This window comes from Odoribacter sp. Z80 (genome assembly GCF_009935865.1).
GTDB lineage: Bacteria > Bacteroidota > Bacteroidia > Bacteroidales > Marinifilaceae > Odoribacter.
This window is the reverse complement of sequence record NZ_QWEL01000001.1, coordinates 1-57671: the sequence shown is the minus strand read 5'-3', so window position 1 is coordinate 57671 and position 57671 is coordinate 1. Positions and strand designations below refer to the sequence as shown.

General features: G+C 44.8%; 43 protein-coding genes and 1 rRNA gene (1 of these 44 running past the window's edge). 9 read left to right on the top strand and 35 right to left on the bottom strand.

Annotation, left to right across the window (positions count from 1 at the left end; all coding sequences use genetic code 11):
• Positions 1 to 212: the 3' portion of a helix-turn-helix transcriptional regulator gene (locus D1136_RS00220; protein WP_161875611.1), read on the top strand. 193 nt of this gene lie to the left of the window's left edge; only the last 212 of its 405 coding nucleotides appear in the window; the start codon falls outside the window, past its left edge; the stop codon is at positions 210 to 212.
• A 37-nt stretch (positions 213 to 249) separates the two neighbouring features.
• Here the strand turns inward: D1136_RS00220 and D1136_RS00215 are convergent, their stop codons facing one another.
• Both D1136_RS00215 and D1136_RS00210 read right to left on the bottom strand, forming a co-directional pair.
• Positions 250 to 780: a hypothetical protein gene (locus D1136_RS00215; RefSeq protein WP_161875610.1), complete on the bottom strand. Its 531-nt coding sequence runs from the start codon at positions 778 to 780 to the stop codon at positions 250 to 252.
• 126 nt (positions 781 to 906) lie between these two features.
• Entirely contained in the window at positions 907 to 1308 is a 402-nt protein-coding gene (locus tag D1136_RS00210) for a hypothetical protein (protein ID WP_161875609.1), read from the bottom strand.
• A 128-nt stretch (positions 1309 to 1436) separates the two neighbouring features.
• On the opposite strand from D1136_RS00210, the gene nhaD reads away from it, so the two are divergent.
• Together nhaD and D1136_RS00200 are read left to right on the top strand one after the other, a co-directional pair.
• Positions 1437 to 2843: a sodium:proton antiporter NhaD gene (nhaD, locus tag D1136_RS00205; protein WP_161875608.1), complete on the top strand. Its 1407-nt coding sequence runs from the start codon at positions 1437 to 1439 to the stop codon at positions 2841 to 2843.
• Between the two features lie 62 nt (positions 2844 to 2905).
• Positions 2906 to 4096, top strand: coding sequence for an SAM-dependent methyltransferase (locus tag D1136_RS00200; protein WP_161875607.1), 1191 nt, complete (start codon positions 2906 to 2908; stop codon positions 4094 to 4096).
• A gap of 57 nt (positions 4097 to 4153) precedes the next feature.
• On the opposite strand, the gene D1136_RS00195 is transcribed toward D1136_RS00200, so the two are convergent.
• The 18 genes from D1136_RS00195 to tgt all read right to left on the bottom strand — a co-directional run bounded on the left by D1136_RS00195 (position 4154) and on the right by tgt (position 25340).
• On the bottom strand, positions 4154 to 5650 hold the full coding sequence (locus tag D1136_RS00195) for a radical SAM protein (protein ID WP_161875606.1): 1497 nt from the start codon (positions 5648 to 5650) through the stop codon (positions 4154 to 4156).
• Between the two features lie 116 nt (positions 5651 to 5766).
• Entirely contained in the window at positions 5767 to 6810 is a 1044-nt protein-coding gene (locus tag D1136_RS00190) for an AMP-binding protein (protein ID WP_161875605.1), read from the bottom strand.
• Positions 6811 to 6817: 7 nt separating this feature from the next.
• Entirely contained in the window at positions 6818 to 7840 is a 1023-nt protein-coding gene (locus tag D1136_RS00185) for an o-succinylbenzoate synthase (RefSeq protein WP_161875604.1), read from the bottom strand.
• 11 nt (positions 7841 to 7851) lie between these two features.
• Positions 7852 to 8670, bottom strand: coding sequence for a 1,4-dihydroxy-2-naphthoyl-CoA synthase (gene menB / locus D1136_RS00180; protein WP_161875603.1), 819 nt, complete (start codon positions 8668 to 8670; stop codon positions 7852 to 7854).
• Between the two features lie 42 nt (positions 8671 to 8712).
• Positions 8713 to 10425: a 2-succinyl-5-enolpyruvyl-6-hydroxy-3-cyclohexene-1-carboxylic-acid synthase gene (menD, locus tag D1136_RS00175; protein ID WP_237566940.1), complete on the bottom strand. Its 1713-nt coding sequence runs from the start codon at positions 10423 to 10425 to the stop codon at positions 8713 to 8715.
• 30 nt (positions 10426 to 10455) lie between these two features.
• Entirely contained in the window at positions 10456 to 11535 is a 1080-nt protein-coding gene (locus D1136_RS00170) for a chorismate-binding protein (RefSeq protein ID WP_161875602.1), read from the bottom strand.
• 45 nt (positions 11536 to 11580) lie between these two features.
• Positions 11581 to 12630 carry a dTDP-glucose 4,6-dehydratase gene (gene rfbB / locus D1136_RS00165; protein WP_161875601.1) on the bottom strand — a complete coding sequence of 350 codons (1050 nt, stop codon included), beginning with the start codon at positions 12628 to 12630 and terminating at the stop codon, positions 11581 to 11583.
• Between the two features lie 39 nt (positions 12631 to 12669).
• Positions 12670 to 13533 (bottom strand): dTDP-4-dehydrorhamnose reductase, encoded by an 864-nt coding sequence (gene rfbD, locus D1136_RS00160; RefSeq protein ID WP_161875600.1) that lies wholly within the window; start codon positions 13531 to 13533, stop codon positions 12670 to 12672.
• A gap of 24 nt (positions 13534 to 13557) precedes the next feature.
• Positions 13558 to 14118 carry a dTDP-4-dehydrorhamnose 3,5-epimerase gene (gene rfbC, locus D1136_RS00155; RefSeq protein ID WP_161875599.1) on the bottom strand — a complete coding sequence of 187 codons (561 nt, stop codon included), beginning with the start codon at positions 14116 to 14118 and terminating at the stop codon, positions 13558 to 13560.
• On the bottom strand, positions 14115 to 14987 hold the full coding sequence (rfbA, locus tag D1136_RS00150; RefSeq protein WP_161875598.1) for a glucose-1-phosphate thymidylyltransferase RfbA: 873 nt from the start codon (positions 14985 to 14987) through the stop codon (positions 14115 to 14117). The genes rfbC and rfbA overlap by 4 nt, the downstream gene beginning before the upstream one ends.
• Positions 14988 to 15056: 69 nt before the next feature.
• Positions 15057 to 16040 (bottom strand): MraY family glycosyltransferase, encoded by a 984-nt coding sequence (locus D1136_RS00145; RefSeq protein WP_161875597.1) that lies wholly within the window; start codon positions 16038 to 16040, stop codon positions 15057 to 15059.
• A 400-nt stretch (positions 16041 to 16440) separates the two neighbouring features.
• Complete coding sequence (locus D1136_RS00140; RefSeq protein ID WP_161875596.1) at positions 16441 to 17493, bottom strand: Wzz/FepE/Etk N-terminal domain-containing protein; 1053 nt, start codon at positions 17491 to 17493, stop codon at positions 16441 to 16443.
• A 197-nt stretch (positions 17494 to 17690) separates the two neighbouring features.
• The gene (locus D1136_RS00135) at positions 17691 to 18830 is read right to left on the bottom strand and encodes a Wzz/FepE/Etk N-terminal domain-containing protein (protein ID WP_161875595.1); all 1140 of its coding nucleotides are present in this window, start codon (positions 18828 to 18830) and stop codon (positions 17691 to 17693) included.
• A 5-nt stretch (positions 18831 to 18835) separates the two neighbouring features.
• Complete coding sequence (locus D1136_RS00130; RefSeq protein ID WP_161875594.1) at positions 18836 to 21271, bottom strand: SLBB domain-containing protein; 2436 nt, start codon at positions 21269 to 21271, stop codon at positions 18836 to 18838.
• Between the two features lie 77 nt (positions 21272 to 21348).
• Positions 21349 to 21858, bottom strand: coding sequence for a UpxY family transcription antiterminator (locus D1136_RS00125; protein ID WP_161875593.1), 510 nt, complete (start codon positions 21856 to 21858; stop codon positions 21349 to 21351).
• Positions 21859 to 21873: 15 nt separating this feature from the next.
• Positions 21874 to 23070: a pseudouridine synthase gene (locus tag D1136_RS00120; RefSeq protein WP_161875592.1), complete on the bottom strand. Its 1197-nt coding sequence runs from the start codon at positions 23068 to 23070 to the stop codon at positions 21874 to 21876.
• A gap of 34 nt (positions 23071 to 23104) precedes the next feature.
• A complete protein-coding gene (locus D1136_RS00115; protein WP_161875591.1) occupies positions 23105 to 24184 on the bottom strand; it encodes an LptF/LptG family permease in 1080 nt (359 codons plus the stop codon).
• A gap of 22 nt (positions 24185 to 24206) precedes the next feature.
• Entirely contained in the window at positions 24207 to 25340 is a 1134-nt protein-coding gene (tgt, locus tag D1136_RS00110) for a tRNA guanosine(34) transglycosylase Tgt (RefSeq protein WP_161875590.1), read from the bottom strand.
• A 244-nt stretch (positions 25341 to 25584) separates the two neighbouring features.
• Here tgt and D1136_RS00105 point away from each other — a divergent pair, with 244 nt between their 5' ends.
• The 4 genes from D1136_RS00105 to D1136_RS00090 all read left to right on the top strand — a co-directional run bounded on the left by D1136_RS00105 (position 25585) and on the right by D1136_RS00090 (position 33889).
• The gene (locus D1136_RS00105) at positions 25585 to 27780 is read left to right on the top strand and encodes a S9 family peptidase (RefSeq protein WP_161875589.1); all 2196 of its coding nucleotides are present in this window, start codon (positions 25585 to 25587) and stop codon (positions 27778 to 27780) included.
• Between the two features lie 23 nt (positions 27781 to 27803).
• On the top strand, positions 27804 to 29264 hold the full coding sequence (locus D1136_RS00100) for an aminoacyl-histidine dipeptidase (protein ID WP_161875588.1): 1461 nt from the start codon (positions 27804 to 27806) through the stop codon (positions 29262 to 29264).
• Positions 29265 to 29438: 174 nt separating this feature from the next.
• Positions 29439 to 31124 (top strand): AMP-binding protein, encoded by a 1686-nt coding sequence (locus D1136_RS00095; RefSeq protein WP_161875587.1) that lies wholly within the window; start codon positions 29439 to 29441, stop codon positions 31122 to 31124.
• 131 nt (positions 31125 to 31255) lie between these two features.
• On the top strand, positions 31256 to 33889 hold the full coding sequence (locus tag D1136_RS00090; protein WP_161875586.1) for a transglutaminase family protein: 2634 nt from the start codon (positions 31256 to 31258) through the stop codon (positions 33887 to 33889).
• A gap of 11 nt (positions 33890 to 33900) precedes the next feature.
• Here D1136_RS00090 and D1136_RS00085 read toward each other — a convergent pair whose 3' ends face one another.
• The 4 genes from D1136_RS00085 to D1136_RS00070 are packed head-to-tail and all read right to left on the bottom strand — an operon-like array spanning position 33901 to position 37168.
• Positions 33901 to 34656 (bottom strand): copper homeostasis protein CutC, encoded by a 756-nt coding sequence (locus D1136_RS00085; RefSeq protein WP_161875585.1) that lies wholly within the window; start codon positions 34654 to 34656, stop codon positions 33901 to 33903.
• A 30-nt stretch (positions 34657 to 34686) separates the two neighbouring features.
• Positions 34687 to 35982, bottom strand: coding sequence for an alpha-L-fucosidase (locus tag D1136_RS00080; protein WP_161875584.1), 1296 nt, complete (start codon positions 35980 to 35982; stop codon positions 34687 to 34689).
• Between the two features lie 31 nt (positions 35983 to 36013).
• Positions 36014 to 36583, bottom strand: a complete 570-nt coding sequence (locus D1136_RS00075; RefSeq protein WP_161875583.1) for a fumarylacetoacetate hydrolase family protein — start codon at positions 36581 to 36583, stop codon at positions 36014 to 36016.
• Between the two features lie 12 nt (positions 36584 to 36595).
• Positions 36596 to 37168: a nitroreductase family protein gene (locus D1136_RS00070; RefSeq protein ID WP_161875582.1), complete on the bottom strand. Its 573-nt coding sequence runs from the start codon at positions 37166 to 37168 to the stop codon at positions 36596 to 36598.
• Between the two features lie 122 nt (positions 37169 to 37290).
• Here D1136_RS00070 and D1136_RS00065 point away from each other — a divergent pair, with 122 nt between their 5' ends.
• Positions 37291 to 40104, top strand: coding sequence for a PD-(D/E)XK nuclease family protein (locus D1136_RS00065; protein ID WP_161875581.1), 2814 nt, complete (start codon positions 37291 to 37293; stop codon positions 40102 to 40104).
• 10 nt (positions 40105 to 40114) lie between these two features.
• Here the strand turns inward: D1136_RS00065 and D1136_RS00060 are convergent, their stop codons facing one another.
• The 8 genes from D1136_RS00060 to D1136_RS00025 are packed head-to-tail and all read right to left on the bottom strand — an operon-like array spanning position 40115 to position 55164.
• Positions 40115 to 42439, bottom strand: a complete 2325-nt coding sequence (locus D1136_RS00060) for a glycoside hydrolase family 20 protein (protein ID WP_161875580.1) — start codon at positions 42437 to 42439, stop codon at positions 40115 to 40117.
• A 28-nt stretch (positions 42440 to 42467) separates the two neighbouring features.
• Positions 42468 to 45029: a glycoside hydrolase family 2 protein gene (locus D1136_RS00055; RefSeq protein WP_161875579.1), complete on the bottom strand. Its 2562-nt coding sequence runs from the start codon at positions 45027 to 45029 to the stop codon at positions 42468 to 42470.
• On the bottom strand, positions 45026 to 45685 hold the full coding sequence (locus D1136_RS00050; protein ID WP_161875578.1) for an SGNH/GDSL hydrolase family protein: 660 nt from the start codon (positions 45683 to 45685) through the stop codon (positions 45026 to 45028). Before D1136_RS00050 ends, D1136_RS00055 begins: the two co-directional genes overlap by 4 nt.
• 12 nt (positions 45686 to 45697) lie before the next feature.
• Positions 45698 to 47698, bottom strand: a complete 2001-nt coding sequence (locus D1136_RS00045; RefSeq protein WP_161875577.1) for a family 20 glycosylhydrolase — start codon at positions 47696 to 47698, stop codon at positions 45698 to 45700.
• A gap of 27 nt (positions 47699 to 47725) precedes the next feature.
• Positions 47726 to 49360, bottom strand: a complete 1635-nt coding sequence (locus tag D1136_RS00040; RefSeq protein ID WP_161875576.1) for a sialidase family protein — start codon at positions 49358 to 49360, stop codon at positions 47726 to 47728.
• 21 nt (positions 49361 to 49381) lie between these two features.
• Entirely contained in the window at positions 49382 to 51364 is a 1983-nt protein-coding gene (locus D1136_RS00035; RefSeq protein WP_161875575.1) for a hypothetical protein, read from the bottom strand.
• A gap of 19 nt (positions 51365 to 51383) precedes the next feature.
• On the bottom strand, positions 51384 to 53732 hold the full coding sequence (locus D1136_RS10980) for an alpha/beta hydrolase-fold protein (protein WP_161875574.1): 2349 nt from the start codon (positions 53730 to 53732) through the stop codon (positions 51384 to 51386).
• A 25-nt stretch (positions 53733 to 53757) separates the two neighbouring features.
• Entirely contained in the window at positions 53758 to 55164 is a 1407-nt protein-coding gene (locus tag D1136_RS00025) for a hypothetical protein (protein WP_161875573.1), read from the bottom strand.
• Between the two features lie 206 nt (positions 55165 to 55370).
• On the opposite strand from D1136_RS00025, the gene D1136_RS00020 reads away from it, so the two are divergent.
• Entirely contained in the window at positions 55371 to 55907 is a 537-nt protein-coding gene (locus D1136_RS00020; RefSeq protein ID WP_161875572.1) for a hypothetical protein, read from the top strand.
• 4 nt (positions 55908 to 55911) lie between these two features.
• On the opposite strand, the gene ung is transcribed toward D1136_RS00020, so the two are convergent.
• The 3 genes from ung to rrf form a co-directional block, all read right to left on the bottom strand.
• A complete protein-coding gene (gene ung / locus D1136_RS00015; protein ID WP_161875571.1) occupies positions 55912 to 56574 on the bottom strand; it encodes a uracil-DNA glycosylase in 663 nt (220 codons plus the stop codon).
• A gap of 53 nt (positions 56575 to 56627) precedes the next feature.
• On the bottom strand, positions 56628 to 57392 hold the full coding sequence (locus D1136_RS00010) for a DUF5131 family protein (RefSeq protein ID WP_161875570.1): 765 nt from the start codon (positions 57390 to 57392) through the stop codon (positions 56628 to 56630).
• A 63-nt stretch (positions 57393 to 57455) separates the two neighbouring features.
• Positions 57456 to 57566: ribosomal RNA gene (gene rrf / locus D1136_RS00005) — 5S ribosomal RNA — on the bottom strand.
• Between the last annotated feature and the right edge of the window lie 105 nt (positions 57567 to 57671).

The following is a 57671-nucleotide window of genomic DNA, read 5'->3' as shown; positions in this document are numbered from 1 at the left end:
AATTATTGATAGAAGGTATTATCAAGGAAATACCTGAAGATAAAGATAAAACGTCTGAAAACAAAGAAAACGGTGAGCTGTATTACCTCAAAGAAATTTTCCGGAAACTGCAAAACAACGACGACCAATATCTTACCTTACGCAAAGACATGGAACTAATCCGTAACGAACTCCGGAAAGTAAAGAAACAAATCGGTACCCTGAAAAAATAAAAACAGCAAGAGGCAAACTTGCCCCTTGCTCAAAACATCACTTTACTGCTCCGACAGAAGCCCGCAAAGCCCGTGCGTCTTCTCCGTAAAAACACATAACAGGCGTAACAGCTTCATAAGTATACGGTATATACTCTGAAATTTGCACGGCAGCAAAATCTCCCTTCGAAGCAATCATAGCCTCCAATTTTACACCGGTGTCCTTTTCACGTTTAAAACGGGACAATTCATCAAATCTCTTCATCTCCATGCAAGTTTGCAAGTCATTGCCGTCGTGAATATCAAAATAAATAGTCAAAGCCTGCAAACGGCTACGGGAAGGACGGTGTAAATAATAACTACGGCTGACAAACAATTTAATAATCCCGCCGAGAAACAAGAAAACAGCCAGAGTAAACAAAAAGGTGGGAACTGCCGAATTAGGGTCATCAAACATTTTTCCGATAATAGCACAAACGATAGCTGCTGACAATATTCCCACCGCTACACCTGAAACGGCTGTTTTTCTTACAACCTCCTGATTACTTGCATCTTGAATATCTTCCTGAAGTTTTTTAAACTTTTCCATAAAACGATTGATTTAATTGTTGAACAAAACAAAGAATAAATCCGGGTCAGATCCGGACACATAAAATTTCTGCTCCGGACGCTTCATCGTCAACCGGAACAAATCTCCAGAAGAGAAATAAAACAATTAAATAATAATCCTTCGCAAAACATAAACATAGTATCCCATCGTCTTCAAATGGGCTGCATACGCCTGCGAAAGCTCAAGAAAAGTTTTTAAGGTAAGATTAAAATTCCGGTACAATCCCGTTTTCACACAAACAGACAGATGATCGAAAAGAAAACCCGCCGGACGATAACGCCTGACTAAATTTGAAGGTACAGAATTTGAAGGTATAGCACAAACTTCGGCAAAACGATTGGCCTCTCTCAATACACCGATGAGCCGGTCTACATCTTGCCTGGCCTCCGAAGCCGGCACTGGTTGGGTATTTTCTGTCCCCTCCGCCGGAGTCAAGTCCTCCCGTACCGTACTCCATCCCCATACGATAATTCCCAACAAGAATATGACTAAAACAATACGTTTCATTGCTCCGGTTTTACCAGGACAAATATAAAACATTCTGCCGGAAAAAAAATCCCTTTTTCCAAAATGAAGACAAACATCCTTTTTCATTTCCCCGTACAACAACAAGTTCAGTATTTACACTCAAAGATATGATTACAGCCATGCTCATTGTGTTTGTCCTCGGCTATCTCTTTATCGCCCTGGAAAACAAAATCCACATCAACAAAACAGCCATAGCCTTAACGCTGGGAATCCTCTTATGGACCCTTTACATATTCTCGGACCCCTCCCAAATCATTGCTGCCGACCCAGCCGCTTTCCGGGCATTCATTGCTGCCCATCCGGACTATGCAGCCCTTCCCCTGCAAACCCAAATCCGGAATTATATTACCAACCTGGAAATCATAGACCAGTTGGGAAATATTTCAGAGATACTGTTTTATTTACTCGGTGCCATGACCATTGTCGAAGTCATTGACAGTTACCACGGTTTTGATGCTATCACCGGCAGAATCACCACCCGAAGCAAAAAGAAACTCCTCTGGCTGATCGGACTGCTCACTTTCTTCATGTCCTCCGTACTGGACAACATGACCTCAGCAATCGTCATGATGTTATTGATACAAAAACTCCTCAGCAATCAGCAGGAACGCTGGATATTCGGAAGTATCATTATCATTGCAGCCAATGCCGGAGGTGCATGGACTCCCATCGGAGATGTCACCACCATCATGCTGTGGATTAATGAAAACATCTCCTCCGGAGGGATTATGAAAAGCATTTTCCTACCCAGCCTTATCGCCCTGGCAATCCCTGTATTCCTAAGTTCGTTGTCCCTACAAGGAAACATCTCCTCCTTACCCTCCTCCGGAAATAACGAATCTTCTGTGGTTCCTGACAAAAAACTGAGGAATCAAATTCTGGTCATCGGATTGCTCTGCTTACTGGCTGTACCGGTTTTTAAATCCGTTACAGCTCTTCCTCCCTTTGCCGGTATAATGCTGACGCTGGGCGTTTTCTGGATTTATACAGACCAACTGAATAACCGGTTACAAGCAAAAAATCCGGGTACGCACTACCGGATAAGCGATATTTTATCCAAAGTAGATTTCTCCACGATCCTGTTTTTTCTGGGCATTCTGATGTCAGTAGCCGCACTGGAAGCAATGGGCATCCTTCATTATTTCGCCTCCTGGCTCAACACCCACCTTCACAATATCTACCTCATCAACTTATTTATCGGTTTACTTTCATCCATCATAGACAACGTTCCTTTGGTTGCCGCAGCGATGGGCATGTATCCTCTTACAACGGAAGCCGTGACTTCCAACCTCCCGAATGCACACTATCTGATGAGTTTTGTTCGGGACGGGGATTTTTGGAATTTGCTTGCCTATTGCGCCGGAACGGGCGGAAGCATCCTGATTATCGGTTCCGCAGCAGGAGTAGTCGTCATGGGACTGGAAAAAATTAATTTTCTCTGGTATCTGAAACACATCACCTGGATAGCCCTGGTCGGTTTTCTGGCAGGCATAGGAGTATATTACCTGATATGAAATAACGGTCATTTGGCATACTCCCGGACTTCCATTATCTTTGCCGTCAAATCTGACAGCCTATGTTTTTGTCCACAGCATTAAAATCATTTATCCGGGAACACTTTAACGACAACCCCGACCGTTTGCTGCTGTCAGCTTCCCGCTTCCCGGAAATAGATATGCCCTGGGCCGTCACACAAATCACAGCCCGCCACCAAATTCAGGACAAATTGCCTTCCTGGTATGCAAAAGAAGATTTGGTATACCCTTCCCGATTGTCTGCGGAACAATGTTCTTCAGAGCAAACCGCACTTTATAAACAACAATTGCTGAAAGGCCGGAGTTTTTGCGACCTCACGGGAGGTTTAGGGGTCGACTGTCACTATTTTGCCCGGAAAGCATCCTCAGCCACCTATGTCGAACGTTTTTCCAACTACTGCGAAGCCGCCAGACATAATTTTGACATTTTAGGGACCTCTCACATCCGGGTCGTCCATGCGGATATCCGGGAAATAGCCGGTACACTGAAAGCCGACACATTCTATATCGACCCGGCCCGGCGACAAAACGACAATAAAAGGGCTTTTGCCCTGACAGATTACGAACCGGATATCTTACAACTAAAACCTCTTTTATTAGAGAATACAAATCGGTTAATCCTGAAAATCTCCCCGATGGCCGATTTGGAAGAAACCCTCAGACTCCTGCCGGAAACCCGGGAAATACATGTTCTCTCGGTTAAAAACGAATGCAAGGAATTGCTTTTCATATTAGAAAATACCCCCCCCTTTCTTCCGGCAGAAGAAGTGAAAATTTTTGCAACAGATTTACGGCCTGACCGAAAGAATCCGGTTTTTACCTTCCACCTGAAAGAAGAAAAAGAAATACCTTGCATAACTACCGGAAAACCGGGTATTTATCTTTACGAACCCCATGCAGCTTTACTCAAAAGCGGTGCTTTTAAATTAGTTGCAGAGCGGTACGGGATTCAAAAACTTCACCGCCACAGCCATCTTTACACCTCCGCCGCTCTTGTCGAAGATTTTCCGGGACGGTGTTTTGAAATTGAAGATATCTGGGAATTTTCAGGGAAATGGCTCAGACAGGCAAACCGGCTGATTCCCCAGGCCAATCTTACCACCCGCAATTTTCCCCTTTCCGTCGCAGACATCCGGAAACGTTCAGGAATAAAAGATGGTGGCAATCTTTATCTGTTTGCCACCACCTTGGCGAATGAACGAAAAGTACTGATTAAAACACATAAAAAATAACCCTGCGCTTGCCCTCCGGAAAGAGGCAGAATCCACGGTATCTTTCAAAAATTCTCATTACAAAGTCAAAGCTTTCTCTTCCTTCTTTAACTTTTCTTCTTCCCGCTCTTTATTCTGGTCAGCCCGTCCGGCCTCTCTGTCTTTCCGTTCTTTTTCAAATTTCTCCGGATTACGCCCGTCACGGTCAGTTACCTCCGGTGTTTTCTCTCCATTCCCAGGTCTGGAATACCAAATATGATCGGCAACCACGGCCCATTTTTCCGCAGTAGAAGTACATTTACCGGTCAGGACACTCACATCTTCCGGCTTGAGCATATCCGTTGAATAAGCACGGGAAGCATGCACAACTTCTTTCAAGCGATGGGGATTATCCAACAAAGGACAAGGCCTCAGATGGTTATCATTGAAAGGCTGCCCCTGTTGATATGCTTTAAATAAAGGAGATCTCAAAGCCTCCAGCAAAGAAACCTGTTTTATGTTCACCGTAGAATAATGAATAAAAGCACAAGGCTCTACATCTCCGTTGGCATTGATATGAAAATAATACCGGCCTCCGGCTATACACCCCCGGACATATTCGCCGTCATTCCAGAAATCCATAGCGAAAATCGGCTTGGTCTTTCTGAACATCCTGACTTGTTCATACATAAATTTCCTTTGTGCCGGAGTCACCATCAAATCAGGCACCGCATCAGTACCTACGGGCATATAGGTGAAATACCAGACAAAAGCAGCCCCTTTATCTATCATAAAATCAAGATAGGAAGAAGAACCCACAACCTCCACATTCTGCCGATGATAACAAGTGGACATTCCAAAAAGCAGGTGCTTGCGTTTCAATATTTCCATGGCTTTCATAACAGCCTGAAAAGTTCCCTTCCCCCGGCGCATATCAGTCTCCTTTTCATACCCCTCGACACTGATGGCAGGAGCAAAATTACCCACACGAAGCATTTCATCCGCAAAAGCCTCATCTATCAATGTGCCATTGGTAAAAGCCAGGAAATAACATTCCGGATGTTTCTCACACAAACGGATAATATCTTTTTTCCTGACTAAAGGTTCTCCGCCGGAGAAAATATACATGTAAATACCCAGTTCCCGGCCTTCCGTGATGATTCGGTCCAAGGTATCAAAATCCATCGACATCTGATGCCCGTATTCAGCAGCCCAACATCCCGTACATTTCAGGTTACAAGCCGAAGTCGGGTCCATCAGAATGGTCCAGGGGACATTCACCCCGTATTTCTTGGAAGTCACCTTTATAGCACTGTTACCAATCAGGGCCGCATTACAAATCAAATTTTCAAATACTTTTTTCCTGACGTGCGGGTCCCATTCGGTATAAGCTTTTTTTACCAAGCGGGTCCAGTTGTTCTCCGGGTCCTCCAGACACTTCTCCAATTCATTCCAGGATTCGCCGTAAGTTCCGTCTATATCTATTTTCCGAATGAGCTTCAAGGCTTTTGAAGCATTGGCCTCCGGATCTCTCTCTACGTACTTCAATAATTGCTTAATAGCAAAAGTCTGCATCCGATTTTTAAAAGTTCTCATATTCCTCTGTTTGGTTTATGACCTTAATAACGGCAAAGCAGAGGATAAGTTTCGGAAACACCCTTATATTGAATACAAATGAATGAATAAACTGTATATAAATACCTAAATAAACGTCAGATAATTTTACGAATAATCTTACCGGAAAATGTTTCCCGGAAATGCGGCAGATACAGGATTTCCTTCGGCATCTCGTAAGCCACGAGAAATAATTTTAGTTTTTTCATCAACAATGATTCATCCTCCTGCGGCTTACCCTCAATCACAAGAACGATGCGCTCTCCCAAACGCTCATCCGGTAAAGAAGTAATGAAATAACGACAAGAAAAACAAGAGGCGATTTTTCCTTCAATCACCTCCGGAAAAAATTTAATACCACCGGAATTAATGACATGGTCATAACGGCCCAACCACCGAAAATGCCGCTCATCTTTCAATTCCACCATATCATTGGTGACAAACTTCCGGCCCGTCAAATGAGGTGCATGAATGACAAGGCAACCGCGACAATCCGATGAAAAACTGACTTCCCCAAGAGCATCGTACTCACTCCGGCCGTCCATCCGGCGCAAAGCAACATGAGAAACAGTTTCGGTCATACCATAAGTGGCATAACAATGCACAGGCAATAGCTGCAATTGTTGCTCCAAATGGGAAGAAACCGGTGCTCCGCCAATCAGCAATTGCCTGACACGGATAAATTCTTTCTTTTCTTCAGCAACCTTCAGTGTCTCCTCCGCCTGTAAAGGTACCATGGCAGCCAGATCTATCTTTTTCTCCGCTCCCCCGGCCAAGTAAAATCCGGAATTTCTCAACTCCCTTAACGGATGGGAGCTTACCTGCACACACCATAATTCCGCCCCCGCTTCCAAAGCCCGCACCACCATCATCTTTCCGGCAATATAAGAAACAGATAAACACAACAAAAGTACAGAAGCCTGCCCTATTCCGAAAAACTCATTGGTTATTTGGGCAGAAGCCTGCATATCCTCTTTTCTTAAACAAATTTCCTTAGGTACACCGGTCGAGCCCGAAGTATGACCCGCTACATCAGGCTGTTCATTGGTCCATTCGTACAGAAAATCCCGTAAAGCAACATCTTCCACCTGATGTAACTGTTCAGGAATCACAACTTCCTTTCCGTTTAAACGCAGTACCATAGCAAACTCAGAAACTATTTTTTTCCATTCTCAACTGACAGCCCACCTGAACCAAAGGAGACGGCAAATTGTTGGTGAACAACTGCCCTGTTCCCAATCCCTGCGGCATATCTGTTCCCAAAGTAGCTGTCCATTGCGCCAATGCATTTAATCCTATATTCGATTCCAATGCCGAAGTCACCCACCATCCCGTCTGATATTCACCGGCCAGTCGAATCCATTCCTCAGCCCCCGAGAACCCTCCGCATAAAGCTGGTTTCAGGACAATATAATGAGGTCGGACAGTTTCCAGCAACAAACGTTTCCGGTCCGCAAAATCCACTCCTATCAACTCTTCGTCCAAGGCAATCGGAACCTCTGTCTTCCGGCACAGCCCGGCCATTATCTCCCATTGCCCCTGACGTACCGGCTGTTCCACAGAATGCAATTCAAAACGGGCTAAAGCCCCCAGTTTTGCCAACGCCTCCGAAGGCGCAAACGCTCCGTTGGCATCAACCCTCAACTCCACCTCATCCCGGCTAAAACTCTGTCGGATATACTTCAACAGAGACAATTCAGCATCAAAATCAATAGCCCCTATTTTCAATTTTATACAACGAAAACCGGTAGTCAGCTTCTCCTGTATACGCCGCAACATCGTACTCCGGTCTCCCATCCAGATAAGACCGTTGATTTCAATCGCCTGTTCCCCCTCCGTAAAAGGAGATGGGTAATAGAGATGAAGTCCCCCGTTTATCAAATCACGCATAGCCATCTCCACACCAAAACGGATTGAACTCCATTCCCTTAAATCGGATGAAGTCACATCGCCGATATGCCAACACACCTCCCGCAACTTTTCTTCATACCCGGGCCGGTCATCAGCACTTAATCCCCGGAAAAGGGCACACTCCCCCAACCCGCAAACCCGGGGCTGACACTCTTCCCATATCCGAATAAAGTAAGTTTCCTTATCGGTTAAAATCCCACGGGAAGTTCCGGAAGGTTCCTTAAAGTGTAAACAATATTTTTGCCAGGAGGCTCTAAGCATAACAGAAACAATTACGGAAACTTCGGAAATTGCTCAAAATCCGGATCCCGTTTCTCCAGAAAAGCATTTTTCCCCTCCTGAGCCTCAGCCATCAAGTAATACATCAAAGTAGCATCCCCGGCAAACTCCATCAAACCGTGCTGTCCGTCCAATTCAGCATTCAATGCCCGCTTAATCATCCGGATAGCCATCGGACTGCGTTTCATAATCGTCTTACACCAATCCACGGTCTCATCCTCCAATTGTTCCAATGGCACCACTTTATTTACCATTCCCATTTCTTCCGCTTCTTTTGCGGTATATTGCCGGCAAAGGAACCAGATTTCCCGGGCCTTTTTCTGTCCGACACAACGGGCAAGGTAGGAAGAACCGAAACCTCCGTCAAAACTGCCCACTTTGGGGCCGGTCTGTCCGAACCGGGCATTTTCAGAAGCAATAGTCAGGTCACAAATAACATGTAACACATGCCCGCCACCTATGGCATAACCATTCACCATCGCTATCACAGGTTTAGGCAAAGAGCGAATTGCTTTATGCAAATCCAGAACATTCAGACGTGGAACCCCATCTTCATCCACATAGCCGCCAACACCTTTCACATGCTGGTCTCCACCGGAACAAAAAGCCTTATCCCCGGCTCCGGTCAGTACCACCACGCCTATATCATTCCGTTCACGACAAATATGCATCGCATCCAACATTTCCTTATTCGTTTGCGGACGAAAAGCATTATACACCTGGGGCCGGTTAATCGTGATTTTTGCAATACCTTCGAAAAAACCGAACTCGATATCTTCGTATTCTTTAATTGTTTTCCATTCTCTTCCCATATCGTTTATCATTTGTAAATATACACAATCTTCATATCACATTTATCCATGCTGCAATTTCCCGAAATATGCTCTCAACATCTCAGCATTCTCACGCCCGGGAGTTTCTACAGCCAGAATTGCCGGCAACTCCGTCTCTGCAAAAAATTCAGGCAATACCTTCCCTAAGGTGTCCCCATCCGATGCATAAAAATAACGGAAATGATGCAAGCGGGCAAAACCTTCCACATCCACCTTTTGCGTCATCTCAAAACACTCTTCCAGCTCTTCCAATCCCGAAGGCCCGGGAATAAAGCGAAAAATTCCACCCCCGCCGTTCTTCATCACAATAATCTTTAAACGCGCAGGAATATACGGATTCCACAAGGCATTGGAATCATAAAGGAAACTCATATCCCCCGTCACCAGCAAAGTCATTCCCGCATTCACTACCGATGCACCAACCGCCGTGGAAGTAGAACCGTCAATTCCGCTGGTTCCCCGGTTACTGTCTACCCGCACCACCCGGGAACAGGTAAACAACTGGGCATAGCGAACGGGAGTACTGTTAGCCAGTTGCAAAGCCGTACCTGCAGGAATAGCAGGCCATATCAGGGAAAAAGCTTTCCAGTCACACCATCCTGCCAACCGGGCAAACTCTTCATGACGAAAAGCAGCCACCTCCTTCTTCTGCTTCCAGCGAAGAGCATAATCACTCTCCCTCCCTTTCACCCGCTCACCCAAAGCAGAAAAAAAATCAGCAGCTTCCAAATGTATATGAGAAGTCAATGCCTTAAAAGTATCAGCCGGACACTCGCTGCAATCTACACTCCAATGTTCTGCAGGCTTATATTGACGCAAAAAAGCTTTCACATATCTGGAAATCAAAGGTCCACCGAAAGTAATCAACAAATCCGGAGCCAAATCCGCCTTTTCTTCTTCCTGGACCGTTGCCAACACCCTGTCAATAGTCGCAATATGCCGGCCACTTCCCAAATTGGCAGGACTCTCAGATAAAACCACCACCTGATCCAAAGCAGCCAACTTATCCAAACTCTCTTTCAAACGGCAATCAGGCAAGTGAAGACCCGCAAGGACCATAACCTTCCGGCAGGCCTGAAAACGCTCCGTAATAGAATCCCACGTTTCAGAAGCCAGAGTCGGAGCCGATTCCAAAAATTCTACTGACCGCACCGTTTCTTCCGGATAAATACGTTGCCCGTACAAAGGCTCACGTAAAGGGACATTGATATGCACCGGCCCCCGCCGGCCCTTCAAAGCACAGTTTATAGCCTCATTTATCAAACGATTCGCATACCAACGCTCCTCCTCTCCCCGGAGTTCCGCAGGTACCTGCCAGGAATCCTTTACAATATTGGCAAACACCCCATTCTGACGTATAGTCTGACTATCATCCTGGTCAACCCACTCCTGAGGCCGGTCGGCCGTAATCACAATCAAAGGCAAACGCTGGTAATAAGCTTCGGCAATAGCAGGACCATAATTCAACGGGGCAGTACCGGAAGTACAAGCTATCGCCACCGCCTCCCCCGACTGCTGCGCCATTCCCAAAGCCATAAACGCGGCACTCCGCTCATCCAATACAACATAATGCCTTATCCTTTTATCCCTGGCAAAAGCCATAATCAAAGGAGCATTACGTGACCCCGGAGAAAGCACCACTCTTTTTACTCCTTTCTTCACCAATAACTCTACCAATATATAAATTCCCTCTTTATCAGAAGTATAGCCAGCCATATTCCTTCCTGAATCCATCTTACAAACAAAACAAAATTAAAAGTTCATTTAAACATCAGCGAGGATGTCCAGCAAGGTCCGGGATTTCAATTCCGTCTCCTCCCATTCCTTACGAGGCTCCGATAAAACGGTTATACCTCCCCCGACATATAAAGATACCGCCTGAGGAAAAATTTCCATACACCGGAGATTTACAAACCAATGAAACTCGTCAGTATTTCCAACCGGCCCGAGATATCCGGCATAATACCTGCGGTTATACCTTTCTGTCTGTTCCAGGTATTGTAAAGCTTGACGGACAGGAAAACCGCCTACCGCCGGCGTCGGATGCAGTCGCTTCCTGATGCAGTCGGCATCCTCCCGGGATAAGTGCCCGGCATGAAAAAAAGCGGTACATAAATGTTCTATCTTTCCGGCCTTCCTGGTAAAAGGACCCTTCACGTCCCACTTTCCAAACCCATCCAGCAGGTCCCCGATATAACGACTGACAATCTGCTGCTCTTCCGTCTCTTTCTCACCCCATGCGCCCCCTGTACCACAGGCACGGGTACCGGCCAAAGCCATCGTTTCCATTCCTTTTGCACCCTGCCGGAGAAAGATTTCCGGAGAAGCCCCCATCCATGCCATCACTCCCGGAACGGATACCAAGAACACAAAAGCCTCCGGATAACGGCCGGCCAATCTCTCAAACCATACAGGTGCCAAACGAAGTGCTTCGGCCTCCACCTGTATACTCCGCGATAATACCATTTTAGAAACCTCACCTCGTTTTAAAATATCAATCACAGCGGTCACCTGACGATAGTACTCCGCCTGACTGACTCCGGGCAAAGGCCCCTTATTCCACACTGCTCCCCTCCGGTGTTGCTTCAACAAATCGGCTGCATGCGGTATCCTGCACTCATCGACAAAAGCCAAATCCCGACGTATAAACAAGGCAGGATCCCGGGGCGACTCCCGGAAAGGAACAATGACAAATCCCTCCTCCTGTCCCCTCATCTCCTTGAATTCTGCAACTTCTCCCTGCAATTGGGCTCCCCAATGTACCTCCCTCATTCCGGGCAAACGGTAAGAGTAGAAAGGTATATTTCTCTGCAAACACAAAGTCTGAGCTTCGGCAATATTCATTTCAACCGTAAATCTTATAAAAACAGCCGGGCATATCCTGCCCTTTTATTTATACATCATTTCATAATATTTCTGATACTCTCCGCTGGTCACTTTATCCAACCATTCCGGATTGTCAAGATACCACCTCACGGTTTTTTCTATCCCCTCCTCAAATTGCAAAGAAGGCTCCCACCCCAATTCATTCTTCAATTTGGTGGAATCTATCGCATAACGCAAATCATGTCCGGCACGGTCCGGTACATAAGTAATCAAACCCAGGGAAGCTCCTTCCGGACGCCCCAACAAACGGTCGGTAACCTCTACCAAGATCCGGATTAAATCAATATTCCTCCATTCATTAAAACCTCCGATATTATAAGTCTCACCGTTCTTTCCTGCATGAAAAATCAAATCAATAGCCCGCACATGGTCCTCCACAAAAAGCCAGTCCCGCACATTCTCACCCTTCCCATATACCGGCAACGGCTTATTATGACGGATGTTATTGATAAACAACGGGATTAACTTTTCCGGAAATTGATAAGCTCCGTAATTATTCGAACAATTGGAAATTTTTACCGGTAATCCGTACGTATCATGATAAGCCCTGACAAAATGGTCTGCAGCAGCCTTGGAAGCAGAATAAGGTGAATGCGGACTATATTTGGTCATCTCCGTAAACAATCCCTCACCCGGTTCTAAAGCCCCATACACCTCATCGGTAGAAACATGATAAAACAACTTTCCTTCCCATTTTCCTTCCCAGGCCAACCTGGCCGCCTGCAACAAAGACAAAGTCCCCATGACATTGGTCTGTGCAAAAGCAAAGGGTTCCTTAATAGAACGGTCCACATGGCTTTCTGCTGCCAGGTGAATCACTCCCTCTACCTCATATTTTGAAAACAGGCTCTGCACAACCGGAAAATCACAAATATCTGCCTTTTCAAACACATAATTCGGCATTTCCTCAATATCCCTTAAATTCTCCAGATTCCCGGCATAAGTCAATTTATCCAAATTAATAATCCGGTATTCCGGGTATTTACAAACCATGAACCGGACCAAATGAGAACCGATAAAGCCGGCCCCTCCGGTAATTAAAATATTCTTCATATCCAACTAAAAGAAAATCATCCATTTTCCGTATTTCCATCAAAAACTCTGCATCTCCTTCAGCATTCTTCCCAACGCTTCCTTCCAGTCCGGTACCGTTACCCCGAATACCTTCCTGATTTTACTCTTATCCAATACCGAATAAGCAGGCCGCACGGCCTTACCCGGATATGCTGCAGTGGCGATGGGCTGAATCTTACAATCCAGACCACTCTGCCGGACAATCTCCGTTGCAAAATCATACCAGGAACATTCACCATCATTACTGTAATGATATATCCCTTCATGCTCTATGCGCTCGTCATTCTCCATAATAGCAACAATTGCAGCTGCCAGGTCTCCGGCATAAGTAGGGGTACCTATCTGGTCTTGAACCACCTGAATTTCAGGGCGTTCTTTTGCCAGACTTAAAATATTCCTTACAAAATTATTGCCCGTCACCGAATACAACCAGGAAGTACGGATAATCATATAAAAACAACCGGATTGCAGAATCGCTTCTTCCCCGGCCCGTTTGGTTTTCCCATAAACACTCAGCGGACCGGTAACAGCCTTCTCTGTATAAGGCTCCGTCGCTTTCCCGTCAAACACATAGTCTGTTGAAAGATGGATCAACAAACAATTCTCTTTCTTCGCTACCTGAGCCAGGTTTGCCACACCGTGAACATTCAGAAGGACCGCTTGTCCGGATTCATCTTCAGCCTTCTCGACTGCCGTATAAGCAGCGCAATTGATAATTGTATCTATTTCCCTGGATTTTACGAACCTTTCAACACGCTCATAGTCGGTTATATCCAACTCATCCCTATCTGTATAGAATACCTCATCCAGGAAAGAAAAACCTTTCTTTCTCAACTCAGAACCCAGTTGCCCGTTTGCTCCGGTTACTAATATATTTGCCATAAACTACCGATAAGACAAAACAAATTATAATCCATTTTCCTCAAAGACAAACGCCCTATCAAAACCCTCCAGCCTCAAATCCTTCTCTGAAAGTATCCTTTTCTCCGGCTCCACCCGCCAGTCTATTCCCAGTTGCGGATCATCAAAACGGATTCCTCCCTCAGCCTCCGGAGCATAATAATTATCACACTTATATTGAAATACAGCCACCTCACTCAACACAGCAAACCCATGGGCAAAACCGCGGGGTATAAAAAACTGCTTTTTATTTTCTCCGGAAAGTTCCACTGCCAGATAACGCCCGAAAGTTGCAGAACCTTTACGCAAATCGACAGCCACATCCCATACACGTCCTTCTACCACCCTCACCAACTTTGCCTGGGTATAGGGAGGCAGTTGATAATGCAATCCCCTTACGACCCCGTAAGACGAACACGACTCATTCTCCTGTACAAAATCAACCTTTCCGATAGTCTCTTCAAATATCCGCCGGGAAAAATTTTCAAAAAAATATCCTCTTTCGTCTCTGAAAACACAAGGTTCCAATACCCAGACCCCGGCTATTTCCGTCCCCGTTATTTTCATGCCAGTAAATTCAAAAGATATTGTCCATACTGATTTTTCTTCATCGGCTCTGCCAAAACCTCCAACTGCTCTTTCCCAATCCATCCTTTCCGGAAAGCAATCTCTTCTAAGCAGGCAATCTTCAACCCCTGCCTCTTTTCTATCACTTCAATAAACGTAGAAGCCTCCGATAAAGAGTCGTGAGTCCCCGTGTCCAGCCATGCAAAGCCACGTCCCAACAATTTCATCTGCAAAATATCCTGCTCCAGAAATACCCGGTTCACATCCGTAATTTCCAGCTCCCCACGCTGGGAAGGTATGATAGAAGCCGCTATATCCACAACGCGATTCGGGTAAAAATACAACCCCACCACGGCATAGTTTGAAGCGGGATGCGAGGGTTTCTCTTCTATGCTCTTTACTTTTCCTTCTTCGTCAAATTCCGCCACACCATATCGCTCCGGATCATTCACATAATAACCGAAGATCGTGGCTTTTCCTTCCTGCTCTGACGCTTTGACGGCATCCTGTAACATCTTCGTAAAACCTTGACCGTAAAATATGTTATCTCCTAAAACAAGACAAACCGAATCTTCACCAATAAAAGACTTACCGATAAGAAAAGCCTGGGCCAAACCGCCCGGACTTGGCTGTTCAGCATAAGAAAGACGAATACCGTAACTCTGACCATCCCCCAAAAGACGCCGGAAAGAAGGTAAATCCTGAGGAGTTGAAATAACCAATATATCCCGGATACCAGCCAGCATCAATACGGACAGGGGATAATAAACCATCGGCTTGTCATAGACTGGTAACAATTGCTTGGAAATCCCCTTCGTAATGGGGTATAAACGAGAACCTGAACCACCGGCTAATATAATCCCTTTCATATTTGTGTCTCTATAAAATTAAAAACCCGGAAATCGTTCCGGGTATCAAATATAAATTATTTTTTACTTTTATCTGGCATTTTGCCGGGCCAACTTTCTTTTGGATATAAAATCAACAATATAAAACATCAAAGAAAACAAAACAATATCAGCTACCACCAATACCTCATTGGGCCAATTCCTGCCGCACAGACCGAATAAAATAAATCCCAGATTCAAAATCAATATGGTAAAAGTAGCTTTCCGGTGCACTCCATCATAAATAATCAACAATTTATGGTGGAAATGCCGCCTATCCGGTGAAAAGGGAGAAGCTCCCCGCAGAGAACGAGCCACAAAAAGACGCAGCGTATCCAGAATAGGTATGGCCAAAGCACTAAAAACAACCCCCGGAGCAGCACCCACAGAAAAAGTTCCGCGCACAGCAACATCCACTTCACAAAACTTGATGGCCATAACACCCAACAAAAAACCGACCATAAGTGCTCCGGAATCTCCCATAAACATCTTCGAACGCTTCCCGAAAAGATTCACAAAAAAGAAAGGTACGATAGAAGCACTCAGCACACCGCACATCAAAGTATATTCTATACTGCCGAAATAATAAAAACAGAAACCGAAAAACATGCAATCCATCAATGCAACTCCCGAACATAAACCGTCAATTCCGTCAATCAGATTAATGGCATTAATCAAACCTACCAATCCAATAAAAGTCAACGGAACTCCCACCCAGGGAGAAATCACATCAAATCCCAGAAATCCATGCAAGTTACTCAGGTAAAATCCCCCTCCGATAATCAATGCCAATACCCCCAACATCTCACCCTTCACTTTTTTACGGGGAGATATTTCCAGCAAGTCGTCGTAAATACCGACAAGAAAAATCAATATCGCCCCCAATACAACATACTGAAATTCATTCTGGACATTAAACCTCACAAAAATCAGGAAAGAACACAAAAATGCCAGAAAAACCACAATTCCTCCGATATTGGGAACACAACCCGTATGAGAGGAACGTTTATTCGGCTTATCGACAAAATTCCTCAATATAGCTATTTTAAATACCGGGATCCGAAGATTCCAACCAATTAGTAAAGCCAATATGATGGAAAAAACAAATCTTAAATTATCTGGTAAAAAACTCAGCATCTTTCCTAAAAATTACAACCAACAATTTTCTCACAAGTCGTTTTTACAAAAATACATACTTTTATAAAACAACCCCTCTTTTTCGCTTTAAAAAAGTTATAAAAATATTCTTTATTCCTGTTTCACTCCTCAAAACAACTTTTTTAAACAAATCAAACCTGTCAATCGAAAATAATTTAGAAAGTCCTGGAGGTATTCTAAAATTATAATCATTCAGGAGGTGCTGACCGACGGAGTGTCCTCCCAACATGGTTATACAATCAATATAGTATAGGGCAACCAGAATTTTAAGATGGTCTCATGAAATCTTCTTCACCCGTCCGATGGAAACAGTAGGAGCTTTCTTTCTGTAAGACGAAAACTCAGCAAATAAAGGCTGACATAAAACCCATCCGCAACTAAGAAAAAGACCTAAAATGAGAGAAACCGCCATAATCAGCATTTTCTGCGGTTTTGACGGAACAGTAGGCAAAACAACCGGTTCAATCACCGTCAGTACGGGCATATTTTCCTTGACCTGAATCTTCCCTTTTTCACGTTGCTTCACAATATCTGAATACAGACCGAAAAACAACTCATACTCATTCAGTAATATTTTCTCCTCAACTTCATATTGAAGAGAACGATGGTTATCATGCTTCTCTTTAAATCCGATCAACGCCTCCTGTCTTTTGGCCAGTTCGTTTTTCACCTCACTATATCGCTCTTCTATGAAATCAAGGGCCGCCTGGGCCTTAGCCACTCTGAAACGCGTAATATATACCTGTAACATCTCCTGAATCTGTTGGGCCAAACCGGCTGCAATTTCAGGCTTTGGCAAGGTTACTTTCAACTTCAGATTTCTCTCTTTGCTATTCACCTTCACTTCGATCCGTTCTCTCAAATAATCTAAGCAACTCTTTTCCAAGGCTGTCAATTTTATTACCGGATTTTCCAGTGCATTCCCAGATTTTTCCTCTGCTTCCTCTTTCAAACTATTATGCCGGAGAAAATACTCATAGAAAGAGATAAACTTTCCTTCTTTGTCTGAAAAAAGAGGCGTATAAATCAATTCTTTTTGAAAAGGAACACTGAAAAGAATATCAGGATACATCCCGGGAGTAATAAGCCGGGAATAACGGCCCTCATCCATATTCATAGTCTGAAACGCAGACATCCCCTCCACACTGACTCGTGTGGTATTATCCTCTACCTCCAATCCCAGCGTACATTCTACTGTATATACTTTCGGTAAAAAAAAAGCAACCGCCGCACCAACAACCAAACACACCAAAGAACAGCACAAAATCACCCGGCGACGCCCCCACAATTTAACAAGCACTTCGATTAAATCGACTTCTTCATTTCTCATCTTACTTTATTACTTAATATAGGTATTTATATACATCTTTGCACACAACCCATGATATTGTTCCGCGACGCCCACTGGTCGGTCCCCAAGAGCAGTGAAAGAACGGTTTACAATGTCGGAGCAACTGACCGGAGCTGCCAGCATAAATAAAAGACTCCCAACATTCAATGTTAATATGTATATAAATACCGTATTTTTTACACCTTTTCCTTCTCTGGTCCGGGCAACCAGCCTGCCAATCGCTTCGTGCCAGTCAACTGGGCGACATAAGGCAATCCCAATACCAGGGCGATTCCCGAAAATATACCTAAGAAAGTAAAAGCCACACAAATAAGTCCCCGTTTGGGTTTGGAACACTCAGTCGGTACCGTCACAGGTTCCACAATCGTAAATACCGGAGTATTCTCTTTTACCTGGATTCCGGCCTGTTCCCTTTGCTTTGCCAATTCACTGTATATTCCTAAAGCAACATTGTATTCATTGGAAAGCCTTTCTTCCATGGCACGGGCGGCAGCAGAAGCTGAATTTCGGTTGGCATCCTGAAAAACAGCCAATTCCTCTTGTTTCTGCTCAAATTGCTCTTTCGCTTCTTTGAAGTGCCCCTCGACAAAATCAAGCTGAGCCTGGGCTTTCTCTATTTTAAACTCGGTAATATAATGCTGGAGCATAGATTGCACCTGAGCAGCAACCTGAGCAGCAGCCAAAGGCTCAGGCATAACTGCCGCAATTGTTACATAACCTTCTTTTTCATTCAAGACCACAGACACATTCCCCTTCAGAATCTTACTACACTCATATTCCTCTTTAGACAAAGTCTGTATTTTACTATCACCTGTTTCCACCACAGGATCGGGACGTTCTCCCCGGATAGCCCGGATAATCACTCCCGGCAAACCAATCGTATACTTCAGAACCATGCCCCCAAAAGAAAACTTTTTATACCGTTCATCAGTATAGTAATCCATCAGAGTAACAGGACTTTCAATCCCTTCAAACTTCACCGGCGTCCGCATCAATTCTTTCTGAAAAGGAACACTGGCCAATACCTTCGGATAAATTTTGGGAGACAGCACATCGCTGGTACTCATATTTCCCAGATTGATTCCGGCAATAGCCGCTAATCCGCCCAAACCGCTTGTACTCGCTTTCTCTCCGGTCTGAGGGACAATAGTACAACCCGCCGTATATTCTTTAGACGAAAATAAAGCCACCAAGACCCCAAAAACCATAAAACCAACGGTTATTTTCAGGATAAACTTACGTCTGTCCCAAAGTTTACCGAACACTTCTATCAGGTCTATCTCATTTTCTGCTCGATTCTCGATTTGATTTGCCATAAGAATTATTTCGTACTATTAATAATAGAAGTTACCAAAGCAGCCATAGAAGTCGTAGAATTGGCAATACCCATAATCTCAGTTAATCCGATTCGTTTTTTGGCAGATTTCATCGGTACGATAATCTCACATCCCGGAGCTGCCTGAGATCTTCTGCCATTTTTAGCCTTCGCAACCATACCGTTCATATAAACAATAAAAACTTTTCGCTTCTTAGCCCTGTCAGCAAACCCTCCTCCCTGGCTGATATAATGTTTCAACGGAACATTTTTCTCATAAACAACTGTATTCGGATACATCACAGCTCCACTGATTTTCACTGTACCTACATATTCCGGCACAAACAACACATCATTCTCCCGCAACACAATATCATATTCAGAGCCCGGAGATTCCATTGCCTTTTTCAAATCAATCCCCACATAATAATGATCGCCTATATCCAAATGTTTTTTGTCAACGGAATCCCTACCGCTTTGTTCGCTCAACTTCAATAAAGACTCCAGACGGGCCCGTTCATCATCATCCAATTTACGGGTCAGACGGGCTCCGGAAACATAAGCTTCCGAAGTAAAACCTCCGGCCTGCCTGACTAAGTCCGACAAACGCATTCCTTTTTTAGACAAAGTATAAGTCCCTCCGAAAAGGATCTCACCCTTTACCTCCACATTCTGCTGTACCTGATACCCCGGAGACCGCCTCACGTAGACTTCATCAAAAGGCATCAATACAAAATTATCCTTCCCGTCCACCATCAAACCGTCTTTTAAGGTCAAAGTAAAATTCTCCGCCAAAACATTTTCATTGGAAGTACTCTTCGGATTCTTGATCCGTCGGGCAACGTCCACCTTCACAACCGAAGCAGCCTCCTTCAATCCTCCGGCCTGAACAATCAAATCCTCCACGGTCATTCCCGTTGCATACTTATACGTACCGGGCACCCCAACCTCTCCATGCAGATTCACCACATATTCCTCCTGCAAATCAAATATCGAAGGAATATAAAGCACATCATTCTTCCGCAAAGAAATATCCTCTGTTTTTCCTTCTATAATGCCGGCAATATCCAGAGCTTCCACCTCCAGCGAGCGGTCAGGACGTTCCCGGTACAACACGGCACGATTAAGAAAAGCGTCCTCCCGTATTCCTTCCGCCTTGTCTATCAACTGTTTTACCGTACCTACCTGCTCATCCAAAGCATATAAACCACTCCGGAAAACTGCCCCGTTAACTTCCACTTTATTCTCAAAACGGTTAACCACGGAATCCACACTGACTTCATCCCCGTCCGTCAAAACAAAACGGTCAAAATTCCTCTCATCCACATTATAAACCTGATATTCCCGGCCACTTTTACGAATAACCCGTAATGTCTTTTTATAAGCATCCCCCCTGAAACCTCCGGCATAAGACAGCAACTGCTCCATATTCTCCTCATCCTTGAGTTCATAAATCATCGGCCGTTTTACCCTACCCGTCAACTCAACCAAATTCTGATAAGGAGAAACCACAATAACATCACCGTCTTCCAGACGAATATCCTGAGTATTCTTGCCTTGCAACAGATAATCGTAAACATCTATCTCCGCCAACCGGCGTCCTCCACGATTTACCTGAATAGTCCGTAAGGAACCGATGTCATTCACTCCCCCCGCACTATACAAAGCATGGAATAAAGAAGCCAAAGAAGGCAACGTATAAGTTCCGGGTACCTCCACCTCTCCCATGACATTGACCCGGATGCTGCGAATCTGCCCCAGAGACATAGTCAGAAAAGTCGTAGGCCGCTCTCCCTTCATCGTAGAATAAATTTCAGCAAATGCATTCCTTAAACGCATATTTGCCTCCTTTACGGTCAGTCCGTTCAGGTAGACAGGCCCGATTTTAGAATCCGTTACCATCCCATCCGGGGAGATCTGCTGTCTGAAACTTTGTTCGGCATCCCCCCAAATATCCACAATCACTTCATCCCCGGGTCCCAGTACGTAATTCTCCGGCGTAGCCATATTAAGATTAGGTTCAAAAGTCAGTAAACGGTTATTGAAAATATTCCGCCCGAAAATCTCTTTTTCCTTTTCCACCTTTTGCACTTCAATCTCATCGGACATATCCAACGAATCCAACCACACCGTTTCCGAATTATCCTCTTTCAGTTCATCCGTCTTCTTCTGAGGCTCGACATTATTCTCCTTCACACGCATCCGCTCCGTAAAAGTCTCCGCTGCTCCCTGTTTATTCTTTGACTGGGTGTATTTCTCCTTGATCCTCAGCAACTGCTCTTTCGTCACCCCTTTCTGAGTCAGCATCAACAACATTTCCTCCTGCCCCATACCTTTATTACGGGCATTTTGCAGCAGATTAACAACCTGCTCATCACTCATCTGAGCAAAAGCACCTGCTCCAAAAACGACAAAAAACACCAATAAAAAAACTCTTCTCACTTTCCTTTTATTTAATCGTGAACTACATTACAATGACAAGAACAAAAATACAGAAAAACAAATAATAAAACCTTTTTTTATGAGTTTTTCACTTTCACAACGCAACTGATCGGAACAGACAGTAAAGCACACCCCAAACGATCCAGACGAAGCACCATCCGATACTTGTCCTGAATTTTCACCATCTCTCCCTGCAATCCGCTCAGTTTCCCCCTGACCACTTCCACCAAAGCTCCTTCCGGAATTTCTTCATAAGAAATTTCAATCGGCTCCTCCCAGTTGTTTTCTGCAAAACGCAAACGCTCTATCTGGGCTGCAGGTATAACAATAGCCCTCCCTTTCTCTTTCAAAAAAGAAACTACCCCGGGCGTCCTCAACACAGAAATAAAATCAGCCTCCGAAATATACACAAAAATATACCCCGTAATCAAAGGGACCGAAACTTTCTTCCGGCGGGAACTCCACATCCGATACTCCGTTTGCAAAGGCAGGTAGTTCTCTATCCCCTGACTGTCAAGACGCTCTTTTATTTTTTTTTCACCACGGGATACTGTATAAACCGCATACCACGCACAAACACCCTCCATGTTATCCGTTCAAAACTAATACACTTTCAACATATTCACTTCCCTGGCATTCAAAAAACGCCACCTCCCTCTGAGGATATTCTTTTTAGTTATACCAGCAAAATAGACACGGTCCAACTTCACAATCTCATAGCCCAAATGCTCAAATATACGTCTTACAATACGGTTCTTTCCGGAATGAATCTCTATCCCTACTTCCGTGCAATCCGGAGAAGTATAACTAATCTCATCCGCCTTTATAAAACCATCCTCCAAATCAATGCCCGTGGCAATAGCCTCCAAATCTTTTTCCATTAAAGGCTTATCCAAAAATACATGGTATATCTTTTTATGGTCGTATTTCGGATGAGTGAGTTTCTTAGCCAAATCCCCGTCATTGGTAAAAAGCAATACCCCGGTTGTCTGCCGGTCCAGTCGTCCCACCGGATAAATCCTTTCCTTACAGGCTCCTTCAATCAAAGACATTACCGTCTTACGCTCCAGAGGGTCTTCCACTGTGGTCACATAATCCTTCGGTTTGTTCAAAACCAGATAAACTTTCCTCTCCGGGAAAATCCGCACATCATCCACCTCTACCGCATCCTTTTTACTGACTTTAATCCCGACAGTCTGCACCACTGTGCCGTTTACCTTCACCCTGCCGGAAAGAATCAACTCATCCGCATCCCGCCGGGAACATACTCCTCCCATGGAGATATAACGATTCAAACGCAATTCCGTATTTTCATCCTCCCGCTTCAACCGATGCTGTAAAACTTTCTTTTTGCTGTAATGTTTTTGTCTCAACTCCTCCTTATCGACATCAGAAATGGGACGCTGCTTTCGTGCCGAAACATAAGGTTTCTCCTCGTTACGTTTATAAAAATGCTTTTCTTCCCCCCTCTGAGGCATATTTTTTTCTCCCCGGGTAAAAATGCGGGGGCGTTTCTCTCGCTCCTCCCTGGGGCGGAAACGGTCCGGGAAAGGCTTATTCTCCCGCGACCGGGGATAGCAGTTCGAATCCTCTCTGGAAAAATTCCGTACCCCTTCCGCTCCTCTGCCATGCCGCTCTCCGGATGTATACTCTCGCCTGTCCGTAACTCCTCTTCGCTCGTTCCGTTCCCCGCCTGCTATTCTCTCACGTCTATCCGTTCTACTGGCCCGATAGTCCTCACGACTGTCATTTTTTCTGGGCCGATAGGAAAACTTATTCCTACTATAATCTCTTTCCATCTTTTAGGTTATATTACAATTATCTTACTGATAGCTATTTCGGTGCCGTCCTATATACAAACACTCCGATTATCGCAAACAAAATATTAGGCAACCACACGGCTAATAACGGATTCATATTCCCATTTGTTGCAAAAACGGTAGAAAATTGCATAAATAAAATATACGAAAAACTGATCAGAAGGCCTATACCCAGATGCAATCCCATTCCACCCCTGATCTTCCGGGATGAAATACTTACCCCTATCAACGTAAGAATAAAAGTAGCAAAAGCATTGGCCGTCATCTTATATTTCTCAATCTGAAACTCTATTACATTCGAACTTCCTCTCATTTTCATCCGGTCGATATATTCCTTCAATTCGGGCAGAGTCAATTGCTCCTTGATCTTCTTCGGATTCTCCGCAAACTCCGAAGGCTGAAAAGGCATTATCGTATCCAGACGGTTACCGGTCTGATAATTTTCCTGCTCCCCGTCTATCTCCCGCAATTTCCAATTGTAAATCACCCAGCGCCGATGTTCCTTGTCCCAGACAATACGGGAAGAGGTCAACTTCTTCTCCAACGTATCTCCCCGGAAATTTTCAATGGCAAAGTCATACCCGATATTAGAAACCACAGAATAAGAAGACATATAGATATATGTACCGGGAGCTATCTGACGATGAATGTTCTGTTCTGTATTCGAATACCGTTTCCCCATATAATGCTTCTCAAACTCTATTCTTTTCTCATTGGCATTGGGTATAATAAAAGCACCCAGCAAAAAAGAAAGTCCCGCAATTACTCCGGCAGAAATCAAATAGGGCAACACCAGCCTCCGGAAACTGATTCCTGTACTCAGAATAGCGATAATCTCACTGTCATAAGCCATTTTAGAAGTGAAAAAAATCACCGAAATAAAAGTAAACAGAGAAGAAAAAACATTGGCGAAATAAGGAATGAAATTCTGATAATAATCGAAAATAATAGCCTTTACCGGAGCTTCGTTTTCTATAAACCTTTCCAGTTTCTCTGAAAGATCAAATATCACAACAATGCATAAGATCAAAATCAAAGAAAAGAAAAATGTTCCTAAAAACTTCCGAATAATATATAAATCCAGTTTCTTCATCTATCATCATTCATTTCACGGATTAGAGCCTTCGTGTTATTTTGGGAAGTATTCCCGATTTCCAGTCTACAAAATCCCCTTTCTCAATATGAAGGCGGGCTTCCTTCACCAGCCAAAGATAAAATGCCAGATTATGGATAGAACAAATCTGAAGCCCCAGAATTTCATCCGATTTAATCAGATGGCGCAAATAAGCCTTCGAATATTCCGTATCCGCATAACATAAACCGCCTGGGTCAATCGCAGAAAAATCCCGGTCCCACTTCTGATTCCGGATATTAATCGTCCCCTCGGTAGTGAAAAGCATACCATTCCGGCCGTTACGTGTCGGCATCACACAATCAAACATATCCACACCCCGCTCAATCCCTTCCAGGATATTCTCCGGAGTACCCACCCCCATCAGATAACGCGGTTTATCTTCAGGCAAAATCCGGTTTACCACCTCTATCATATCATACATCTCTTCCGCTGATTCTCCAACAGCAAGACCACCGATTGCATATCCCGCCCGGTTCAGAGAAACAGCATGCTCAGCTGCCTTCTCCCTTAAATCCCGGTAAACGCATCCCTGAACAATAGGAAATAATTCCTGCTCATATCCGTAAAGCGGCTCCGTTCCGTCAAAACGGGCCACACAACGCTCCAACCATCGCTGTGTTAATTCCAACGAGCTTTTGGCATATTTATAATCACTGGTCCCCGGCGGACACTCATCAAAAGCCATCACAATATCAGCCCCGATCTTACGTTGGATATCCATCACCCCTTCCGGAGTAAACAAATGCCTGGAACCGTCAATATGGGAACGGAAAGTAACTCCTTCTTCCGTAATTTTCCGCCCGGTGTCCGTCAGGGAAAAAACCTGAAATCCCCCGCTGTCAGTCAAAATAGGCCGGTCCCAACCGTTAAACCGGTGCAATCCGCCAGCTTCCTGCAAAATCTCTGTCCCCGGACGCAAATAAAGATGATAAGTATTTCCCAATATAATCTCAGCCCCGATGTCTTCTTTCAACTCTCGCATATGAACTGCCTTCACAGAACCCACTGTGCCCACCGGCATGAATATAGGGGTGTGAATCTCCCCGTGAGCAGTCGTCAGTACCCCACAACGCGCTTTACTTCGTTTATCTTTCGCCGAAAGAGAAAAATGCATATTGGCCGATATTCTTAAATTCAGATGGCAAAGGTAATAAATTAAGGCAAAAGGTAAAAGGCAAACCCAATCTATTTCCCGCAAACATTTGCAAAAGCAAGTTTTTTTTCAAACCTTTGGAAACGCAAAACTAAAGATAATATACCTGAAATACTTATCTTTTCCTATATTTTGCAAACCATTGAAAAACAACACACTGCAAAAGAAAGGTAAAAGAAGGTGATTTAAATGATGAAAAACGACTATGAGAAAATTTTCTGAAATTCTACTGGCAATCATTCTTTTTTGCAGCTCATTATCTGCACAGCAAAAATTAAGCCTGAACGATCTATTTGTAAACGGAACCTTTTACACCAAGGGAGTCTATGGACTACGTTCCATGAATGACGGAGAACATTACACCCTGCTTGAAGGAAATGGAAGCCAGATAGTGAAATACAGCTACAAAACGGGACTTCCGGTACAAACCCTCCTGGATTTGAATAAATTGGAAAATTGCCCGGTCAAATACATCAACGATTACGAATTCAATGCCGACGAAAGCCGGATACTGCTCTGCACGAACAAAAAAACCATTTACCGGCGTTCATTTACAGCTGATTATTATGTTTTTGACTTTAAAAACAAAGAAATCAAACCTTTGTCGGAAGGAGGCAGCCAACGATTGGCCACCTTTTCTCCCGACGGCAGCCGGATAGCTTTCGTCCGGGATAACGACCTTTTCATCCACGACCTCCGCTTCGGTTCGGAACGTCAAATTACCAACGACGGAAAATACAACTACATCATCAATGGGGCACCAGACTGGGTATATGAAGAAGAATTCGCCTTCAACAAAGCATTTGAATGGGCTCCCAACGGTTCGGCATTGGCTTACATCAAATTCAACGAAGCAGAAGTCCGGGAATTTCAGATGAATATGTTCGAAGGCCGTAATCCTTCCCTGAAAGAAAACGAACTCTATCCCTCCAACTACAGCTATAAATACCCGAAGGCAGGAGAAAAAAATTCTAAAGTATCCGTGTATGTCTACGATGTAAACGACCGCACCACCTTGAAAATGGATACCGGAGAAGAGGAAGACATCTACATTCCGCGTATCCGTTGGACCAAAGACCCTAAAAAACTGGCCATCATACGCCTGAACCGCCATCAAAACAAAATGGAAATCCTTTTAGCCAATGCAAAAGTAGGTTCTGCCACTCCTCTCTATCGGGAAGAAAATAAATACTATATCGACGAAAGCAACTTCGACAACCTGGTTTTTCTGGATAACGGAACTCAATTCGTCATCACCAGTGAGAAAAGCGGATACATGCACCTATACCTGTACGACATCAGCGGAAAAGAAAAACAAGCACTCACCAAAGGAAATTACGACATAGCCAACTTCTACGGCTATGACCCTGCCCGCAAATTATTTTACTATTCTTCCTACGAAGAATCTCCTTTAGAAAAATACATCTACAGCATCAATGAAAAAGGATTGAAAAAGAAACTGACCCCCACCAAAGGATGGAACGAAGTCAGTTTCAGCAAAAACTTCAATTACTATATCAATACCGTCTCCAACAGTGATATGCCCCCGGTAATCACATTATACAACGCCAAAGGCAAAACGGTCAGGGTATTGGAAGACAACCAACAGGTCCGGGAGACAACCCGGAAATACAATCTGGCAAAAAGAGAATACATACAAATTCCTGCTGCCGACGGAAAAACCATGCTGAATGCCTGGATTATGAAACCGCTCAACAGCAAGGCCGGAGAAAAATATCCTTTATTAATTACCCAATACAGTGGTCCTAATTCCCAGCAAGTAAGAAACTCCTGGAGCATCAGTTGGCTCAACTACCTGGTTCAGGAAGGTTTCGCAGTAGCCTGCATAGACCCCCGGGGCACTGCAGCCCGGGGAGAAGAATTCCGGAAATGCACTTACAGACAACTCGGGAAACTGGAAAGTGACGACATCATCGCAGCAGCCAAATACCTGGCAGAACAACCGGATATTGATGCTCAGCGTGTCGGCATCTGGGGATGGAGCTTCGGAGGATTTATGTCTTCCCTGTGTATCATGAAAGGACACGATGTATTTTCTACCGCTATTGCCATTGCTCCGGTAACCAACTGGCGCTATTACGACTCTATCTATACTGAACGGTACATGCGCACACCGCAGGAAAACGAAAAAGGATATGACGAAAATTCTCCGATGAATTACGTCGGGCAACTGAAAGGAAACCTCTTGCTCTGTCACGGAACCGCCGATGATAACGTTCACGTACAAAATACGTACGAACTGAGCGAACGCCTGGTACAGGCCAACAAGCAATTCGACATGGCCATATATACCAACCGGAACCACAACATCAACGGAGGGAATACCACCCTTCAACTATACAGCCGTTTCGTAAAGTACCTCAAAGAACGTATGCAATAATAACCATTTATATTATAAAAAATATGAACTCTATCAAAGATCTGCAACCCAAAGAAATATGGCAGAATTTTTATAAGCTGACACAAGTACCGCGCCCCTCCAATCATGAAGAAAAAGCACGGAAATTCATGCTCGAATGGGCCGAAGAAAACCACATCGAAGCAAAAATAGATGAAACCGGAAACATCATTATGACAAAACCGGCTACCCCGGGAATGGAAAATCGGAAAGGCGTCATTTTGCAAGGTCACCTGGATATGGTTCCTCAGAAAAATGAAGATACAGTCCACGACTTTGAAAACGACCCGATTGAAACTTACATTGACGGAGAATGGGTAAAAGCCAAAGGCACTACCCTCGGAGCAGATAATGGTATAGGCGTGGCAGCCTGTATGGCCATCCTGACCTCTACTGACATTCCCCACGGGCCTCTGGAAGTATTAATCACCTCCACCGAAGAAACCGGAATGGACGGAGCCAACGGACTCAAAGCCGGTATGCTGAAGGGAGAAATTCTTTTGAACCTCGATTCGGAAACCGAAGGTGAATTATATGTCGGTTGCGCCGGCGGTATAGACTCCACCATCCAATTCAAATACAAGGAAGAAAACGTACCGGCCGATAGTAAAGCCTATCGCATCGGAGTAAAAGGACTGAAAGGAGGCCACTCCGGAATGGACATCAACCTCGGCAGGGGCAATTCCAATAAATTGTTATTCCGCTTTCTTAAAACTTACACCAAAGACCTCGGATTACGAATGGCCAGTATCAGTGGAGGAACTTTACGAAATGCCATTCCACGAGAATCTTTTGCCGTTGTTATTCTGCCTGCAGCCAATACCGCCCGTCTGGAAGCTGCATTAAAAGAAGCTGAAGCTATTTACAAAGCTGAATTGGGAGCTAAAGAACCCAATCTGCAACTCATTGCAGAAAACACCGGTATGCCGGCCTTCGTCATAGACACATGTACCCAATTCCGGCTCATCAATTCTATTCTGGCCTGCCCGAACGGAGCTGTCCGGATGATTGACTCAATGCCCGATACAGTGGAAACTTCAAATAACCTGGCTATCGTACAATCCGAAAACGGAAAAATTTTCATCAAAACATTACTGCGCTCTTCCGTAGAAACCGCCAAAGAAGCACTGGCCCAATCCATACAGGCTGTCTTTGAACTGGCCGATGCTGACGAAATAAGTTTTGACGGAGCTTATCCGGGCTGGAAACCTAATCCCGACTCAGCTATCCTCCACGAAATGCAGCATGTCTATGAAAAATTGTACGGGAAAAAACCGGCAATCATGGCCATTCATGCCGGGCTGGAATGCGGACTTCTTGGCTCTAAATACCCCAATTGGGATATGATTTCTTTCGGACCGACTTTATGTTCCCCCCATTCTCCCGATGAAAGGGCAAACATACCTTCGGTCGCAAAATTCTGGGAATATTTAAAAGCCACCTTAAAAGATATTCCCCGGAAATAAAACCCACTTATTCTCTACTGATTAGCCTTTTCACGATTTTCAGGACCATTTCCCAAACCTGAAACTGCGTGAAAAGGCTTTGTCTTTCAATTATTTTCAGCATATTTAACGGAACTGATTCTGTATTCCAAAGAAAAATTGTATCTTTGCAGATAAATTGCAAGCTAAATTAGAATGTTCTTAAAGAGATTGACTTTACCACAACTGCTTTCCAACAGTTGCTCCAAATTCAAAAATAATTTATCTTTGAACTTTGTTCAAAGCGGACGACGCACTTACCAGGACTTCTATAACGAAGTTTTTTCCATATCCAACTATCTCATTGCATCCGGAATCCAAAAAGGCGATAAAGTAGCCATTCTAAGTGCAAACATGCCCAATTGGGGAATCACTCAATTCGCTATTGCCCAGATAGGCGCTATTGCAGTGCCGATTCTGCCGGGATTCAATACCCCGGAAATCCAAAATATTCTGGAACACTCGGAGGCTAAAATCATTTTTGTATCCAAATTGCTGTACAAATGGGTAGCGGATATTAAAACCGATTTCCTGGAACAGAAAGTCCTGATGAATACCTTTGCCCGTATTCCGGAAGGTCATCCGGTGGAGGAAATAGACAAACTGGAAAATGACATCCCTTTAAACAACTTTACTCCTCTGCCCGAAATACAAGTGGAAGAAGAAGATACGGCTTCCATTATATACACTTCGGGAACCACCGGTTTTTCTAAAGGAGTGGAACTCACCCACCGCAACCTGGTATGGGATGCCCATCAATGTTCTACCATTCAATCCATCAGCACTGAAGACCGTTTTCTAAGCATACTGCCTTTAGCACACACTTATGAAAATACGTTAGGCCTGTTGCTTCCTGTTATGTTCGGAGCCCAGATTTATTACCTGGATCGTGTGCCGACTCCCAAACTACTGGTTCCGGCCATGCAAAAAATAAGGCCTACGGTGATGTTGTCCGTACCCTTAATCATTGAGAAAATATATAAAACGCAGGTACTGCCTAAATTTACCTCATCGCCTTTGATGAAAGCCCTCTATAATTTTGCACCTACCCGCAAATTATTTAATTGGTTGGCAGGAAAAAAACTAATGCAAACCTTCGGAGGAAAAATCATTTTCTTCGGTATTGGCGGTTCAAAGCTCGACCCGACAGTAGAACGCTTCCTACAAGAAGCCAAATTTCCTTATGCCATTGGTTACGGACTGACGGAAACCTCACCTATGGCAGCAGGTTCTGCCCCACATGCCACTTTCCTGCAAGGAGTGGGACCCGTTATGGAAGGTGTGGAAATCAAAATCCACGAACCCGACCAGACAGGACAGGGCGAAATCTGGATTAAAGGCCCCAACGTCATGAAAGGCTATTATAAAAAGCCCCAACTGACACAAGAAGTCCTTAGCGATGATGGATGGTTTAAAACAGGTGACCTCGGCTCATTCGACAAAAAAGGAAGGTTATCTATCCGGGGACGGATTAAAACCATGATTTTAGGAGCGTCCGGAGAAAATATCTATCCGGAAGAAATTGAATCCATTATCAATAACTTCCGTTTTGTAAACGAATCTCTGGTAGTTGAATCCAAAGGCAAACTTGTTGCCATGGTACACTTTAATATGGAAGAATTGGAAAAACAGTACCAAAAACTGAAAAACCAAGCGGGTAACTACAAAACAGCTATCAACGACTACCTCGAAGAACAAAAGAAAGAACTCTTCGAATATGTCAATTCCAGGGTGAACAATTTCTCAAAACTCCAATTGGTCATGGTCCAACATGAACCTTTTGAGAAAACTCCCACTCATAAAATTAAACGTTTCCTATATAACAACATCAATATAAAATAAAAGAAATTCAAACCATCATTTCTACGATATTTCCGTTGGGATCAATCACGGAATTATCGTAAAAATCATAGTCTGTCATCCTGGACTCCCCAACTATTTATAATCATCTTTACGGATATTCTGCAAACTCCATGAACTTCACGTATAAACTGATAACAGGACTGCTATTATTAACCATAGTTTCCTGTAAAGAACAGCATCTATTCTCCGATGCTACCGAGTTGAAAAACGTTGCGCAAGATTTTGCAAACAAACAGAAAGCATTACCCGAAGGTAACCTGTTTCAGATTTTCTCTACTCCTATGACATCGGAAGAACGTGAAGCGTTGATGTTTCTGTATGCTTATATGCCCATTGGAGACATCACCGATTACAGCGGAGACTACTATTTAATGAACGTCCGTTATACACTCAAGGCCAGAGAGGAAATGCCCTGGGGAAAAAATATTCCTGCCCGGGAATTCCGTCATTTTGTTTTACCCATACGCGTCAATAACGAAAATCTGGATGAATCCCGGAAAATATTTTACGAAGAATTAAAAGACCGGGTAAAAGAACTTTCGCTCTACGAAGCCGTTCTCGAAGTCAACCATTGGTGCCACGAAAAAGTAATTTATACTCCGTCCGACTCCCGGACCAGCTCTCCTTTAGCTTCCGTAAAAACAGCTTACGGACGCTGCGGGGAAGAATCTACATTCTTCGTAGCCGCACTTCGCTCAGTAGGCATCCCCGCACGTCAGGTATATACCCCCCGCTGGGCCCACACCGATGACAACCATGCGTGGGTTGAAGCGTGGGTCGACGGACAATGGCACTTTCTGGGAGCCTGTGAACCGGAACCGGTGCTTGACCTCGGTTGGTTCAATGCACCTGCCAGCCGGGGAATGCTGATGCACACCAAAGTCTTCGGCCGTTATACCGGACCGGAAGAAGTCATGAGCCAGACAGAAGGCTATACGGAAATCAATGTAATAAACAATTACGCACCCGCAACACGTGCAGTTATCACTGTGACAGACCCCCGTAACATGCCGGTCAAAAATGCCAAAGTCGAGTTTAAAATTTACAATTATGCAGAATTTTATACTGTAGCCACCCGGCAAACCGACGAGAAAGGGCAAACCTCACTGTCAGCCGGAAAAGGAGATATGCTCATCTGGGCAACGGACGGTCAGCAATTCGGATTTGGTAAACTGTCCTTTGCCCGCGATACCGCTATCACCATTCCCCTGGATAAACAAGCCGGCGAAATGGCCTCTTTCGACTTGGATATTGTCCCTCCGGCAGAAAATGCAAAACCGGTTCAGGTATCTTCCCAACAACAAACCCAAAACGCATGCCGTCTGCTCCGGGAAGATTCCATCAGAAACGCTTATACTGCCACCTTTATGACTCCAGAAAAAGTTCTTCCCATAGCCGAACAAATGGGACTGGAGGCCGAACCGCTCACATCCCTGCTTATAGCTTCCCGGGGTAACCATGACCAACTCATTCACTTTCTGGAAAAAACACCGGAAGGACAACGGCCTCTGGCCCTGCAACTGCTACAGGTCATTTCAGCCAAAGACCTGCGGGATACTCCGGCAGAAATCCTGGAAGATCACCTGCAAAACACGCCATCAGGTACCTCTCCCCACCATAACAACTACATACTCAATCCGCGCATAGCCAACGAAATGCTTACCGCCTACAAACAGTTCTTCCAACAAGCCATTTCACCCGGTTTAGCCGCAGAAATCCAGGAAAATCCCAGTGTTTGGACGGAATGGTGTTCTGAAAATATCACACTTCTGGATGAATTAAACCCACAAAATATTCCCATGACTCCGCAAGGAGTCTGGAAAGCCAGGCGGGCCGACCGGCATTCAAGAAATATCTTCTACGTAGCCGTACTCAGAAGCCTGGGAATAGCATCACGTATCGACGAGGTTACCGGCAAGACCCAATATGCCGGAAAAGACGGAGAATGGCAGGATGTCGATTTCTCTGTTTTACGGAACGAAAACACATCCCAGGGAAAACTGATGGCTGCTTATCAACCGGTGAAAGCCCTCGGAAATCCTGTTTACTATACCCATTTCACCCTTTCCAAATACAATCAGGGCACTTTTCAACTCCTTGCCTATCCCGAAAGCACAACGAATTGGGAAAATCTGCTTAAACATCCGCTACCGCTCGATACCGGCTACTATATGCTGGTCACCGGTACCCGCCTGGCCAACGGGGGTGTGCTCAACCAGACCACATTCTTCAACATTGCCCCGGGACAAACCACAAAAATAAAATTACAGATGCGCGAAAATCCGGATGTAATAAAAGTAATCGGCACGCTGAATTCAGAATCCCTGTTTCTCCCGCAAGGAGCAACAGAACCGCAAAGCATATTAAAAACTACCGGACGGGGCTATTTCATTCTCGGTATTCTGGGAGCCCGGCAGGAACCTACCAACCATGCCCTCCGCGACATTGCAGCACTCAAAAGTGAATTTGAAACCTGGGGACACCGGATGGTTTTGCTCTTCCCCAATGAACAGCAATTGCAAAGTTTCCATGTGGAAGAATTTCCGGAACTACCAGCCACCGTCACCTTCGGTGTGGACCAAAACAACACCATACAAAAAATGATTACTGAAAACCTGAAACTATCCCACAACGCCCTGCCCATCTTTATCATAGCAGACACCTTCAACCGGATTGTCTTTATCTCCCAGGGCTATACCATCGGATTAGGCGAACAACTCATAAAAACCATACACAAACTCTGATATTCCGATAGCTACCGGACCTCCTCCAAGGCCCGGATAGCTTCTCTCACTTTCTCCGCACGGGTGACATCACGGCCATATTCCGCTATCCGTACGGTGCCGCCCATAGAAACGGCCGGATTACGATAAATCATAGCACTTTCCACTCCTTCCCGGGCAGACAAATGAAATTCACAAGCTCCTGTTTCTTTTGCAATCTTTTCAATATTGCCGGCATTCACTCCGCATCCCGGCATGATAATGACTTCACGGGCACAAGCCACCAATTCTTTTAAAAGACAAATTCCTTCCTCTGCCGTACCTTTTTGACCGGAAGTAAGAATCCGCTCACACCCCAACTCCTCTATCGTCTTCAAAGCCCGCAAAGGCTCCCGGCACATATCAAAAGCACGGTGAAAAGTCACCGACATATCCCCTGCTGCAGCCATCAACCTCCGCATCTTATCTACATCTACATCCCCCTCAGCTGTGAGACAACCTAACACAACACCATCTACACCTAACTTCTTCGCCATATCAATATCCCGTATCATCACATCACACTCTTCCTCACTATACAGGAAATCCCCGCCCCGGGGACGGATAATCACATGCATACCGCGAGGCAGTAGCTCCCTGACCAAAGCAATCTCCCCAAAAGAAGGGGTCGTTCCCCCTTCCGGCATTCCGGCACAAAGTTCTATGCGGTCAGCGCCGGCCTCAATTGCAGCTCTGACACTCTCCGCAGAATTGGTACATATCTCTATCTTAAAATCTTTCCGAAGCATATCTCATATTTAAAACAGTTCATTCTAATATCATCTCAATGTCAACTCCACAACATAATCCATATCCGCCGGCACCTCTGCCAACTCCAATACAACCCCGTTCTTATCTTGTCTGAATTTTACCGGTTTCCTGTCTTTAAACACAACAGCGCTCTTCACTTTCCCCGTCGTCAACGGCAAAAACAAACCCTTATCCGCCAAATTCAAAATATGAACATACAACTTATCTCCCTTACGGGTAGTCACCCCCCAATCCCTCGGACTGACATCGCCGCCACGGGTTCCGTATATAGTCTCCCCATATACCTTCATCCATTCCCCCATTTCCCTGAGACGGCTCACAGCAACTGCCGGCAATTCTCCATTCGCCTGCGGTCCTACATTCATCAGTAAATTGGCATTCCGGCCGGCAGCCTTCACCAGATAGTGCACCAAAGTCTTGACAGATTTATAATTCTGGTCAACAATCTTATATCCCCACATTCCGTTCATAGTCTCACAGGTTTCCAAAGGAAGCGGACTAATATCCTGTCCGGACAATCCGGCTTTATTCTCTCCGGGAAGGTCCCGCTCGAAAATTTGAATATCTTCCCCGGCAAAAGGTACCTGATGATGGTTATTACCAATCAGACAAGCAGGCTTTAACCGGTGTATCATAGCATACTGCTCTGGCAATTGCCAGTCAAAATCCGGATTCTGGTCCTGGTCCCACAAACCGTCAAACCAAATCATAGCCGGGTCATATTTTGTAATCAGCTCGGCCAACTGGTCATTCATAAACCGGTAATAAGACTTCCAATCGCTTTTTCCGCTACGTCCCGTTCCCCTTCCGGTACGCCCGATAGGATAATCCTCCCGGTCCCAGTCCAGATGAGAATAATAGAAATGCAATTTTATTCCCTGTTTTTTACACTCCTCGGCCAGCTCTTTCAAAATATCCCTTTGAAAAGGAGTAGCTTTCACAATATTATAATCTGAATATTGGGTATTCCACATCGAGAAACCTTCATGATGCCGGGTAGTGATACAAATATATTTAGCTCCGGAAGCCTTGATAGCAGCCACCCATTCTGCTGCATCAAATCTGGAAGGATAAAAACCGGAAGCTAATTTCCGGTACTCCAGATGGTTCAGGTTCTGATTTGTCATCACCCATTCTCCTTGAGCCAGCATGCTATACAATCCCCAATGAAGAAAAATACCGAATTTATTGTCCTGAAATTCTTTCCGGGCCTTAAGATTTTCCGGCGCAGGCACATAACCCTTTTGCGCAATTCCACTTAACGACCACACAACCAATAATAAAATAACTCCTATTCCTTTCATAATTATCACTTTTACTGCCTCAAGGCATAATTTACTTTATTTTAAAATCCAATACAGACTTACCGTCCAAACTCATCTGTAAACGGTCACCCGCTTTCAATCCCCGGTAACGGAACTTTCCTCCCGTATAGAGAAAATCACCTATCTTCAAAGTATAAAACTCCGAAGCGACAGCTATCAGGCGCGCAATAGAAGCAGCAGAAAGCTTTGCTTCTTCCCTGTAAACTTCAATTCCGTTTACCTTCAGGTTATAACTCCCGTCACCCACCCCGTTACAAGCCACTAAAGGACTGATTGCCGCCGAAGCATCAAAAGCAGAAGCCATCTCTGCCGCTAATCCCTGCTCTTTCAAACGAGTCTCCAGGCTATCAGCATAAAAACGTATACCAACACCAACTTCTTCATAATAACGCTCTGCATAACGCTCCGCAATACATTTCCCTAAACGGCTGATACGTACCACCCCCTGAGGACAACAACTCAAAGCAGTCGTAAAATCAGGAAAATAGAAATCATCATTATTCCGCAACAAGGCATTATCTCCCACCGGCACAATGCTAATCTCCCCGTCCGGACCATACTCGGCACACAAAATCTTCATTCCCCTTCTTTTTCAATGACCGAAAAACAAATCCTTTACCTCACGTTTAGGCACATGATGCACCCCATCCGCATCCCTCCAGTATTTATAATCTTCTCCCTGCATAAGCTCCACCACCACCTCTTCCTTCGGTTTGCCCAGGGCCAATACATACATGATCTTCAAATAGGAAGGAATTTCCAATACCTGCCTCAGCTTTTCCTCCTGAAAAGATTTGATAATACACCCCCCATAACCCTTTTCCACTGCTCCCAGCAAAATGGTCTGGGCCTGGATTCCATCATCACACAAGCAATTCTCCACCACCCGCGTATCTAACAACTGAACCAAATAAGCAGCAGGCCGTTCTCCTTCTTCAGGCCCGGCCCAATCCTTCAAATACCCTGCCCATCCTAACACAGGAAAAATCCTCCCGCACAACTCCTCTTCCTCCGCCACCACATAACGCAAAGGCTGTGCATTCCTCCCCGAAGGACACCAACGCACCAAACCCACCAACTCCTCCAGCTCATCCCGGGAAATCCTCTCCCGCTGATAAAAACGGCGGTAACTCCGATTTCTGATTAACAGGTCTTTCAGATTCATCTCATTCAAAAGTTAATACTTTAATCAATTAAAATTGTAAATTTGCTTTCCCTCATTTACTCCGGGGAAACTCAACAAAAATAACAACAAAATACAAAATCACCCATTTTAGGCATAAGAAAATGACTTCATTTCTCCAGTTATTAGCCCAGGATATCATTGACCGGTACGGTACACGATTTGAAAACCTTACAATTATCTTTCCCAACAAAAGGGCAGGACTGTTTCTAACGGAAGCATTATCCCAAAAACTGGACAAACCGGCCTGGATGCCGGAAATATTAACCCTGGCGGAATACATAGAACGGCAAACCGGATTAAAAAACACAGACTCCCTGCCCCTGACTATCAGACTATACAAATCCTATTGTGAAATATCGGGTTCTGCTGAAAAATTTGAAGACTTTTACTTCTGGGGAAATATGCTCCTCAACGATTTCGATGATATTGACAAATATCTGGTAGATGCCAGGGATTTATTCTCCAACCTGGTCGCCCTCCAGAAAATAGAAGACCATTTTTCCTATCTGACACCCGAACAAATAGCCACCATCCAAAAATTCTGGAGCAGTTTCAATCCTGAGAAATACAGCAATGAACAACTCAAATTCTTAAATGTCTGGGACAAACTGGCAGGAACCTATCAGCATTTCAAAAAACACCTTCTGGCAAAAGGAATCTGTTACGAGGGTATGAACGAAAGGATCTTCTGCGAACAAATAGACCAATATAACCATCCCGAAAACATTTTATTCGCCGGATTTAACGCTCTGAATAAATGTGAAAAACAAATTTTTTCCTACTACCGGGACCTCAATAAAGCGACTTTTTATTGGGATTATGATTTATATTACACCACGGAAGAACATCAGGAAGCCGGATTATTCCTTCGGGAAAATCTGCGACTTTTCCCGAATGCCATTCATTCCGGCCACTTTAACAATTTCCGCTACAACAGGAAAAACATAGAATACATCACCGTTCCCTCCACCATCGGACAAGCCAAATTATTACCTCAATTAACAGAATCCCTGGCCACAGAAAATCCACGGAATACCGCTATCGTCCTTTGCGATGAACAATTACTGATTCCGGTAATGCACTCCATACCGGAGTATATTCAAAAAATCAACATTACCATGGGCTACCCCGCTAACCATACGGCCGTAGCAGCCTTTATCACACTACTGTGCGACTTGAGGAATTTTGCCAAACAGGAAAAAAATGAAACCTATTATTATTACAAACCGGTCATCGCACTCCTGAACCACAAGTTTATCAAAAACCTCTGCCCCGATGATATTTATCAAATCACCAACTATATCCACCAAAAAAATATCGTCTACATCACCGAAAAAAGCCTGCAATTTCACCCGTTAGCCCAAGCCATCTTTTCATCCGAAGAAAAGGATATCCCGACCTATTTGTTGAAGATTCTGAACCTGCTGATTTCCAAATTTTTGCAAGAAAATACGGATTCCATTGAAAAAGAATTTCTGTTTGTTACCTATACTCAAATCCAGAACCTCAAAAACACATTTGAAGAAGAGGCCATATTCCCCGACGAAAAATTATATGTACAACTCCTCCATAAAATGCTCGGTAATATCAAAATCCCTTTCTCCGGAGAACCCTTGGAAGGCCTGCAGTTAATGGGTCTTCAGGAAACCCGGATGCTGGATTTCAAAAACCTGATTATTTTATCCGCTAATGAAGGCATATTACCCCAAAATACCTCTCCTTCATCTTTCATTCCCTACAATCTACGAGTTGGTTTTCGTCTCCCGACACCTGAAAATGCAGATGCCTTGTACGCCTATTATTTTTATCGCCTCCTGCAAAGGGCAAACAATATCAAAATCCTCTATACCTCAGGAGCAAAAGGCCTTCTGAGCGGTGAAATGAGCCGTTTCCTCTACCAAATCAAGTACGAATCAGGACTTCCGGTCAAAGAAAACAATTTCCAGAACGAGATTTCAACTTCCGACCCACAGCCGGTTACCATAGAAAAAACGAAAGAAATTCAAAACAAACTAAAAGAGTATCAGGTCTCCTCCGAAAAAGCTATTTCCCCCTCAGCTCTAAATACTTACCTGGAATGTCCCCTGAAATTTTATTTTAAATACGTGGCCGGCATAAAAGAAAAAGATGAAATAGCGGAAGAACTGGACCACCGGCTCCTGGGAAACATCTTTCACGAATGTTCCCAATCCCTGTACGCCACCGTTCCCGATGGACAAATCACCGTAGACACCATTGATACATTGCTCCGGAACGACCACCTGATAGAAGAACACATTCAGGCTTCCTACCTGAGAATCTATGGGCCGAAAATCTCTAAATTGCTTGAAAATGGCAGCAATGAATTGATTCTGAACATCATCAAAAAGTACATCCGGAAAATGTTCTCCTACGACAAAAAAATCTGCCCGTTTCATATAGTGGCTATGGAAAACCGTTTTTACACCCCTTTTACCATTGGCAAAGAAAAATCTGCGTCAACCATATACATCGGCGGATTTATCGACCGGGTCGACCAAACGAAAAGCGGCATCCGCATCATTGACTACAAAACAGGAACCGATACCACCACCTTCAAATCCATGGCCTCCGTATTCGATACGGAAAATCCCACCCGCAATAAAGCTGCCTTCCAAACCATGCTCTATTGCCTGATGTTCGACCACATCCGTCCCTCGGAAGAACCGCTCATCCCGGGCATTTACAACACTAAGCTGATTTTTGGCAAAGACTACGATTTCCGATTGCAATGCGACAAAGACTATATCACCAATTTCCGGCAATATGAAGAAGAATTCCGGACCTACCTCACCAAACTACTGGAAGAACTCTTTTTCTCACCGGAACCTTTCAAGCAAACCACAGTCGCTAAAAGATGTAAAACATGCAATTACTCCGTCATTTGCAGGAAGTAAACTCCCCCTGTCATTCAATTGTGACCTCATCCACAAATAAAAATCCCGGGTGGCCTTTTCCTCCATGCCAATCCGGAATCTGCTTTTCCGACAAAGCCGTGATCTTAACATAACGGGCTTGCATCGGAGGAAAAGATAAAACATGCTCATATATCCCGTTACGGGCATCTTTCTCCATAGGCGGCAGCTCCAAAGCTGCCACCTCAACATAATTTTTTCCGTCAGAAGAGATTTCCACCTTCATTCCGCGAGCATCAAAAATCCAGTCTCCCTTTTCTACACACGTAGCAATACCGGCTTTCGAAATCTCTGTCAGTTGCAATAAATCTATCACCGCTTCCAGGTCATTTCTGTAAAAAGCAATCCAACGCCCGGTCTTATAATTAGGACTCCCCTTCAAACCGTCTACCAAAGTAGGAGCTCCCTTAAAACCGTATTGCTGATTCACCGGCTGATGTAAAGTAATGGGCTTCAAAGTCGCTTTATTCATCGTAATTTTTTCCGTCAGAACACGGCTATTTCCCGAGGGACGAACAGCAACAGCTTTCAGAATACAATCTTCCTTCACCTTTATCCCATCTTCATATTTAAGAGACCGAACCGTTGGTTCCGAACCGTCCAAGGTATAATGAATATCTGCATTTCCTAAGGTAGACAGAGTAATTTCCAATACCCCGTCCTCTGCACGAGGCGTAAAATCCCCCCTCACATCAAACAAATGTCTCGCATAATTATACCGCCCCAAATCATAAATTTCAAACATTTTGGGCATACGGCTCAGAAAATCCTCAAAACTCTTCTTTTCCGGTTCCGTCCATTGAACCTCCGCAAGAGCATCCATACGAGGCAAAACCATATATTCCACCTGCCTGAAAGAAGGGATATATTCCGTCCACAGATTCGCCTGCGTACCGATAATATGTTTGGCCTCCTCCGGTGTCAGGTCCGCCGGAACAGGGTCAAAACCATACACCTTCTCCAAAGGAACATACCCGCCAATAGCCATCGGTTCCTGTTCTCTGTCCTTTGCCTGATAATAATCAAAATACAGATAAGATGTCGGCACCATAATCGCATCATGATGTTGTTTCACCGCTTTCACTCCTTCACCAATCCCCCGCCAGGCCATCACTGTCGCATGAGGAGCCAAGCCCCCTTCTAAAATCTCATCCCAACCGATAATCTGCCTTCCATGCTCATTCAAAAATTTCTCTGCCTGGGCAATAAAGTAACTCTGCAAACGTTCTTCCGCCGTATGCTGTTTATCTGTTTTCAAACCCAAGGCCTTGATTTTAGCCTGACATTTGGGACATTTTTTCCAACTCACTTTCGGACATTCATCCCCTCCGACATGAATATATTCCGAGGGAAAAATTTCAATCAGTTCACCCAGAACACCTTTTATAAATTCAAGCGTCTTATCATTTCCTGCACAAAGCACTTCTTCTGAAACACCCCACATGGACCAAACCTCATAAGGCCCGCCACTACATCCCAATTCCGGAAAAGCAGTCAGTGCCCCCTGCATATGACCCGGCATATCAATTTCCGGAATAACGGTAATATAACGCTCCTTAGCATAAGCAACAATCTCCTTCGCCTCCTCCTGAGTGTAAAAACCACCGTAAGGAACTCCATCATATTTTCCCGTATTATGTCCTATGACCGTCTCTTTGCGTTTCGATCCCTTCTCTATCAATTCCGGATATTTCTTTATCTCAATCCGCCATCCCTGATCATCTGTCAAATGCCAGTGAAATCGATTGATATTATGCAACGCCAGCAAATCAATATACCGCTTCACCGAATCAAGGGTAAAAAAATGGCGGCTCACATCCAACATCATTCCACGATAATCAAAACGCGGAGAATCATTGACAACAACGGAAGGCAATACAATCTTTGCACCCTTTACCACCGGCAAAGACTTACGCAAAGTCTGAATACCATAAAAAACCCCGGCTGCTGTAGGTGCGGATATTGTAACTCCTTTATCGGTCACCTTCAATTGGTAGGCCTCCGGTTTCCCAGCCTCCAGGCCTAAGCTCAATACGATAGCATTCTCCCCTGCATTTCCGGCCTGGATATCCAAATGTTTTCCGGTAGATTCCGCCACATATTCCGCCAGAAACTCAGCATTCCGTCGCATCTCGTCATTTCCTTCGGGATACAAAACCTTCACTCCGTCTTTCAAAACAAAAGGATTTCCCTCCCCGGCAGTAATCTCCTGCGGCAAAGGCACTACCCGGTAATCCGCCGTCTTCTGTTCTGGACAACAGGCCACCAGTAACTTCAGCAACAAAACAGTCAGAAAAACACAAACTAATCTTCTCATAGCACTCTATATTAAATTAATACAATTATCACTTATAAGTATTCCGCAAATGATTTATCTTTATCCCTGCCTGTCCGCCCTTCTTAAAGGCCGGAGAGGTAATCACCACCTTGCGGGGAGTGACAGGTAACAAATCAAAGAAATTGTCACTGAAACGGGCCCCCTGAACAGGCACTTCTATAAACACATCCTTGGCAAGACCGGCAGATTTCAAGACCACCTCACAGACTCCGTCCATCACCTTCATCTTGTAATTCACCACAATCTCCGGCAAATCCAGTTCCTTAGGCCGGACAAAAAAATAAGGTTCCTCAACCCATTTCTTACCGGACTCATCTTTTAAAGTCATTGACAAATACATCTTCCGCCCATCGAAAACCTCTATTCCATTCATATCCCAACCTCCGGCCAGCACAGAAGTATTGGCCGCCACATCTGCCTTAAAAACTTTCCTGCCCAATACCCGGCCATAAAAATCCGTTAACTCCGCTTCCAATACAAGCCCTTTATGAGCTTCCGGCAAATCGGAAAGCAACCAAAACTGCAAACTATCCTCCGCCTGCAGTACACTCACGGCAAGCGGGGCAAAAGCACGCTTCGCCTGATAATGCAAAGCTTTCCAGTTCCCGTAATAATCAATCCCCGACCACGACACCACCGGCCAGCTGTCATTCAACTGCCAATACAAAGTACCCATACAATAAGGCCGGTTACGCCTGTGAGCCTCAAGTCCCCGACGGATTCCCCGCCCTTGCATCACTAATCCGACATAAACAAAATCCTCAAACTTCTCCGGAACAACATAATCCCGCTCCATATAAGTCCGGATAAGCTCATTCCCGATAGTACTCTTTTGATGGGCATTCATTACCCGGGACTCCAATCCGTAATCCTCCTGTGAAGCAAAAGCAGATATCGTTTTCATTTCAGGAAAAGACTGAAATCCGAATTCACTCATAAAACGGGGAATCTCCTCATCAAGACTCTCAAAAGGCTTTCGCCCATACCACACACCCCAATTATGACTGTCGGCAAACTTCCAACTCTCCGGACGTCCCCAATTGGCCGTATCAGGAGAAGTAGGCATGTAAAAACGATCTCCGTCCAATTCTTTGACCTTACCAGGAAGCAATTCCTTAAACAACAAATCATATCCCTCACACATCCCTTCATAAACAGCCGGAGTATACTTGCTCTTCCATCCCCAATACCGGATACCTTCCTGAATCTCATTATTCCCGCACCACATCGCAAGACAGGCATGATTCCTCAAACGCCGTATATTATACTCCGCCTCCGCTTCCACCCTTTTCAAAAAGACAGGGTCTGACGGATAAGTGGTGCAGGCAAACATAAAATCCTGCCAAACCAGAATCCCGTTCTCATCGGCCAAATCATAAAAGAGGTTATCCTCATAGGAACCACCGCCCCATACCCGTATCATATTCATATGAGCATCCCTGATGTCCCGGAACAAAGTGCGGTACCGCTCGGCACTCATGGCCGGCAACAGAGCATCTCCCGGAATATAGTTGGCTCCTTTGGCAAACAGTGAAACCCCGTTCACCTCGAAATAAAAAGACTCTCCCCACTTATCTTTTTCCTTCACCACTTTCACCGTCCGCAGACCAACCCGTTGTTGTCTGGCGGCGACCACCTCTTCCCCGCTATATACCTTCACTTCAAACTGATATAAAACCGGTTTTCCCCAACCATTCGGCATCCATCGCTGCGGCTGCTCTATCTCACAAGGAATGGAAATCGTTACACGCTCCCTATCCAATTCCACATCCCGGAAAATACGCTCAGGCTCTTGCCCGGGTAAAAAATAAGTCACAACCGCTTTCAAAGGAGAAAGCATCCCCTCTGCCAACCTCTCCAATTCCAGTTCAACGGAAAGCCTGGCCTTATTCTCAGAAAGCTCCAATTGCCGGATATGCAAATCTTCAATCCGGACAACATCTTGAAAACACAAGGTCACCGGACGCCAAATGCCACTGGTTACCATCCTGATACCCCAATCCCAACCATAACTGTAAGGAGCCTTACGGGTAAAAACACTCAATCTTTCCGCCCGGTGGTCATTATCAGCAGGATAATTAAAACCGTTCGACTGCCACTGCGGCAATGTTTGTTTCACTGGCGAATGAAAATACACCCGCAAATGATTTTCCCCGCAACGAAGCAACGGCTTCACTGGTACCCGATACCCCACAAACATATTGTCAGCCTTCAAAATCAAGGCTCCGTTCAAATAAACATCCGCATAAGTATCCAACCCTTCAAAATTCAAAACAGCCGCATCCCGCTCCAATTGGGCTGATGTCACCGTAAAAACCGTTTTATACTCCCAGTCCTTTTCCTCTACCCATTGAATCTTTTCTTCGTGAGTGCCATAAAACGGATCAGGCAAAATTTGATGTCGCAGCAGATCTTGATGCACCGTACCCGGCACCTCGGCTTCCAGCCATTCTTCGGCCCCGGCCGGAGAAAAATACCAGTTCCGGAGCAAAGAAACAATTTCGGACGGCTTCTGTGCTCCAAGTCCCCCACACGCTGCCAGCAACATAAACAACAGTACAATTCTCATTTTTTCCGGATATAAGGTTTTAAAATCTCCGCCCATTTCACATATCCTTTTCCCAATAAATGCAGACCGTCATTGGAATACTCCGTTTGCATCTTTCCCGTTGCCGGATCCACAAAATGAGAGTACAGATCCACATAAGTAACCCCCTCCCGGGCTGCCAGCTGCATCAACCCCTCATTAATGACTTTTACCATCTGCCAATGCTTGGTGTGATTACCGAACATCTGATAATGGTCGGTCATCGGCAATATGCTTTGTAAATACAATTCCGTTTTCGGAGAGTCTTTCTTTATCTTCCGGGCAATACACCCTATCCTGGCTACAATCGTATCTGCACAGGTTCCGCGGCTAACATCATTAATACCTATCAGCAAAAAAATCTTAGCCGGCTTCCCCTTCAAAACCGCATCCAAACGCTCATACACCCCCATGCAAACATCCCCGCTGATACCCCGGTTTTTAACATGCTTACTACCGAACAATTCACACCACTCTCCTCCGTTCGTAATACTGTTACCCAAAAACACAATATCTTTTGAAGTAACCGGTAGCTCTTCAAACAAGGTCTCCCTCTGATAATAAAAAGCAGAATATTGTTGCGCAAAACCGACGCTACCCGCACAAATCCAAACGATTCCCCATATCCAATTTTTCATAATCCTTTATATTTACCTTATTTTATCCGGTGAATAAATCAAACCCTCCACAGCCTCACCTCCATCCGGAGTAACAAAAACCGCCGTAAACATCCATTTAACCAAACGAACCTCATCAGTAGAAAACCTGCCTACCGGCAATTTCATAAATACCTTATTCCATCCCTTTTGCAACACCACAAGGACAGGCCGCCTCACCACACAATTCTCATTTCCCAAAGCAATCTCATTGCTTTTTTCCCGATGATTTGCCGTCCATTGTGGCGGCAAAACCTCCTGCTCATTCAGCCAAATCCGGCTCCCTTTATAATCCCATTTTCCGGCCAAAGGCGGTAAATCCATCTCGGAGCGGCCGTAATTCTGAAACTCAATCCACATACCCACCTCCTGGGTTTTAGGAGAATATACCCACGTATAAGCATAGGCCGTATGGTTTTCTTTTGGCTGCGGATAAAAAGCGGGAACCAATGTTCCCCATACATGACGCAAATAAATACCCGCCCCCCTGGCCTCTTTCACCTGATACGGCCTGCCTTCATAATAATAAACATCCGCCCATTCCTGCTCGGGAGGGAAAGACCGGGTGAGGTCCCCTCCGTTCGGGAAGGCTTCGGTTATCTTCCATTTTACATTCGTTTGCCGGACATACGCAAAAGGATATCCTTGAAATATATGCTTCTTCAACCAAAGCATCCGTTCCTCAAAATCAGCGAAAGCCTTAAACTCCGGCGTATCTTCCTCAGGTAAAATAACTCCGTGACCGTCAAAATACTGGAAGCCGCCTCCCCTCCACGCCCTCTCTGCCATGGCAAGCATATTGGGATAAAAATGATTTTCACTAATCAATTCCTTCTCATCCGGAACCAGGCGGTCATTCCAGACAGCCAGAATCACACCCGCAATATCCTCGCTTCCTGACTCCTGATTATAAATCCGGCTGTTATACAGAGCAACAATATCCCCGAACGTATCGAAATGATTCAGATAATGAAAACGGGAATCAACGGCAGGGATGCCAGGCTGGGCCTTTCCCCGAAAACTCCACAATTGAGTCATATCTATCTCCCCCGGCTGATACCGCCAGCCCGGATTCCAGGAAATGACCTTCTTTCCTTTTGAACGCACATAAGCCACCATTTCCGGTACAAATTCCGGGTTAGTAAACGCCACTTCATCCGTCCCGATATGAATATACGGTACCTCAAAAGTTTCACACACTTCATCCATCAACACTTTCAGAATCTTCATCCCCTCCGGACTCTGCATATCATGACCAAACGCCCGGACAAAAGCCGCACTATGCCCCGGCATATCCACTTCCGGAATCAGCAACACCTGATGAGCCTTGCAATATTCGACTAACTCCCTCGCTTCCTCCAAGGTATAATACTTACCGGGAAAACGGGTCATATTTACGCTGTCATTCAATTCCGGAAATCGTTTACTCTCTAAACGCCATGCCTGATTCTCCGTCAAATGCCAATGGAATACATTCACCTTGAAACAGGAAAGCATAGCAATCTCCCGCTTCAATTCCTCTACCGAAACATATCCCCGCCCCACGTCATGCATAAATCCTCTGACCCGGAAAGCCGGCCAATCGGCAATGGTACAACCTTGAAAATAAATTTTCTTTCCTTTCCGGACAGCCAATTGGGCCAAAGTCTGCATCGCCCAATAAATGCCCCGCTCAGTAGTCGCTTCTACTACAATTTTGCGGGAGGTGACCTGCAAACGATAAGCCTCATCCTGATTCACGGGTATTTCCTCCAACTCCGCTACCAACCTCACTTCAATCCGGTTTTTCCCTTGTAAGACAACTTTTCCCCCTTTCTCCTCTATGAATTTTTTCCACTGCTCCTGTAAAACAGGCCCGGAAAGACAAACCTCCCCCAACTCAAACCGTTCATCCGTCAAAGTATATTTCTGAGGCAAAGGTAACAGGCAAGGACTTCCTATTCCCAAAACAGGAAAACTACAACAAAGAAAAAAAATGATATACTTCTTCCACATAACCGTTTACAAAACAACAGATACCTGTTAAAACGAAATAAAATCCTTTAATTTAACAGCCTGAAAAGTCATATGGGCTACACTACTCTCATAAAGAATACCCACAGTCTCCCCGTCAATCATACTAAGACAGGAATATCCCCAACCGTTTCCGGCGTCCAATAAAATCTGATTCTCCGGCAACCACGTCAAACCACCGTCTAAGCTGGCTTTTATCGTAATATGATGCCGGCCGGAAGTAGTATTCGGATTAGAAAATAACAACAAATCCTTACCTGAAACATTATCTCCGGCTCTCACGCTGATTAAACTGGCCATGCATACAGGTTCCGGCAAAGCCTTACGGGAAGAAGGATGCTCCGTCCAGGTATCTCCCAGGTCCTCTGTTACAGCAACCGCGCGACTGCCACCCCGGTTATCGCGCATATTCAGCATCAACACACCCGGCTCCAACTCAGCCACCTGTGCTTCAGTAGTATTAGTACGCGCATGATGATGATGTTTCCAAGTCTTTCCGCCATCCTTGCTATACATGATCCCGGCATTGGGAATCCGGTCCGCACCGATATATTGCATAGCAAAAACCAACGTACCGTCTTCCATACAAATTCCCCTGCCCGGCCCTTGTAACAGAAAATACCAGGAAGAATCTTTTAATTGCTCCGTTATATTCATCGGTTCCGACCAGGTCTTTCCGTCATCCTCACTTTTTGCCAACACCAACTGAGCCGTATGATTCATGTCCATTCCCTGACCGGAAGCCGTCCAAGCCCTTTGTCCCCCGATGCCATGGGTCCAGGCCGCCACAATCCACACACAATTGGTTTTAGTATCGACTAAAATTGCCGGGTCGCCCACTCCGTTCTGTCCTTTGGGTAAACCTCCCGTTTCTCCGAAAGAAACAGGAATACGCATCTTCTCCCAAGTCTTCCCACCATCAGTACTACGACTCAAGCCAATATCGATATGCTCCTGCAAATCAGCACTATTATTATACCTCACATCATATACACCCAACAAAGTGCCCTGATTAGTAGTCACCAACCCCGGAATCCGAAAAGCAGCCGAACCGTCATCGCCAGCATGGCGCACTCCTACGCCCATCCGATGCTCAATATCCCGTTCAGAATGAAAAAACAAAGGAACTCTCCGACCATCAACCTTTACCTCAGAAACCGAAACCGTCACTTTCTCAAACAACGAAGTCTTCGGTTTCATCTGTAAACTCACCCAATAAAAATGGGGCCCTTCAAACAATTCTTGTTCTGCTTTCAGAACAATCTCCCGCCGAGGTTTACTCTCCAAAGCCCTCAACACAGAATAAGAAGGATTAGCAGCTAAAGTCTTTCCCGGATTATGAGCAGAAATATACTCCACCGGAGCAATCAGATTTTTCTCCTTATCACTTAATCTTCTTGTACCGCTATAATACAATTTCACTGCCTGGATAGCAGACAGATTTACCTCTTTCCCAAAATTCAGCCGGATTTCATTAAAAACCTGCCCGGCAGTAGCATCTATCCGAAAACAAAATAAAACATTATCCTCCCGCTCTATCAAAACAGGGATCTGCATCTCCCGAATTCTTACGGTATCAGATGCCCGAAGTGAAAAAGAACAACACCAAATAACTACAAACAAACAAACAAACACTTTCTTCATAATATCCATATTAAAAATTTCTTATAACCTCACCCGAAGACAATCCCCTTCGTGTATCTTCTGTTGACGAACCACTTTTCCTTCCTTCACCACTTTTACCTTCAGTCCGTTTCCCGCCCGGCTGACAAAAATGTCCCAGGTAGTGCCAAAAGCCCTGATGTGACGAAGATTCATATAATCCCACAATCTGGGCAAGCGGGGAGTCAGTTCAAAAGAATCCAATCCCGTAGGCCGGATGCCTAACATACCTTCAACAATAATCCGGCAATACAATCCGCTCTCTGCTGAAAGATGCCGCTGGTTCCCCTCAGGCCATGCTTCCACCGCATAAGGCACATGTTCCCCCAACAAACGCTGAGTAGAATAATAATGCAGATACTCCATAGCCTTTTCCGTTTCGCCGCAGGCAAAAACACCCCGCAAAGCATACAACGTGGAACGGTCCCAGAACGTACTGCTGCCAGACTGTGTCAACAAACCGTTTTCCGTCCACAAACGGGGAGAAAACAAAGCGGCTACCGTAGCTTCTTTCCGGTCATATATTCCCACCGTCAACGGCATACAAATCCATGACCGCAAACAATCATTTCCCTTATAATAACAATAAGTCTGAAAACCTTCCACTTCACCGCCGAAATAATTTTCCATATTCCTCCTCAACTCTTTGGCCTGACGGGAATACAAAACCAGTTCCCGCACCGGCTTACCAAGTGCTTTCCCCAAATACACAGCAGAACACAATGCATCATAATAAAGCGAAGAAGTACAAAGATTAGCCTCTCCGGCCGGAAAACGGTACTCCAGTTCATCGGAATCGGAAGCCACCACCCCTTCCTTATTTAACTGACGCCGGCAATATTCCAAACACCATTCAATCAAAGGCCACAATTCCAGAGCCTCCGCCTTATCTCCCCTCGCCAAAGCATACCGCGCGGCACCATAGGCAATCATAGCTGCATCTCCGCGGTCTCCGGCTCCGTCCCAGATATCTTCACCCTCAGCAATAATAGAACTTGGTAACCTACGATAAGAAGGATTCATAAAACGGGCAAAATGGCCATAAGCACACAAAGCCGACCGATTGCCCTTTTCATAACCCAAATAAGGGAAAAAAGGATTCACATATTCCGCCTGGTCATTCGCCCAGATGGCAGCATAATAAGACTCTCCGCCAGGGCCATGCAACAATCCGCCTTTAGTTTCAAAAATACTCTCAGCTGCCCTCACCTTAGCAAAAGCAAACATGGTATTCACCACCGAATCCGGTGTCTCAAACACCAGATGTTCCTGCCATTCTGCCACTAAATCCCGTCGGGCCGCCAACTCTCCCTCCACATCCCACTCCCCGTCCTCTTCCTCCATCCGGTAAGCTGCATGCACCGCATAAAAGGTACATTGTTCACCTTGTTTCAACATCCGGGTTCCATTCCCCTGTAGAACAGATACAATCCTATAACTTCCATCCACTCCCTGACTCGCATCGGTAACAGCCTCCGAACGGACCTGCGGAATCTCAACGGTCACCGGACGGGCCTCCGTATACGTCAACACATATTTCTCGCAACAAGCCGATTTGTCTACGGAAGGAAACAAAATCCGTTTCAATGTCAGGCCTCCACTGTAATCACTCTCCACCGTCATCACACCATCCAGAGTAATATTCCGGACCTGCTCATTTCTTAAAGCATGTCCGTTCACCGTGACCATAGCAGGTACATCCCAGGCAATATGCCGCATCAAAGAAGCATGGGTATTATTCGGAACAGTACGTAAAGTCGGCCACACCATACTACGGTCCAGCCAAAAACTCCCCTCCGCAGTCACTCCGTAACGAAATACAACAGAAACCTTCAAACCACTCATTTCTATATGGTCATTGTGCGGTTCCTGTAACTTCACCTGCCAGGTAATTCCTCCCTGGGGATTTATCTTCCAGCGATTTTCAGCCCAGGACATCTCCCCGGCCAAAAAATACAAACCAAAAAGCAATAGATATAACCTCATTCCGCCTTTTGTTAAAACACTATTTTCTTTTCAAAATAAAACAATCCAAATCCGGAGCCCAACCGGTAGGATTTCCCATCCGGATACAATTATATCCCGGTTGCAAAGAAACCGTAAAAGAATGCCGGCCCGGTTGTTCCCAGCTTCCCGAATTCAGCGAAACAGTCTCCACCTCCTTCCCGTTCACCGTTAAAGTCAGCCTCCGGTCTTCTCCAGCCACATAAAATAAATCCAATATGTATTCTCCTCCTCCTTCACTATACACATTCTCCCATTCCGCATAATTCTCCGGATGATGCCCTAAATACTTTACCACCACCTGCCCGGAAGCATTTTTCAAATGTCCGTGTTTGGCAGCATACTCCTTTTCCCAATCTGTATAACGTTTCAAATAGGCCCATTCTGCTTCATAGAGCTCCGGTTCATAACGGTTCTCCGCTTCTAACCGGAAAATACATGTCCCGTGAGCCGGTATTTCCTGACGTAATTCCTGCCGGTATACTCCCTTTTCCTTCCGATGGATAACATCCCTTACTGATACCTTCCCTCCCAATTCCAAATCCCGGAAATCAATATGCATCTTTATCTTCTCGTCAGTCGGATTATAAAAAGCCACAGCCCTAACCTTTCCCCTTTTTTCCTCCAGGTCTTTCACCAACACATATCCCTTACCATCATATTTCGCTACATAAGCCTGCAACCCCAACGGATCCTGATTCAATGCCACCAGTTCCGGATTCGTCAGCAAGGCCAGTGAAGCCGGAGGAATAGTAGTTAAATCACATCCGGCCAGCAAAGGAGAACTCATAATACACCATAACCCGAAATGGGTGTGCTCTTCATCTTCACTCAATCCCCGTCCGATTTCCAGCATATCCATATCATTGTACCGTCCGTTGCGGGCAAAAGCAGACAAATATAAATTCTTAGCAACAATATATTTCACCGAACTCCATTTGGGCACAATATCATGACTGATTCTCCACGACTGAGCCACCTGTTCTGCCCAGGTACCCGGATAAGCCCAACGGCAAATATTCAGGGTAATGTCTTTCCTTCCTACTGCATCAATCGCCTCCCGGATCATTGTGTAACGCTCTTTTTCATCCAATTTCAACACCTGTCCTCCACAATAATCTATCTTAATGAAATCAAAGTTCCAATCGTCAAAAAAACGTTTCGCATCCTGAAATTCATGCTGATAAAACCCGATGCCGATTCCTGTTTTTTCTCCGTTATAGATAGAACCACATGTATTGGCCCCCGCATCCGAATAAATGCCAGCCTTTAACCCCAAAGCATGGATATAATCCGAAACGACTCTCATTCCACGGGGGAAACGCTCCGGATGGGACAGAAGCATTCCGCTCTCATCCCGGCCCCCACAATAACCGTCGTCAATATTCACATACTGATAACCCGCCGCCTTCAAACCCTTCTCCACCATAGCGTCAGCCTGGCTACGAATCAATTCTTCGCTGATATTCACTTGGTATGTATTCCAGGAACTCCAGCCCATAACAGGCATAGCCATACCCTTGACTCCCTGGGCCGAAAAATAATCGTCAAAATACTGAAAATGATTTCGTATGGCATCCTTCCAATATTTCCAGTGATGGGCGCCGGGACGGGAAATAAACTCATGAGGAATATGCAAAGCCGAAAGTCTTTCATGCAAATCGCAATTCACCCGATAAAAAAAATCTTCCGTACCGCAATCAAAAATAATAGCCTGGGCTCCAGGTATCAAATGGTGGGTTTGTTCTATGACTGTATGAGCATCCCAACGCTCAGGATACTCGGAATACGCGCCCAGACGTTTGGCAATCTCCCACCTTTCAGAAAAAGGACGGATGTCTACACCTCCGCTGGTGGCACCGGCTGCACCGAAAACGTCCGTATGCCGGAAAGCCAGAAACAAGGCCCCATGCCCGCCCATACTATTCCCTGTAACAGCACGTCCCCGACGGTCCCGAACGGTCGGATAATGCTTGTCTATATACCGGACCAACTCCTCCGACACAAATGTCTCATACCGGTAAGAAGAATCTACAGGACTATCAAAATACCAGCTGGCCCCACCATCCGGCAACACAAGAATCATTTCATACTTTTCGGCATAATCCCGCAAATTTTTCACCTGTGTTATCCAACCTTGCTTATAACTACCTCCGTAACCATGTAAAATATATACCACCGGAAAACGTCTTCCTATTGCTAACTCCCCGGGTGTAATCACCAAAGCAGGAATTTCCTTCTGCATAGCCTCACTGAATATCCGAACGGTATCCGTCCGGGAAGCTTTTCCCTGAAACACCACAGCCACCACACAACACAGAATCAAAAACAAATTTCGCACCACCATCATCCTAAACCATTTAAAATTATTTATCTTATAAATCGGCTATATCTATCTCTATAGCTGCCGGATAAAGCCTTTGCGGATCAAAGAACAGAGCACAACTGTTCACCATATGCTTCAATTGAGGCTCTACCTTTCCCTGAAATGCCTTTTTGCCATTCACCGTTAAAGTCACTTTTTGGGTCAAATCTACTAACTCTTCATGGAGAAAAACAACCACTTTCCCTTTATCAGCTGGTCGATAGACCTTTTCAGATTTTAGTGCTATCCCCCAGTTAGGGTCCGTTTCCACCGTTTCATAACTTACTAACTCAACCTTCAGCGTGAGTTCATTTCCCTTTATAGCTAACTCGTAATAAGTCCTGGAGTGCTCATCTTCATTTGAACGTTCCTTGACAAACAAATTATAAAAACCTTTCCGGTATTGTCCGTCCATTTCAAAATTCTCCCAACTGACAAATTTCGGGAAAGGATCACGAACATGTTGCTTTAGCCAAGGAGTTGTGGGCCTGTAGTCAATGCCATGCCCCATGCCGGGAATCAACTCTATCCAATGGAGGAAATTTTCCGGATAAAGTTTCTGCCATTTTTCAAACTCCTCCCTCGTATAACGCGTCAGTTTATCCCGGTAAAATCCGTAATCATTGGCTCCCGTCCGTAAAGAAAAAGCGATATTCCTGCAATTTTCCACCGGAGCATTCTTCAAAGGCTCCCCTCCTGCCATCGGACCGGCAGCCGCCAAATAATCGGCATAAAAAGAAGCCAGACGCTGACTACCGTATCCTCCCTCCGAAATTCCGAAAAAATAAACTCGGTCAGGATTGATCTTACCAGAAACAAAAGCCAGACGCAACATCTTTTCCCAGGCAAACTGTTTGGATTTCTGCCACCAACGGTAATAATCTCCCATATTCGGTATCTGAGGAATAAAATACACAGAAGGAGCATCATCAAACCCTTTACATATCGTAAGCCCCGTAGCCCATTCCCTGCTTTTCTCCCCGGAACCATGCAGATACAAATACAAAGGATAACCTTCCGCAGGAGTTCCTTTCCCCTTATATCCCCAATAATACGGCATAACGGCATGAGGTTCGAGACTCTCCGGCAACTGCCACTGTCCGGAATGCTCGCCATTAAGCTCTGTCAATTCCGGCAATTTCTGTTCCGAAAAATGCCTGTTTGCCTCTTTCCAACTTTCCCATACTAAATTTCTCACCTTTTGAACTTCCGCTAAGCCAAAAGAAATCTTATCCTGATAGTTATTCGCTTCACCAGCCAAATAAGCAGAAAAAAAAGCCGTCATTTTTTCCCGGCTCCGGTTTACCTGCTCCACCCGCTTATTTTCTCCTTTTTCCACCGGCAAAGAATGGCCGTGGAAAACCACTACTATCAATAACAAAACTACCATTCTTAAATAATACATTCTGGTCTTCATCTTCTATTTTTGAGAAATATCTATTATTACCACACCTGTCTTCCTTCCCTAAAATCAAACCACACTTTGCAGGAGAAAATTAAGCAAAAGTTTTGAACCTCTCTGCCTGAATGCAGATATATTTTCAAACAAATAAAAAAAAGCTACCCAAAAGACTGATTCTTTCCGGAATATATTATTTTTGGAAAATCTATAAGGAAAAAAATATGAAAGTATTTTACCTGTTTATTTTGATTTGCTTATCCTTCTCCTGCAAAGACGAAACCCGTGAAAATCCCCCTCTGAAAGGAGACTGTTTTCTTTTGGGTAATCCTTGGAAATTCTATTTCGTTGACAAAGAAGGGAAAAGCATAATTGGCCTGAAAGCAGGTCAGATATTGCCCACAACGGAAATACAACCTTCCCCCTATTTCCGCCCTTCCACTATTCCTGAAGGATATGAAAACAACGGCAAATCCTATTTCTATAATGGAAATGCCAATACCATCGGTTTCGAGCCGGAAACGGGACTCTATTTCTGGACAACAGTTATCCCGGGATATGAATATCTGACAAACCACTCTTTTTATATCCATTTCAACCACACGGACATCGATACGGTTGAAGTAAAATTCCGGTTCCAGTATGAAGACGTATACGGAGGAGATTTTACAGCTCAGGTGAAAGAACTACGCTACAACGGGACATTGGTCATAAAAAACAATGAATACATGGATAAAGCCGGAATCTATATCCAAAAATAATTTCCTACCATTTAACCTCTTCCAGACCTTTACTACGGAAATACTCATTAGCTTTGCTGAAGTGACGGCAACCGAAAAATCCCCGGTCAGCCGACAAAGGGGATGGATGCGAGGCCGTCAATACACAATGCCGGTTGCGGTCTATAAAAGCACCTTTCTTCTGTGCATAAGCCCCCCACAACATAAAGACAATATGTTCACGTTCTTCATTCAAACGCTGGATTACTGCATCTGTAAACTCTTCCCATCCCTTTCCCTGATGCGAACCGGCCTGATGGGCACGAACCGTCAGGATTGCATTTAACAGCAAAACTCCTTGTTCCGCCCAACGTTCCAAACGTCCCGATTGAGGAACAGGCAATCCCAGATCGTTATGAATTTCTTTAAATATGTTCACCAAAGAAGGAGGGAAAGGCACTCCATCCAGCACCGAAAAACATAAGCCATAATATTGCCCGGGTTCATGATACGGATCCTGACCTAAAATAACTACTTTCACTTTCTCAAACGGACAGGTATTGTACGCGTGAAAAATCTGCTTTCCTGGCGGAAACACAGTATAACGGGCATATTCTTCTTTTACAAATTTTACTAACCGCTCAAAATAAGGCTTATCAAACTCTCCCTGCAACTGCCTTCTCCAACTTTCCTCAATCTGCACTTTCATAGTTTTTGTTTTATTTAGAAATCACTTTCTCCCAACCTCTTCTCTTCATTATGTCATAACACTGGTTTAAAATCTTCACCAATCCGATAGTCAATACCCGCCTTATGGGCCTGTGTAATCTGAAACGGTCGCCTGATTCGATATAACTTGCCATCTTTTAACAATTTAGCACCGGTTTGATGAAACCGAAACGGAACATCTTTTTCCAGACACTGACGCCTTAAATCCAAAATCCATTCATAATCACATACCCGGGCTAAAACTCCAGACTCCCCTCCAACAGACACCTCTTCTATTCGTCCATCCAACCAAGGAGATAAATCAACACGCTCCAGAATAGGTGCGACAATAATAGCCCGATGCCTGATGGGAAGAGACATAAAAACAGGTAAGCGCACATCCGCCATAGCCTGATTTTCTACAGTACAACCAATAATCACATTCTCATACCCCTCGCCCCAGTCCTTCGGCATACATTCGGCAAAACGAGTAATTCGTTTCGTGAAAAAGAAAAACATCAGGTCATGACGCTCCCGCATCATCCCCCAGGCAGCTTCCCGCCATTCATCCGCATCTTCCACCAGAAAATCAGATGTAAAACAAGTAAATACCATCTTACCCGACAGGATTTTATAACTTCCGTCACGTCTTCGCTTCACAGGCAAATCAAAATTTGCTGTTTTCCTCACTTCACTGCTACTGATCTCCGTACCGTAACTCTCATCCTGCCGATAAACATAACAATGTTTACACCCCTCACTAATCTTTTTACAGCCATGCCACGGATTCCACTCGGCAAATATTTCCTTCCAATCCATCTTTACTCTTCATTCCATATTCAAAACAAAAAGCGAGTCGCATCACTGCAACTCGCTTCACTAATTCGGCATCGACCTACTCTCCCACCGGAAGGCAGTACCATCGGCACGCTGGGGCTTAACTTCTCTGTTCGGAATGGATAGAGGTGGATCCCCCAGGTTATAGACACCTTTTAATACCATCATATGCCTTTCAATTCGATTTGACATTACACCGGAAACATCAGAAAAATATACATCCACTAACAAGTAAACTTTCGGGTCATTAGTATTGCTCAG

What these genes read in the sequence shown, in the direction of transcription:
- D1136_RS00200 (WP_161875607.1), top strand. Translation starts at nt 2,906, where the DNA reads ATGTTTTTGTCCACAGCATTAAAATCATTTATCCGGGAACACTTTAAC.
- D1136_RS00040 (WP_161875576.1), bottom strand. Translation starts at nt 49,360, where the DNA reads ATGAAGAAAGTGTTTGTTTGTTTGTTTGTAGTTATTTGGTGTTGTTCT.
- D1136_RS00070 (WP_161875582.1), bottom strand. Translation starts at nt 37,168, where the DNA reads ATGAATCTGAAAGACCTGTTAATCAGAAATCGGAGTTACCGCCGTTTT.
- D1136_RS00100 (WP_161875588.1), top strand. Translation starts at nt 27,804, where the DNA reads ATGAACTCTATCAAAGATCTGCAACCCAAAGAAATATGGCAGAATTTT.
- D1136_RS00170 (WP_161875602.1), bottom strand. Translation starts at nt 11,535, where the DNA reads ATGAATATTGCCGAAGCTCAGACTTTGTGTTTGCAGAGAAATATACCT.
- D1136_RS00055 (WP_161875579.1), bottom strand. Translation starts at nt 45,029, where the DNA reads ATGAGAATTGTACTGTTGTTTATGTTGCTGGCAGCGTGTGGGGGACTT.
- D1136_RS00210 (WP_161875609.1), bottom strand. Translation starts at nt 1,308, where the DNA reads ATGAAACGTATTGTTTTAGTCATATTCTTGTTGGGAATTATCGTATGG.
- D1136_RS00105 (WP_161875589.1), top strand. Translation starts at nt 25,585, where the DNA reads ATGAGAAAATTTTCTGAAATTCTACTGGCAATCATTCTTTTTTGCAGC.
- D1136_RS00185 (WP_161875604.1), bottom strand. Translation starts at nt 7,840, where the DNA reads ATGCTTAGAGCCTCCTGGCAAAAATATTGTTTACACTTTAAGGAACCT.
- D1136_RS10980 (WP_161875574.1), bottom strand. Translation starts at nt 53,732, where the DNA reads ATGATGGTGGTGCGAAATTTGTTTTTGATTCTGTGTTGTGTGGTGGCT.
- D1136_RS00140 (WP_161875596.1), bottom strand. Translation starts at nt 17,493, where the DNA reads ATGAGAAATGAAGAAGTCGATTTAATCGAAGTGCTTGTTAAATTGTGG.
- D1136_RS00025 (WP_161875573.1), bottom strand. Translation starts at nt 55,164, where the DNA reads ATGAAGACCAGAATGTATTATTTAAGAATGGTAGTTTTGTTATTGATA.
- D1136_RS00045 (WP_161875577.1), bottom strand. Translation starts at nt 47,698, where the DNA reads ATGTGGAAGAAGTATATCATTTTTTTTCTTTGTTGTAGTTTTCCTGTT.
- D1136_RS00135 (WP_161875595.1), bottom strand. Translation starts at nt 18,830, where the DNA reads ATGGCAAATCAAATCGAGAATCGAGCAGAAAATGAGATAGACCTGATA.
- menD (WP_237566940.1), bottom strand. Translation starts at nt 10,425, where the DNA reads ATGGATTCAGGAAGGAATATGGCTGGCTATACTTCTGATAAAGAGGGA.
- rfbA (WP_161875598.1), bottom strand. Translation starts at nt 14,987, where the DNA reads ATGAAAGGGATTATATTAGCCGGTGGTTCAGGTTCTCGTTTATACCCC.
- ung (WP_161875571.1), bottom strand. Translation starts at nt 56,574, where the DNA reads ATGAAAGTGCAGATTGAGGAAAGTTGGAGAAGGCAGTTGCAGGGAGAG.
- D1136_RS00060 (WP_161875580.1), bottom strand. Translation starts at nt 42,439, where the DNA reads ATGAGAAGATTAGTTTGTGTTTTTCTGACTGTTTTGTTGCTGAAGTTA.
- D1136_RS00065 (WP_161875581.1), top strand. Translation starts at nt 37,291, where the DNA reads ATGACTTCATTTCTCCAGTTATTAGCCCAGGATATCATTGACCGGTAC.
- D1136_RS00125 (WP_161875593.1), bottom strand. Translation starts at nt 21,858, where the DNA reads ATGGAGGGTGTTTGTGCGTGGTATGCGGTTTATACAGTATCCCGTGGT.
- D1136_RS00050 (WP_161875578.1), bottom strand. Translation starts at nt 45,685, where the DNA reads ATGAAAAATTGGATATGGGGAATCGTTTGGATTTGTGCGGGTAGCGTC.
- D1136_RS00215 (WP_161875610.1), bottom strand. Translation starts at nt 780, where the DNA reads ATGGAAAAGTTTAAAAAACTTCAGGAAGATATTCAAGATGCAAGTAAT.
- D1136_RS00035 (WP_161875575.1), bottom strand. Translation starts at nt 51,364, where the DNA reads ATGAGGTTATATCTATTGCTTTTTGGTTTGTATTTTTTGGCCGGGGAG.
- D1136_RS00115 (WP_161875591.1), bottom strand. Translation starts at nt 24,184, where the DNA reads ATGAAGAAACTGGATTTATATATTATTCGGAAGTTTTTAGGAACATTT.
- D1136_RS00010 (WP_161875570.1), bottom strand. Translation starts at nt 57,392, where the DNA reads ATGGATTGGAAGGAAATATTTGCCGAGTGGAATCCGTGGCATGGCTGT.
- D1136_RS00195 (WP_161875606.1), bottom strand. Translation starts at nt 5,650, where the DNA reads ATGAGAACTTTTAAAAATCGGATGCAGACTTTTGCTATTAAGCAATTA.
- rfbD (WP_161875600.1), bottom strand. Translation starts at nt 13,533, where the DNA reads ATGGCAAATATATTAGTAACCGGAGCAAACGGGCAACTGGGTTCTGAG.
- D1136_RS00190 (WP_161875605.1), bottom strand. Translation starts at nt 6,810, where the DNA reads ATGGTACTGCGTTTAAACGGAAAGGAAGTTGTGATTCCTGAACAGTTA.
- D1136_RS00020 (WP_161875572.1), top strand. Translation starts at nt 55,371, where the DNA reads ATGAAAGTATTTTACCTGTTTATTTTGATTTGCTTATCCTTCTCCTGC.
- D1136_RS00120 (WP_161875592.1), bottom strand. Translation starts at nt 23,070, where the DNA reads ATGGAAAGAGATTATAGTAGGAATAAGTTTTCCTATCGGCCCAGAAAA.
- D1136_RS00080 (WP_161875584.1), bottom strand. Translation starts at nt 35,982, where the DNA reads ATGAAAGGAATAGGAGTTATTTTATTATTGGTTGTGTGGTCGTTAAGT.
- D1136_RS00090 (WP_161875586.1), top strand. Translation starts at nt 31,256, where the DNA reads ATGAACTTCACGTATAAACTGATAACAGGACTGCTATTATTAACCATA.
- D1136_RS00075 (WP_161875583.1), bottom strand. Translation starts at nt 36,583, where the DNA reads ATGAAGATTTTGTGTGCCGAGTATGGTCCGGACGGGGAGATTAGCATT.
- D1136_RS00085 (WP_161875585.1), bottom strand. Translation starts at nt 34,656, where the DNA reads ATGCTTCGGAAAGATTTTAAGATAGAGATATGTACCAATTCTGCGGAG.
- nhaD (WP_161875608.1), top strand. Translation starts at nt 1,437, where the DNA reads ATGATTACAGCCATGCTCATTGTGTTTGTCCTCGGCTATCTCTTTATC.
- D1136_RS00095 (WP_161875587.1), top strand. Translation starts at nt 29,439, where the DNA reads ATGTTCTTAAAGAGATTGACTTTACCACAACTGCTTTCCAACAGTTGC.
- rfbC (WP_161875599.1), bottom strand. Translation starts at nt 14,118, where the DNA reads ATGAAAATAACGGGGACGGAAATAGCCGGGGTCTGGGTATTGGAACCT.
- rfbB (WP_161875601.1), bottom strand. Translation starts at nt 12,630, where the DNA reads ATGAAGAATATTTTAATTACCGGAGGGGCCGGCTTTATCGGTTCTCAT.
- tgt (WP_161875590.1), bottom strand. Translation starts at nt 25,340, where the DNA reads ATGCATTTTTCTCTTTCGGCGAAAGATAAACGAAGTAAAGCGCGTTGT.
- menB (WP_161875603.1), bottom strand. Translation starts at nt 8,670, where the DNA reads ATGGGAAGAGAATGGAAAACAATTAAAGAATACGAAGATATCGAGTTC.